The organism is Bacteroides sp. AF25-5LB (assembly GCF_003602965.1).
GTDB classification, from domain to species: domain Bacteria; phylum Bacteroidota; class Bacteroidia; order Bacteroidales; family Bacteroidaceae; genus Bacteroides; species Bacteroides uniformis.
Genome location: NZ_QTMC01000011.1, coordinates 1 through 57,671, shown reverse-complemented (window position 1 = coordinate 57,671; position 57,671 = coordinate 1). Strand labels below are relative to the sequence as shown.

General features: G+C 47.6%; 48 protein-coding genes, 7 tRNA genes and 1 pseudogene (1 of these 56 running past the window's edge). 17 read left to right on the top strand and 39 right to left on the bottom strand.

Annotated elements, in window-relative coordinates; all coding sequences use genetic code 11:
* The 4 genes in view from hydF to DWY57_RS12980 are tightly spaced (at most 52 nt apart) and all read right to left on the bottom strand, a layout consistent with a single transcriptional unit that may run on beyond the window.
* On the bottom strand, positions 1-139 hold the start of the coding sequence (gene hydF, locus DWY57_RS12995; protein WP_119961888.1) for a [FeFe] hydrogenase H-cluster maturation GTPase HydF. Its footprint begins 1,052 nt before the window's first position; the window shows 139 of its 1,191 coding nt (coding positions 1-139); its start codon is at positions 137-139; its stop codon lies beyond the left edge, outside the window.
* 11 nt (positions 140-150) lie between these two features.
* Positions 151-1,569, bottom strand: coding sequence for a [FeFe] hydrogenase H-cluster radical SAM maturase HydG (gene hydG / locus DWY57_RS12990; RefSeq protein WP_034525452.1), 1,419 nt, complete (start codon positions 1,567-1,569; stop codon positions 151-153).
* 52 nt (positions 1,570-1,621) lie between these two features.
* Positions 1,622-2,680, bottom strand: a complete 1,059-nt coding sequence (gene hydE, locus DWY57_RS12985) for a [FeFe] hydrogenase H-cluster radical SAM maturase HydE (protein ID WP_117964394.1) — start codon at positions 2,678-2,680, stop codon at positions 1,622-1,624.
* Positions 2,681-2,696: 16 nt separating this feature from the next.
* Positions 2,697-4,157, bottom strand: a complete 1,461-nt coding sequence (locus tag DWY57_RS12980; protein ID WP_005825346.1) for a monomeric [FeFe] hydrogenase — start codon at positions 4,155-4,157, stop codon at positions 2,697-2,699.
* A 107-nt stretch (positions 4,158-4,264) separates the two neighbouring features.
* Between DWY57_RS12980 and DWY57_RS12975 the strand changes: the two genes are divergently transcribed.
* Positions 4,265-4,762, top strand: coding sequence for a GNAT family N-acetyltransferase (locus DWY57_RS12975; RefSeq protein ID WP_057255989.1), 498 nt, complete (start codon positions 4,265-4,267; stop codon positions 4,760-4,762).
* Positions 4,763-4,851: 89 nt separating this feature from the next.
* Here DWY57_RS12975 and DWY57_RS12970 read toward each other — a convergent pair whose 3' ends face one another.
* The 3 genes from DWY57_RS12970 to uvrA form a co-directional block, all read right to left on the bottom strand.
* The gene (locus tag DWY57_RS12970; RefSeq protein ID WP_005825349.1) at positions 4,852-6,372 is read right to left on the bottom strand and encodes a peptide MFS transporter; all 1,521 of its coding nucleotides are present in this window, start codon (positions 6,370-6,372) and stop codon (positions 4,852-4,854) included.
* A 117-nt stretch (positions 6,373-6,489) separates the two neighbouring features.
* Positions 6,490-6,969: a Cys-tRNA(Pro) deacylase gene (gene ybaK / locus DWY57_RS12965; RefSeq protein ID WP_005825350.1), complete on the bottom strand. Its 480-nt coding sequence runs from the start codon at positions 6,967-6,969 to the stop codon at positions 6,490-6,492.
* A gap of 25 nt (positions 6,970-6,994) precedes the next feature.
* Positions 6,995-9,826, bottom strand: coding sequence for an excinuclease ABC subunit UvrA (gene uvrA, locus DWY57_RS12960; RefSeq protein ID WP_119961887.1), 2,832 nt, complete (start codon positions 9,824-9,826; stop codon positions 6,995-6,997).
* Between the two features lie 189 nt (positions 9,827-10,015).
* On the opposite strand from uvrA, the gene DWY57_RS12950 reads away from it, so the two are divergent.
* Together DWY57_RS12950 and DWY57_RS12945 are read left to right on the top strand one after the other, a co-directional pair.
* Positions 10,016-11,806, top strand: coding sequence for a LysM peptidoglycan-binding domain-containing protein (locus DWY57_RS12950; protein ID WP_117599497.1), 1,791 nt, complete (start codon positions 10,016-10,018; stop codon positions 11,804-11,806).
* A 73-nt stretch (positions 11,807-11,879) separates the two neighbouring features.
* Positions 11,880-12,581 carry a porin family protein gene (locus DWY57_RS12945; protein WP_008663316.1) on the top strand — a complete coding sequence of 234 codons (702 nt, stop codon included), beginning with the start codon at positions 11,880-11,882 and terminating at the stop codon, positions 12,579-12,581.
* 168 nt (positions 12,582-12,749) lie between these two features.
* Here the strand turns inward: DWY57_RS12945 and DWY57_RS12940 are convergent, their stop codons facing one another.
* The 5 genes from DWY57_RS12940 to DWY57_RS12920 all read right to left on the bottom strand — a co-directional run bounded on the left by DWY57_RS12940 (position 12,750) and on the right by DWY57_RS12920 (position 16,354).
* Positions 12,750-13,211: a DUF4293 domain-containing protein gene (locus tag DWY57_RS12940; RefSeq protein WP_005825355.1), complete on the bottom strand. Its 462-nt coding sequence runs from the start codon at positions 13,209-13,211 to the stop codon at positions 12,750-12,752.
* Complete coding sequence (locus DWY57_RS12935) at positions 13,211-13,546, bottom strand: DNA-directed RNA polymerase subunit omega (RefSeq protein WP_005825356.1); 336 nt, start codon at positions 13,544-13,546, stop codon at positions 13,211-13,213. Before DWY57_RS12935 ends, DWY57_RS12940 begins: the two co-directional genes overlap by 1 nt.
* Before the next feature lie 24 nt (positions 13,547-13,570).
* The gene (bamD, locus tag DWY57_RS12930) at positions 13,571-14,389 is read right to left on the bottom strand and encodes an outer membrane protein assembly factor BamD (RefSeq protein WP_009038614.1); all 819 of its coding nucleotides are present in this window, start codon (positions 14,387-14,389) and stop codon (positions 13,571-13,573) included.
* A 196-nt stretch (positions 14,390-14,585) separates the two neighbouring features.
* Positions 14,586-15,011 carry an amino acid-binding protein gene (locus DWY57_RS12925; RefSeq protein ID WP_057098070.1) on the bottom strand — a complete coding sequence of 142 codons (426 nt, stop codon included), beginning with the start codon at positions 15,009-15,011 and terminating at the stop codon, positions 14,586-14,588.
* 44 nt (positions 15,012-15,055) lie between these two features.
* Entirely contained in the window at positions 15,056-16,354 is a 1,299-nt protein-coding gene (locus DWY57_RS12920) for a phenylacetate--CoA ligase (RefSeq protein ID WP_117599496.1), read from the bottom strand.
* A 116-nt stretch (positions 16,355-16,470) separates the two neighbouring features.
* Here DWY57_RS12920 and uvrB point away from each other — a divergent pair, with 116 nt between their 5' ends.
* The 4 genes from uvrB to DWY57_RS12895 all read left to right on the top strand — a co-directional run bounded on the left by uvrB (position 16,471) and on the right by DWY57_RS12895 (position 26,087).
* Positions 16,471-18,531 carry an excinuclease ABC subunit UvrB gene (gene uvrB, locus DWY57_RS12910; protein WP_117964397.1) on the top strand — a complete coding sequence of 687 codons (2,061 nt, stop codon included), beginning with the start codon at positions 16,471-16,473 and terminating at the stop codon, positions 18,529-18,531.
* 86 nt (positions 18,532-18,617) lie between these two features.
* Positions 18,618-19,673 (top strand): linear amide C-N hydrolase, encoded by a 1,056-nt coding sequence (locus DWY57_RS12905; protein WP_117599726.1) that lies wholly within the window; start codon positions 18,618-18,620, stop codon positions 19,671-19,673.
* Positions 19,674-19,767: 94 nt separating this feature from the next.
* On the top strand, positions 19,768-23,148 hold the full coding sequence (locus DWY57_RS12900) for a UvrD-helicase domain-containing protein (protein WP_342993855.1): 3,381 nt from the start codon (positions 19,768-19,770) through the stop codon (positions 23,146-23,148).
* 44 nt (positions 23,149-23,192) lie between these two features.
* Positions 23,193-26,087 carry a PD-(D/E)XK nuclease family protein gene (locus tag DWY57_RS12895; RefSeq protein WP_119961886.1) on the top strand — a complete coding sequence of 965 codons (2,895 nt, stop codon included), beginning with the start codon at positions 23,193-23,195 and terminating at the stop codon, positions 26,085-26,087.
* A 102-nt stretch (positions 26,088-26,189) separates the two neighbouring features.
* On the opposite strand, the gene DWY57_RS12890 is transcribed toward DWY57_RS12895, so the two are convergent.
* The 5 genes from DWY57_RS12890 to DWY57_RS12870 all read right to left on the bottom strand — a co-directional run bounded on the left by DWY57_RS12890 (position 26,190) and on the right by DWY57_RS12870 (position 30,674).
* Positions 26,190-27,314 (bottom strand): response regulator, encoded by a 1,125-nt coding sequence (locus tag DWY57_RS12890; RefSeq protein WP_117599492.1) that lies wholly within the window; start codon positions 27,312-27,314, stop codon positions 26,190-26,192.
* Positions 27,315-27,355: 41 nt separating this feature from the next.
* The gene (locus DWY57_RS12885; RefSeq protein WP_117964401.1) at positions 27,356-28,291 is read right to left on the bottom strand and encodes a UDP-glucuronic acid decarboxylase family protein; all 936 of its coding nucleotides are present in this window, start codon (positions 28,289-28,291) and stop codon (positions 27,356-27,358) included.
* A gap of 165 nt (positions 28,292-28,456) precedes the next feature.
* A complete protein-coding gene (locus tag DWY57_RS12880; RefSeq protein WP_117599490.1) occupies positions 28,457-28,990 on the bottom strand; it encodes a ParB/RepB/Spo0J family partition protein in 534 nt (177 codons plus the stop codon).
* Complete coding sequence (locus tag DWY57_RS12875; RefSeq protein ID WP_087332529.1) at positions 28,987-30,276, bottom strand: DUF3440 domain-containing protein; 1,290 nt, start codon at positions 30,274-30,276, stop codon at positions 28,987-28,989. The genes DWY57_RS12880 and DWY57_RS12875 overlap by 4 nt, the downstream gene beginning before the upstream one ends.
* 2 nt (positions 30,277-30,278) lie before the next feature.
* Entirely contained in the window at positions 30,279-30,674 is a 396-nt protein-coding gene (locus tag DWY57_RS12870) for a hypothetical protein (RefSeq protein ID WP_117599489.1), read from the bottom strand.
* 193 nt (positions 30,675-30,867) lie between these two features.
* On the opposite strand from DWY57_RS12870, the gene DWY57_RS12865 reads away from it, so the two are divergent.
* Positions 30,868-31,419, top strand: coding sequence for a chromate transporter (locus DWY57_RS12865; protein ID WP_119961885.1), 552 nt, complete (start codon positions 30,868-30,870; stop codon positions 31,417-31,419).
* The gene (locus DWY57_RS12860; RefSeq protein WP_117599487.1) at positions 31,416-31,940 is read left to right on the top strand and encodes a chromate transporter; all 525 of its coding nucleotides are present in this window, start codon (positions 31,416-31,418) and stop codon (positions 31,938-31,940) included. The genes DWY57_RS12865 and DWY57_RS12860 overlap by 4 nt, the downstream gene beginning before the upstream one ends.
* Here DWY57_RS12860 and DWY57_RS12855 read toward each other — a convergent pair.
* Positions 31,932-33,149 carry a sugar MFS transporter gene (locus DWY57_RS12855; RefSeq protein WP_117599486.1) on the bottom strand — a complete coding sequence of 406 codons (1,218 nt, stop codon included), beginning with the start codon at positions 33,147-33,149 and terminating at the stop codon, positions 31,932-31,934. The two genes, DWY57_RS12860 and DWY57_RS12855, sit on opposite strands and share 9 nt — an antisense overlap.
* 153 nt (positions 33,150-33,302) lie before the next feature.
* On the opposite strand from DWY57_RS12855, the gene DWY57_RS12850 reads away from it, so the two are divergent.
* Together DWY57_RS12850 and DWY57_RS12845 are read left to right on the top strand one after the other, a co-directional pair.
* Entirely contained in the window at positions 33,303-34,187 is an 885-nt protein-coding gene (locus tag DWY57_RS12850; RefSeq protein WP_117599485.1) for an AraC family transcriptional regulator, read from the top strand.
* Positions 34,188-34,280: 93 nt separating this feature from the next.
* Positions 34,281-34,700 (top strand): pyridoxamine 5'-phosphate oxidase family protein, encoded by a 420-nt coding sequence (locus DWY57_RS12845; RefSeq protein WP_117599484.1) that lies wholly within the window; start codon positions 34,281-34,283, stop codon positions 34,698-34,700.
* Here the strand turns inward: DWY57_RS12845 and DWY57_RS12840 are convergent.
* The 6 genes from DWY57_RS12840 to DWY57_RS12815 all read right to left on the bottom strand — a co-directional run bounded on the left by DWY57_RS12840 (position 34,677) and on the right by DWY57_RS12815 (position 39,469).
* On the bottom strand, positions 34,677-35,846 hold the full coding sequence (locus tag DWY57_RS12840; protein WP_117599483.1) for a MalY/PatB family protein: 1,170 nt from the start codon (positions 35,844-35,846) through the stop codon (positions 34,677-34,679). The two genes, DWY57_RS12845 and DWY57_RS12840, sit on opposite strands and share 24 nt — an antisense overlap.
* Positions 35,843-36,709, bottom strand: coding sequence for a DUF3737 family protein (locus DWY57_RS12835; RefSeq protein ID WP_117964406.1), 867 nt, complete (start codon positions 36,707-36,709; stop codon positions 35,843-35,845). Before DWY57_RS12835 ends, DWY57_RS12840 begins: the two co-directional genes overlap by 4 nt.
* A 16-nt stretch (positions 36,710-36,725) precedes the next feature.
* Positions 36,726-37,289 carry a sugar O-acetyltransferase gene (locus DWY57_RS12830; RefSeq protein WP_117599481.1) on the bottom strand — a complete coding sequence of 188 codons (564 nt, stop codon included), beginning with the start codon at positions 37,287-37,289 and terminating at the stop codon, positions 36,726-36,728.
* 8 nt (positions 37,290-37,297) lie between these two features.
* Positions 37,298-38,113: a carboxymuconolactone decarboxylase family protein gene (locus DWY57_RS12825; RefSeq protein ID WP_117599480.1), complete on the bottom strand. Its 816-nt coding sequence runs from the start codon at positions 38,111-38,113 to the stop codon at positions 37,298-37,300.
* An 11-nt stretch (positions 38,114-38,124) separates the two neighbouring features.
* A complete protein-coding gene (locus tag DWY57_RS12820) occupies positions 38,125-39,120 on the bottom strand; it encodes a flavin reductase (protein WP_117599479.1) in 996 nt (331 codons plus the stop codon).
* A 275-nt stretch (positions 39,121-39,395) separates the two neighbouring features.
* A tRNA-Asp gene (locus DWY57_RS12815) sits at positions 39,396-39,469 on the bottom strand.
* A 165-nt stretch (positions 39,470-39,634) separates the two neighbouring features.
* Here DWY57_RS12815 and DWY57_RS12810 point away from each other — a divergent pair.
* A complete protein-coding gene (locus DWY57_RS12810) occupies positions 39,635-40,951 on the top strand; it encodes a pyridoxal phosphate-dependent aminotransferase (protein ID WP_117599478.1) in 1,317 nt (438 codons plus the stop codon).
* 28 nt (positions 40,952-40,979) lie between these two features.
* Here the strand turns inward: DWY57_RS12810 and DWY57_RS12805 are convergent, their stop codons facing one another.
* Positions 40,980-42,560: a SusD/RagB family nutrient-binding outer membrane lipoprotein gene (locus DWY57_RS12805; RefSeq protein ID WP_119961884.1), complete on the bottom strand. Its 1,581-nt coding sequence runs from the start codon at positions 42,558-42,560 to the stop codon at positions 40,980-40,982.
* A gap of 20 nt (positions 42,561-42,580) precedes the next feature.
* The gene (locus tag DWY57_RS12800; RefSeq protein WP_117599476.1) at positions 42,581-45,688 is read right to left on the bottom strand and encodes a SusC/RagA family TonB-linked outer membrane protein; all 3,108 of its coding nucleotides are present in this window, start codon (positions 45,686-45,688) and stop codon (positions 42,581-42,583) included.
* A gap of 139 nt (positions 45,689-45,827) precedes the next feature.
* Here DWY57_RS12800 and DWY57_RS12795 point away from each other — a divergent pair, with 139 nt between their 5' ends.
* On the top strand, positions 45,828-46,421 hold the full coding sequence (locus DWY57_RS12795; RefSeq protein WP_165491398.1) for a YqgE/AlgH family protein: 594 nt from the start codon (positions 45,828-45,830) through the stop codon (positions 46,419-46,421).
* Here the strand turns inward: DWY57_RS12795 and DWY57_RS12790 are convergent.
* The 3 genes from DWY57_RS12790 to recR are packed head-to-tail and all read right to left on the bottom strand — an operon-like array spanning position 46,414 to position 48,089.
* Complete coding sequence (locus DWY57_RS12790) at positions 46,414-46,950, bottom strand: GNAT family N-acetyltransferase (protein ID WP_117599474.1); 537 nt, start codon at positions 46,948-46,950, stop codon at positions 46,414-46,416. The two genes, DWY57_RS12795 and DWY57_RS12790, sit on opposite strands and share 8 nt — an antisense overlap.
* 13 nt (positions 46,951-46,963) lie before the next feature.
* Entirely contained in the window at positions 46,964-47,422 is a 459-nt protein-coding gene (locus DWY57_RS12785; protein ID WP_117599473.1) for a hypothetical protein, read from the bottom strand.
* Positions 47,423-47,471: 49 nt separating this feature from the next.
* Positions 47,472-48,089, bottom strand: a complete 618-nt coding sequence (gene recR / locus DWY57_RS12780; protein WP_035448317.1) for a recombination mediator RecR — start codon at positions 48,087-48,089, stop codon at positions 47,472-47,474.
* A gap of 175 nt (positions 48,090-48,264) precedes the next feature.
* Here recR and yihA point away from each other — a divergent pair, with 175 nt between their 5' ends.
* Together yihA and DWY57_RS12770 are read left to right on the top strand one after the other, a co-directional pair.
* Entirely contained in the window at positions 48,265-48,873 is a 609-nt protein-coding gene (gene yihA / locus DWY57_RS12775; protein WP_117599472.1) for a ribosome biogenesis GTP-binding protein YihA/YsxC, read from the top strand.
* A gap of 11 nt (positions 48,874-48,884) precedes the next feature.
* On the top strand, positions 48,885-49,481 hold the full coding sequence (locus DWY57_RS12770; RefSeq protein ID WP_044468698.1) for a DUF4923 family protein: 597 nt from the start codon (positions 48,885-48,887) through the stop codon (positions 49,479-49,481).
* A 72-nt stretch (positions 49,482-49,553) separates the two neighbouring features.
* Here the strand turns inward: DWY57_RS12770 and DWY57_RS12765 are convergent.
* The 8 genes from DWY57_RS12765 to DWY57_RS12725 form a co-directional block, all read right to left on the bottom strand.
* Positions 49,554-49,626 (bottom strand) — tRNA-Gly (locus tag DWY57_RS12765).
* Positions 49,627-49,658: 32 nt separating this feature from the next.
* Positions 49,659-49,740 (bottom strand) — tRNA-Leu (locus DWY57_RS12760).
* A gap of 27 nt (positions 49,741-49,767) precedes the next feature.
* Positions 49,768-49,840, bottom strand: a tRNA-Gly gene (locus tag DWY57_RS12755).
* 14 nt (positions 49,841-49,854) lie between these two features.
* Positions 49,855-49,938, bottom strand: a tRNA-Leu gene (locus DWY57_RS12750).
* Between the two features lie 40 nt (positions 49,939-49,978).
* Positions 49,979-50,063: transfer RNA gene (locus tag DWY57_RS12745), tRNA-Leu, on the bottom strand.
* A gap of 28 nt (positions 50,064-50,091) precedes the next feature.
* A tRNA-Gly gene (locus DWY57_RS12740) sits at positions 50,092-50,164 on the bottom strand.
* A gap of 111 nt (positions 50,165-50,275) precedes the next feature.
* On the bottom strand, positions 50,276-51,421 hold the full coding sequence (nspC, locus tag DWY57_RS12730) for a carboxynorspermidine decarboxylase (protein WP_117599471.1): 1,146 nt from the start codon (positions 51,419-51,421) through the stop codon (positions 50,276-50,278).
* Positions 51,422-51,562: 141 nt separating this feature from the next.
* On the bottom strand, positions 51,563-53,917 hold the full coding sequence (locus DWY57_RS12725) for a UvrD-helicase domain-containing protein (RefSeq protein ID WP_119961883.1): 2,355 nt from the start codon (positions 53,915-53,917) through the stop codon (positions 51,563-51,565).
* A 144-nt stretch (positions 53,918-54,061) separates the two neighbouring features.
* Between DWY57_RS12725 and DWY57_RS12720 the strand changes: the two genes are divergently transcribed.
* Positions 54,062-54,682: a superoxide dismutase gene (locus tag DWY57_RS12720; RefSeq protein ID WP_117599469.1), complete on the top strand. Its 621-nt coding sequence runs from the start codon at positions 54,062-54,064 to the stop codon at positions 54,680-54,682.
* 168 nt (positions 54,683-54,850) lie between these two features.
* Positions 54,851-55,459: a thiamine phosphate synthase gene (locus DWY57_RS12715; protein WP_117599468.1), complete on the top strand. Its 609-nt coding sequence runs from the start codon at positions 54,851-54,853 to the stop codon at positions 55,457-55,459.
* Positions 55,460-55,472: 13 nt separating this feature from the next.
* Here DWY57_RS12715 and DWY57_RS12710 read toward each other — a convergent pair whose 3' ends face one another.
* Both DWY57_RS12710 and DWY57_RS12705 read right to left on the bottom strand, forming a co-directional pair.
* Positions 55,473-56,357 (bottom strand): HAMP domain-containing sensor histidine kinase, encoded by an 885-nt coding sequence (locus DWY57_RS12710; RefSeq protein WP_117599467.1) that lies wholly within the window; start codon positions 56,355-56,357, stop codon positions 55,473-55,475.
* 486 nt (positions 56,358-56,843) lie between these two features.
* Positions 56,844-57,218 (bottom strand): annotated as a pseudogene (locus DWY57_RS12705) (IS1595 family transposase); the annotation flags it as partial.
* Between the last annotated feature and the right edge of the window lie 453 nt (positions 57,219-57,671).

The window sequence follows — 57,671 nt, the reverse complement described above, 5'->3', positions numbered from 1 at the left end:
GATCGGTAGTAGTGCCGGGCGTTGCGGATACCAATGCCGTGTCTTGCCCGGTCAAGGCATTGACAAGGCTGGACTTTCCGCTGTTCCGTCGTCCAAAGACGGCAATGTGCAGGCGGTTGGAACGAGGTGTATTATTCATAAATCCGAAATCTAAAATCTAAAGTCTCTTTTCCCCTCCCCTATCTCCTGAAGATTACGTTCGGCTATCGCCCGTATCTTGGGGTTCGGGATATGCTCCATCTCCTCACGAATCAGCTGTATGCCCTTCTCCTTGGTTTCGGAGGAGGCATAGTCCTCCAGATATTCTTTTAATGTCATCAGTGCATTGGGCTGGCAGCAGTTTGCTATCTGTCCGCGCTTGACGAGCGACATGAAGCGGTCTCCGGTACGTCCCTCGCGATAGCAGGCGGTGCAGAAGCTGGGGATATGCCCCAGGTCGAGCAGCCAACTCACCACTTCATCCAGCGTGCGCCGGTCGCTCACATCGAATTGGGAGGAATCTTCCTCTTTGGCTTCCGGCACGGCATAGCCTCCCACGCTGGTGCGCGAACCGCCGCTTATCTGCGAAACGCCCAGTTCGAGCACCCGACGGCGTACGGCTTCCGACTCACGGGTGGAAATAATCATTCCCGTATAAGGCACCGCAATGCGGGTAACCGCCACAATACGGCAGAACATCTCATCCGAGATGGCATCGGGAAAATCCTCGGTCGAAATATCATCTGCCGGACAGATACGCGGCACGCTGATGGTATGCGGACCCACGCCAAAGGTAGCTTCCAGATGTTCGGCATGCATCAGCAGTCCTACGAAGTCATAACGATAGGTGTTCAGACCGAACAATACGCCGATACCTACGTCGTCGATGCCACCCTCCATAGCACGGTCCATCGCTTCGGTGTGGTAGGCATAATTACTTTTCGGTCCCGTGGGATGCAAGGCTTCGTAATGCTCTTTGCTGTAAGTCTCCTGAAAAAGGATATAAGTGCCGATGCCAGCCTCCTTCAGCAGCCGGTAGTTCTCCACTGTAGTGGCGGCTATGTTGACATTCACCCGGCGGATGGCCCCATTCTTGTGATGAATGCTGTAGATGGTGCGGATAGACTCTAAGATATAGTCGATAGGGTTGTTTCGAGGGTCTTCTCCGGCTTCCAGCGCCAGGCGTTTATGCCCCATGTCCTGCAAGGCGATAACCTCGCGGCGTATCTCCTCTTGCGAGAGTTTCTTGCGGGGGATGGTACGGTTCTTGGCATGATACGGGCAATAGACGCAACCGTTCACGCAATAGTTGGAAAGGTAAAGCGGGGCAAACATCACAATGCGGTTGCCATAGAATTTCCGTTTGATTTCACGTGCCAGATGATAGATGCGCTGCACCAGTTCCGGCTCGTCACATTCCAGCAGCAGGGCCGCCTCCCGATGGGAAAGCCCCTGGCACAAAGCAGCCTTGTCAATCAAACTTTCGATGAGCGGACGGTTGTTGCGGTTTGCCTGCGCATACTCCAATGTATCCAATATCTCCTGGTGATTGATGAATTCTTCCGCTTGTCTTGACTTTATGTTATACACTTCGTAAATTGATAATTGGTAATTAAAATAAAGAATGAAGATTTGAAAATTATCAATTATCAACGGTCAATTCTCCATTCTCATAATCTCCTCTCTCTTTTGATACCTCGTAGCCTATCCCTTTCAGTTGTTCCTCCAATTTTAGCAAACCTTCTGCCGCTTCGGCACCCGCAGAAGCTTTGTTATCATAGAGGGAGTACTTCGCCCGCTGATGAGAAGGCGAAAGATTAGGCATCACGACATTGGCGCCAGCCAATATTCCCCGTTCCCGTCCGTCCGGAGCAAGTGTGGCCAGGGCAGTGGTAGCAGGTATCAGTGCCGCGGGATGCATCAACCGGAAGATAGAAAGCAACTTCAACGTCAACTCCATATCTCCCGGCGGAAAAGAGGAAAACGGAGTATCGTGATGCGGAAGAAAAGGTCCCATGCCTATCATCTCCGGCTGAAACCGTTCGATGAAGAGAATGTCTTCTACCAAATGGTCCACCGTCTGGTAAGGACTGCCCACCATGATTCCGGTTCCCACTTGATAGCCTATCTCTTTCAGCCAGTCCAAGCATTGCAACCGATGGGAAAGGGACATCTCCGCAGGATGAAGCCGGTGATAATGCCCTTCGTTGCAGGTTTCGTGCCGCAACAGATAGCGGTTGGCACCTGCCAGGAAGAAACGTTCGTAGGCTTCCCGCGATTTCTCGCCCAAGGATAAGGTAATGGCACAATCCGGGAAGGATTGCCGGATGGCGGCAACTGTCTCCACCATCCCCTCATCCTTCACCGCCGGCGCTTCGCCCCCTTGCAGCACAAAGGTACGGAAACCCAACCGATAGCCTTCATGGCAACACGAAAGAATCTCCTCCTGCGCCAGCTCATAACGGACTATGTTCCGGTTCTCCTTCCGTATGCCGCAATAGTAGCAGTTATTGCGGCAACGGTTGGTTATCTCAATCAGTCCGCGAATGAAGATTTTATTGCCAAAGCAGGCAAGCGCTTCTTCCCGGGCAAGCTCCTGCAGGTAGGCTGCAAGTTCTGTGTCCCGACAAAGAAGCAAGGCTTTATACTCTTCGGCATCCAGCCTGCGATTGCTCCGCAATTTGTCAATCAAATGCTTCATATAAACGGACAAAGGGCTAATACGTCTCTTTTCTCTTTGCCAACTCCTGCGTCAGCTGGCGCTTTCCGGCAGTTATTTCATTATGCGAACATGGCCCGGTAATACAACCACCCTCGCAAGCCATCACTTCAATAAATTGCCCCGGAGCCTTGCCCGACTTGGCGTAAGCACGCAACGCACCGATAGCCTTCTTATCCAGATTAGCCACTTGTACGGCATTGATTTTATCTGCCTCTTCCTTCAGATAGGCTTTCACGGCACCCATCACGCCTCCTGCCTGCGCAAAACCATGCGCCTCGCGCACGGAAGTGAAACTCATGGAATAGGGCTTTGCCTGCTCCATCTGAATATCCAGCCCGGCAAGCACGGAAGCCACCTCCTCGAAAGTCATGATAAAGTCCACCGCCTCGTCGCGCTGCGCCTCTTTGCGCTTGGCAACGCAAGGACCTATGAAGACCACCTTCGCATCCGGATACTTCTCTTTAGCAATGCGGGCAGCATAATACATTGGCGAACCGGTGCCCGACACGTAAGGCTTCATGGCAGGAATATGCTTGTTCACCAACTCTATATAAGACGGACAACAGGAAGTCGTCATAAACTTCTGACCCTCCTCCAGCTTCTCAATCAGCTCGTGCGCCTCGTTGCTGACGGTATCCATCGCACCCTGAGCCACCTCAATGACATCCGTAAAACCGACTTGTTTCAATGCGCCATATACTTGTTCAATAGTCGTCTTGAACTGCCCCAGGATGGACGGAGCCACGATAGCCACCACCTGCTCACCCTTGCGGATTCTGTGCAACACGTCGAACACCTGCGATATTTCGAAAATTGCTCCGAATGGACATGCATTGAGACACTTTCCGCAATAGATACATTTGCTTTCGTCAATATGCTCTATCCCCTTCTCATCCTTACTGATGGCTTTCACGGGACAAGCTTCCTCACAAGGTACGGGAATATAAACAATGGCATGGTAGGGACAACTCTTATGGCAGATGCCGCAACTGATACATGCATCATGGTCAATCCATGCCTGACCGCTCTCCTTGACATGCACTGCCTTCTTGGGACAATTCACCTGGCAACTGCGTGCCGTACATCCGCGGCAGAGATTCGTAATCTCGTAGTTAATCTGCACACATGCCGAACAAGCTTCGTCAATCACACACATGATATTGTCTTTCGGCCTGCCATTTTCCGCTCTGTCCAGTGCACGGGCAGCGTACTCCGACAAGGGGGTCAGCTCATCCGTCTCGTCCTCCATATCGAGTCCCAGAAGCGGCAATGACTTGTACTTCCACACCGCGCGCTCTTTGTGCACACAGCAGCGTCCCGCGTGCTTGGACCTCTTCGGACTCAGCTCGATGGGCAGCCGGTCTATTTTATCCACAAGTTCGTTGTTATTCCACAGCTTTACCAGTTCCTTCAGTAATCTGTGGCGGACAATCATAATGTTGCTCGTAAATGCCATAATTTTTAAAATCAAAATTAGTTAGTTCGGTAACGGTCTGCAAAGATAACGATTGTTTCACAAAAAAGGCTTAACTTTACACCCCAAACAGTATAAATACAACCGATATGTTTACCATAAGAAAAGCAACGACAGCAGACTGCGCACTGATTCAGAAACTTGCGCAGCAGATATTCCCTGTCACGTATAAGGATATCCTTACTCCCGAACAGACCGACTACATGATGGAATGGATGTATTCATTGGACAATATCCGCAAGCAAATGGAAGAGGAAGGTCACGTCTACTTCCTGGCCTACGAAGAATGTGAAGCGGCGGGCTATGTGTCCGTACAGCAGCAAGGAGAAAATTTATTCCACCTGCAAAAGATTTATGTGCTCCCCTATTACCAGGGTGCACATTGCGGCAGTTTCCTCTTTCGCGAAGCCATCAAGTACATCAAGGAAGTGCATCCCGGCCCTTGTCTGATGGAATTGAATGTGAACCGTAACAACAAGGCACTGCAGTTTTACGAACATATGGGAATGCGGAAACTCCGTGAAGGGGATTTCCCGATAGGAAACGGATATTACATGAATGACTACATCATGGGACTGGAAATCTGAGCCCCGGCATTAAAAGCCCTCCAAAAACTAAAGGCTGCGCAGTTCATTACGAACATTGCGCAGCCTTTAGTTTTATCTTTCGTTTCCGATTACTTCGCCACCTTTTCAAGCCATTTCAGCATGAACAGCATGGTGAACATCGAAATGCAGCACGCTACTACAAATACCGTCCACGTCATCCAGATAGGAATACTTTCGTAAAGGATAGCACCGATAACGAGCAACTGATTACCAATGGCAGTAGCACCGAGCCAACCGCCCTGCATGATACCCTGATATTTGGGAGGAGCCACCTTGGATACGAATGAAATGCCCAACGGAGAAATGTACAACTCGGCAACAGTCAATATCAGATAGGTAACCATCAGCAACAGCGGAGTCACCTTCACCGGAGAGGTACCCAAAGCGATAATATCCTTGTGCATCGGCAAGTTGCTTACATAAGAACCGATAGCCATTATAAGGAAGCCAGTGGCAGCAATACCCATACCGATGGCAATCTTCCGCGGAGTGGAAGGCTCTTTACCCTTGGCACGCTGTGCTGCAAAGACAGCCATGATGACCGGAGTGAGAGACACAACGAAAATCGGGTTCAAAGACTGGAACAGCTCAGCTGAAATAGCCATGCCGAACAAATTCAAATCTGTATATTCCTTGGCAAAATAAGTCAGTGTCAATCCATTCTGATGGAACGAGAACCAGAAGAAAATTACCACACCGAATACGGCAAACAATGCATACATGCGCTGTCTTACCTCTTGTGCATTCATCTCCACTGCAGTGGCATCGCCCGCTTTTGCAGCAACCTTCTTGCTGGGATCGGGGAATTTCTTTCTGTTGATGACGAAAATTACCAAAGAGAGAACCATAGCCAAGATAGCTACACCGAATGCATAATGGAAACCAGTGGTGAACACGTTCAGATATTCATTGGCAAATACCGTCATATCCGTTACGGGTGTTCCGGAAATAGTGGCTTTGGCTGCCAATGCGCTATAAGTGTCCACAGCCTCGGGAGTCAGCGTTCCTGCCAGATGTCCGTGGCAAAGGGCAGGCAGGTCGGCATCATAATTGTAGCCGAATGTGGACAACCACCAGTTACGCACGCCTACTGCGGCAAACGGGGCAAAGATGGCACCTACATTGATGAACATATAGAATAAGGAGAAACCGGAATCGCGCATGCTGGAGTACTGAGGATTGTCGTACATCTGCCCTACGAGCGCTTGAAGATTTCCCTTGAAAAGACCATTTCCGAAAGCAATGACAAACAAGGCTGCACAAGTAATCACCAGAAACAAGGTCTTATTGGCAACCGGTGTAGGAGACGGGATGGCCAGCATCAAGTAACCTACCGCCATCAAAACAATACCGGCAAAGATGGTACCTTTGTAATTACGGGTTCTGTCGGCAATAATACCACCTATCAATGCTAGAATGTAAATAGAAAAATAAAATGTTGAGTAGATCAAACCTGCCTCTTTTCCATCCAGTCCGAACTTGGCTTGCAGAAAAAGTACAAGAATGGCCATCATGGTATAAAAGCCGAAACGCTCGCCCAAATTAGCAAAAGATGCGGCAATCAGACCTTTAGGGTGTTTGTTGAACATAAAAATTAGTTTTTAGAATTAGTAATTGGATTGATTTCTTGAATAATTCCTGCAAATATATAAATTCTATTGAAGATTTCCTTATAAAATTAAAATATCTCGGCAGAAATAGAAGATTTATTCATTAAAAAGAATACAAACCTCTGCATGCACTTCCCTTACCAAATCCTTCGGATCCAACTTAAGCTGCAAACCGCGTTGTCCGGCACTGATATAGATATACGGAAACCGCAGGCACGTTTCATGGATATAGGTAGGGAAAGGTTTCTTCATGCCGATGGGTGAACACCCACCCCGGATATAGCCAGTCAGAGGTAAAAGTTCCTTAACCGGGATAAGGTCACATTTTTTGTTTCCTGACGCTTTTGCCGCCAGCTTCAAATCCACTTCGTGCTCACCCGGGATGACACAGACAAAATAACCGGATTTATCACCGTGAAGAATCAGCGTCTTGAACACGCAATTGATGTCCTCACCCAAACTGGCAGCTACATGCACTGCACTTAAGTCGTTCTCATCCACCTCGTAGGGAATGAGCTCATACGCAATCTTGGCCTTGTCGAGAAGCCTTGCTGCATTCGTCTTATTGATTTTCATAATATTCTCTATGATGAGATAATTATCACTTGATATTCAATTCTTCACGCAGGAACTTAGGCGTATAGCCTTTCTTGCTTTTAGCAACCTCTTCCGGGGTTCCGCAGGAAAGGAGTTCTCCCCCTCCCTTACCGCCTTCTGGCCCCATATCGATGATATAGTCCGCCATCTTGATGACATCGAGATTATGCTCTATGACGATGACGGTATTCCCTTTGTCTACAAGTTTGTTCAACACGTTCATCAAAACGCGGATATCTTCGAAATGAAGTCCGGTAGTAGGTTCGTCAAGGATATACAGAGTCTTGCCCGTATCACGTTTGGAAAGTTCCGTAGCCAACTTCACGCGCTGGCTCTCACCTCCGGAGAGCGTGGTGGAAGACTGGCCCAACTTGATATAACCCAATCCCACTTCCTGGATAACCTTAATTTTGTTCAATATCTGAGGCACATTCTCGAAAAACTCCACCGCACGGTTGATGGTCATATCCAGCACATCGGCAATGGATTTTCCCTTAAAACGCACTTCCAGCGTCTCTCGGTTGTAACGCTTGCCGTGACATACCTCGCAAGGCACATACACATCCGGCAGGAAATTCATCTCAATGCACTTGTACCCATTGCCTTGGCAAGCTTCGCAGCGTCCGCCACTGACGTTGAAGGAGAAGCGTCCCGCCTTATATCCACGTATCTTCGCTTCGGGCAAGCCGACAAACAGATTGCGGATATCGGAAAACACACCGGTATAAGTGGCAGGATTGGAACGCGGCGTTCGTCCCAAAGGAGACTGGTCCACATTCACCACCTTGTCTATATATTCCAGCCCTTCAATACTATCATAGTCCAAAGGATCCTGCAGTGAACGATAGAACTTCTGCGAAAGAATAGGCTGCAACGTCTCGTTGATAAGCGTGGACTTGCCACTGCCGGAAACACCGGTAACGCAAATCAGCTTGCCCAGCGGGAACTCCACATCCACATCCTTCAGATTATTACCCTTGGCGCCACGCAGCCACAGACTGTGTCCATTGCCCTCGCGACGCTTGGCAGGCACCTCAATGGCACGCTCACCATTCAAGTATTGGGAAGTCAGCGTATGCGTCCGTAGCATTTCACGGGGAGTACCGGCAAAGACAACATCCCCTCCCAGCCTACCGGCTTTCGGCCCCATATCAATGACATAATCGGCGGCGAGCATCATATCCTTGTCATGCTCCACCACAATGACGGAGTTGCCAATGTCACGCAGTTCCTTCAAAGAGTGTATCAAGCGCTGGTTGTCACGCTGGTGCAGGCCGATACTCGGCTCGTCCAATATATAGAGCACATTCACCAGCTGAGAGCCTATCTGCGTAGCCAGGCGGATACGCTGGCTCTCTCCACCGGAAAGGCTGACGGAACTGCGGTTCAGCGACAGATAATCCAGACCGACATCGAGCAGAAACTTGAGCCGCGTACGGATTTCCTTCAGGATTTCACCGGCAATCTGCTGCTGCTTGCTGCTGAGATGCGGGTCTACGGCAGATAGCCAGTCATACAGTTCATTGATGTCCATCGTAGACAATTCGTAGATGTTCTTGTCGTGAATGCGGAACGAAAGCGCTTCCTTATTCAACTTGGCGCCATGACACTCCGGACAAACGGCAGTCTTGGCAAACTGGTCCGCCCACTTCTGTGCCGTGGCAGAAGCATCCTTCTCCTGCAACATCTGGATATACTTTACAACCCCCTCAAACGTCACAAAATAATCGGAAGAGGTGCCTATCAGTGAACTCTTTATCTTGATACGCTCGTCCGAGCCGTAGAGAATCTCGTCGATGGCATCCTCCGGTAAGTCTTTGACCGGTGTTTTCAGCGTTGCTTCATATTTCTCCAGCAAGGCAGTAATCTGCCAGAAGATCATGCTGTTCTTGGCTTTCCCCAACGGTGTGATGGCACCTCCGGCAATGGAGAGCTCACGGTCGGGAATCACCTTGTCAATATCAATCTGGCTGACCACCCCCAATCCCTTACACTTAGGGCATGCACCTTGCGGCGAATTGAAGGAAAAGTTGTGCGGCGCCGGTTCCCGATAGGACAACCCCGTCACGGGACACATCAGCCGTTTGCTGTAATGACGCACGCTATCCGTCTGCGCATCGAGTATCATCAGCAATCCGTCACCTTGACGCATGGCAGTGGCCACGCTGTTCTTCAGGCGTGTGTCATCCTTGTCCGTCACCACCAGCTTGTCTATCACCACCTCCACATCATGGTTCTTATAGCGGTCCAGCTTCATGCCTGGCAAGGCTTCGCACACCTCACCATCCACACGTACGTAGAGATAGCCTTTCTTACGCACCTGCTCGAAGAGCTCCTTGTAATGCCCCTTACGGCTGCGCACCAGCGGAGCAAGGATATAAATGCGTTTTCCTTTGTAATCCTTCAGGATAAGATCAAGTATCTGTTCCTCGGTATACTTCACCATCTTCTCGCCGGAGAGATAAGAATAAGCCTCTCCCGCACGGGCATACAACAAACGAAGGTAATCATAAACCTCTGTCGTTGTACCCACCGTGGAACGTGGATTCTTATTCGTGGTTTTCTGCTCGATGGAGATAACCGGACTCAGTCCCGTTATCTTATCCACGTCCGGACGTTCCAAATTTCCCAGGAAGTTACGGGCATAGGCTGAAAAGGTCTCGATATAGCGGCGCTGCCCTTCGGCAAAAATAGTATCGAATGCCAAAGAGGACTTGCCGCTTCCGCTCAGGCCTGTAATCACAGTCAGGCTGTTACGGGGAATCTCGGCATCGATATTCTTGAGGTTGTGCACGCGCGCACCATATACATTGATATATTCTGTTTCTTCTTGCATGTTGATTTATCCTATCGTTTTAACTGCAAAAATAACTGTTTCCCCCCGAATATCAGCCGAAAAGCGCTATTTTTCAGTTTTGAAATGCACAATATTATTTCTTAACGCAATCCTTTGGTTTGAATGCCACAATATTCGTACCTTTGCAGCTACTTTGGGAAATTGTAAACATAAACCAACGATTACTGAATGAAAACGATTAACCGCATTATCTGCTCCCTGCTGCTTGCCAGTGCATGCAGTATCGGTGCAATAGCACAAGAGAATCAATCTTATTTTCTGCATACTATCGAAAAAGGACAAAGTCTCTACTCCATCGCCAGCATGTACGGCGTCAGCCAGTCGGACATCATCAAACTGAACCCCGGCAGTGACGAGAAAATATTCATCGGACGCACATTGCGTATTCCACGCAGCGCTGCCAACATACAAAAAGAAACATACCATACCATCGAAACCGGTGAGACCCTTTACCGACTGACCGTGAAATACAATGTATCTGCCAAAGCCATCTGTGACGCCAACCCGGGACTGAGCGCCGAGAATTTCCGTATCGGACAAGTAATCCGTATCCCTTCCACAACCGAGCCCCAAACCATGGTCCCGGTTGAGACACAAAGCAGCACTGTGGTTGCCAACAACAATATTCTCGGCCCCGTAGAGTCACGATGCCGTGACATGCATAAAGTGAAGCGGAAAGAAACCGTATTCAGCATCAGCCGTGAATACGGCATCAGCGAAGCCGAACTGATAGCCGCCAACCCGGAATTAAAAGGCGAAAACAAAATAAAGAAGGGAACCTTCCTCTGCATTCCCTATCCCAAAGCACAGACGGAGCAAAATATCCAGTCGCAGGCAATACCTACCGACAGCGAGCTGTTCCGTGAAAACCGGAAAAAGACAGAACGCTTCAGCACCATCAAGGCTGCCGTCATCCTTCCCTTCCTGGACGGGGTATCAAAGAGCGAGTCTTCCCGTATGGTGGAATACTACGAAGGCCTGCTGATGGCCGTAGACAGCTTGAAACGTACTGGCACTTCCATTGACTTGTACACTTACAATTCTGGTCCCGAAAGTGCCTCGCTGAACTCCATCCTGGGCAAAAGCGAGATGAAAGACATGGACATCATCTTCGGGCCTCTGTACCAACAGCACATCAAACCTCTGGCCGAGTTTGCCAAGAAACAAGACACACGCCTGGTGATACCATTCACATCGAAAGACAACACGGTATTCCAGAATCCGGCGGTCTATCAGATAAATACCCCCCAATCCTATCTGTACTCCGAGGTGTACGACCACTTTGTGCGCCAGTTCCCCAATGCCAACGTCATCTTCATTGAAGCCAGCCAGGGCACCAAGGACAAGGCAGAATTCATCAAGGGACTGAAAGATGAACTGCGCAACCGTTCCATCCCGATGAAGAGCTTGAAAGAGGATGTCACCGTAGAATCCCTGAAAACAGTATTACGCACGGACCGTGAGAATATCTTTATCCCCACATCCGGCAGTAACCTGACATTGATTAAGATACTTCCCCAATTGACCTTATTGGTGCGCGAACAACCCGAAAGCCGTATCCATCTGTTCGGCTATCCGGAATGGCAGACCTACACCAAAGACCACTTGGAAGCCTTCTTTGAACTGGACACCTATTTCTATTCCTCTTTCTATACCAACAACCTGCTGCCTGCCGCCATCAACTTTACCAAAAACTACCGCAGATGGTATGGCAAGGAGATGGACGAGCGCTATCCCAAATTCGGAATGCTGGGCTTCGATACCGGTTATTTCTTCCTGAAAGGACTTGCGCGCTATGGCTCTTCTTTCGAGAAGAACATGCAGGGACTGGATTTGATTCCCATCCAGACCGGCTTCAAGTTCCAACGGGTAAACAACTGGGGAGGCTTCATCAACAAGAAGGTGTTCTTCGTGCACTTCACCAAGAACTTTGAGCTGGTGAAGTTGGACTTTGATTAGGGATTAAGGATTAATAATCTGATAATCCACTATATAACTATTAACTTGTAGCTTGTAACTTATAACTTATAACATGAACCTGAGAACAATCATCATATTCGCCCTGCTGGTGTGTGCATGTATATTGCCCCTGCATGCGCAGGTGGGCGAGCAACGCCACAACTTCGCTGTGGGCGTCAATGGAGGCATCAATCTGAATAGCGTAAGCTTCTCTCCCTCTGTCAAGCAGAAGAATCTGATGGGTATCAACGGCGGTGTAACAGCCCGATACATTTCCGAAAAATACTTCAGTATGATTTGCGGTGCACAAATCGAGCTGAACTTCTCACAACACGGTTGGGACGAGTATTACGAGGACTATCCCACACTGAGCTACACCCGCACCATGAACTATGTGGAAATACCGTTCCTGGCACATCTGGCATTCGGCAAGGACCGCGGTTTGCAATTCTTCATCCATGCCGGTCCGCAGATAGGTTTCCTGCTTGGCGACAGCGAAAAAATAGACGGCGACTGGGACGGCACTGTAGCAGAATCCTACACCAACATCACCGTGGAACAGCACGGCAAGGCCATAGACAACAAATTCGACTACGGCATTGCAGGCGGAGCAGGCATAGAGCTGCGCACCAAGGCAGGCAATTTCATCGTAGAAGGAAGATACTACTATGCTTTATCCGATTTCTATGGCAGCACCAAGAAAGACTTTTTCTCACGCTCCGCACACGGAGTCATTACGGCCAAGATAACTTATCTCTTCGACTTGAAGAAGTAATGCTTATAGGAGACACCCGTTTCCACACGTAGGAACGACAATTTCCTCTAATGGGAACAGTATAATGGAACGGCTTAACCTCAAGCGGAAACGATAAAAAAGGCAGACCACGTATTCCGAATGAAATACGTGGTCTGCCTTTTGTTATTATCAAGTAGATAAACCTTCTTATCTTCTTAAACGGTCTGCCGCCTTCACCATCACCTCATCTTTGTAGATGGCACGGAAGGCCAGATAGTTAAGGATGATGGCTACCACCGGAAGGCAAAGCGCCCATCCTAACTGGAAAGTCATTGCATCCAAATCACCCTTCAAAATAAACATAAATACACAGAAGGCTATGTAGTAGCCTATCAGCAGAATGCTGCTGAAAATCGTCATGCGTATTTGCAACATACGGTTACGGAAAAGGAATATCGTACAGAAGGCAACAAGTGCACTGAGCAACAATATCCCGAACAAGCCCCAAGTAGACTGAAATCCTCCGTCGGCCAAAGCCACTCCCAGAGGTTTGAAAACATGCGCCGTCACTCCGTCCGCTCCGATGAACTGTCCTACAGGCATGCAAATTGCCACAACCAACAGGATAGTTACCAACAACAAATAAACAGATTGAATACGTTGTATCATTACTGTAATTTTTCTTTTTCCTTAGCCGGGTTACGATAGTAAATCTTACCCTCCACATACTCTTGTGTTGCAATCAATGTCGGCTTCGGCAGTTTTTCGTAATAGCGGGAAATCTCAATCTGTTCCCGGTTTTCGAACACTTCTTCCAAATTATCATTGTAAGAGGCAAACTCAGCAAGCTTTTTGGAAAGGTCATTCTTGATTTCCACACTAATCTGGTTGGCACGTTTTCCGATAATCGCTACGCTTTCGTATACATTACCGGTATCCTCACACAACTCCATCATATCACGGGTCACCGTAGTAGTAGGAGCATTTGTCTTTCTGTAATCCATAAATTTATCTATTGTATTATTATATTATTGCTCTTCACTTCCTTCTCCCAGCATTTTCTGTGCTTCCTTAAAGATTCGGTCGACTTCCTTCATATACTTACTTTCGGGGAACTCATTTTTAAAGGCATAACATTCATCCACAGCTTCGCGGTAACGTTCTGCCCTTTTGTCTTCCACACTGTATACAGCCAACTCATACTTGGCACGCAAGATAAGAATGGATAAATCTTCACGCAGGTTGGTATAGGGATAATCCTTCAAAGCATTCTGCGCAGTGATAACGCAAGCCTGATAGTTGTTACCCAGATAATTACCCATATTATAATAAAGTTTTGCAGACAGATACTCCTTCATCACCAGCTTGTCCTGCAAGGCAAATATCATGTTCTGCGCCTCCTCTTTCTTGGAACTTTGCGGGAAGTATTCCATAAACATCTGCAACTGCTGGATGGCGCTATACGTGCCGGATTGGTCCAAACGCGGCTCCGGAGTATCCAGATACAAAGCTTTACCGGCGTGGAAACGTGCCAGTTCTGTGAATGTACCACGGGGATAAACGTTGTAGTATTGAATGAAAGTCTGCGCAGCAGTCTGATAATCCTTCTGGTTATAGTAACTCATGCCCAGCATATAGAGGGATTCCTCTGCCTTATCAGTACCTTTGAGAATAGCAATCAATTCGTTGAGCAAAGTGGCAGCACGGTTATACTGACCTTTTGCGAAGTAATTTTTTGCCGCTTCGTACTTGTATTCGTAATCTGTGCTTTTCAGCAATTTGTTGTATTCTCCACACGAGGAGAGCAGCAATGCTGCAAGCAGAGTTATTAGGATATTCTTCTTCATTACTTTTGTTCAAATAATGCGCAAAGATAGGGGTTCGCATCGAATAAAGCAACGATACGAGCCTTAATTTTTCAAAAACCAGACGAACGGGCAGGAAATAAGGATTAATGGTTAGGAATTAGGGATTAGCGATTAGTGCCATGCGGAGTAATAGCGCAACCACCAACCACTAATCGCTAATCACTATTTTTACATTTTACAGCTTATACAAATCGCTTGCCGCCAGCAAATCAACCTTTTTTTCTGTCAATACACGGATGCAGTTATCCATGTCGTTAGGACGGATGATGACATTGGCCGTTTCACCGTTGGCAAAGGAATACATGTACTCGATGAAGACACCTTCATCGGAGAGGAAGCGGAGCACTTTCGCCAATGAGCCGGGAATATTGGGACAACTGATGCCTACCACATCCGTTACATTCACAGCGAAGTGATTATCTTTCAAAGCTTTATATGCTTTATCCGGTTCAGAAACAATACCACGAAGGATACCGAAATCGGCATTCTCTGCAATACATAGAGCAGAAAGGTTGACACCTTCTTTTGCAAGAACTTCAGTCACCTCTGTGAGGCGGCCGGACTTGTTCTCCAGAAAAATGGAAAGTTGTTTTGCTACCATAGGTTCATTTACTATTTGACAATTTACAATTTACAATTTGGCAATTACAATTTGCGGTTGTCGATGACGCGCTTGGCTTTGCCTACGCTGCGCTCAATACTGCGTGGTTCTACCAGACGGACATCTACACCGAGACCGAGTACGCTCTGCAGGCGGGCTACGAGCTTCTTCTTCAAAGCCAGCATCTTGTTGATTTCGTCGGAATAGTATTCGGGACGAACTTCAACCTGCAACTCCATGGTATCGGTATTGTTCTTGCGATCTACCAGTAAGAGGTAGTGAGGTTCGAACTCCGGCATTTCGAGAATGACAGACTCGATCTGGGTGGGGAATACATTGACACCACGGATAATCAGCATGTCATCGCTACGTCCCAAAATGCGGTCCATACGGACCAGTGTGCGTCCACAGGAGCACTTATCGTAGTGCAAGGCCGTGAGGTCCTTGGTACGATAGCGCAACAGCGGCATACCCTCTTTGGTAAGGTGAGTGAACACCAATTCGCCGGTCTGGCCAGGAGCAACCGGCTCGAGGGTCTTCGGATCTACAATCTCGGGGAAATAATGGTCTTCGTTGAGGTGAGTGCCGTGCTGGCACTCGCACTCGTAACCTACACCGGGACCGGCAATCTCGCTAAGTCCATAAATATCAAAAGCCTTGATTCCCAGCTTTATTTCAATATCCCGACGCATATTTTCGGTCCATGGCTCGGCGCCAAAGGCTCCTATTTTCAACTTGAAATCTTCTCGGGGAAGGCCGGAGTCCTTGATGGCATCTGCCAGATAGAGGGCGTATGAGGGTGTGCAGCAAAGCACGGTAGAACCGAAATCATGCATCAGTGTAATCTGCTTCTCTGTATTACCGCTGGACATCGGGATGACAGAAGCTCCGATATTCTCGGCACCGGCATGCGCACCCAGTCCGCCGGTGAAAAGTCCGTAACCGTAGGACACCTGGAAAATATCCGAACTACCGGCACCATAGGCGGTAAAGGCCCGTGAAAGGCATTCGGACCATACTGAAAGGTCTTTCCGGGTATAGCCTACTACAGTGGGCTTTCCAGTAGTGCCGGAAGAGGCATGAATACGCACAATCTGGCTCATAGGTACGGCACAGAGGCCAAAGGGATAATTGTCCCGCAAGTCATACTTGGTGGTAAAAGGCAGTTTTACAATATCATCTATACTGTTTATGTCATCGGGAGTAATTCCCAGTTCCTGCATTTTCTTACGGTAAAAAGGAGTGTCATGATACACACGTTCCACAGTCTTTTTGAGACGAATGCTCTGGATTTTACGAAGGCTTTCGCGGTCCATGCATTCGATGCTTTCATTCCAAATCATGTTTTTCGTTGTATTACAATTATTAATGGTTATTATCAATATAGCTGCAAAGTAAACAAAAAAATTTTGTTTATCTCAAAGATTTTACCGAATATTGCCGCTTCTAAGAAGAGAAAATGAACAAATTCGAACTGACATCCGCTTACCAGCCCACCGGTGACCAACCGGAGGCCATCGCACAGCTGACCGAAGGCGTGCGCGAGGGGCTTCCCGCACAGACATTACTTGGTGTCACCGGGTCCGGAAAGACATTCACCATAGCCAACGTCATTGCCAACATCAACAAACCAACGCTGATATTGAGCCACAACAAGACGCTGGCCGCCCAGTTGTACAGCGAGTTCAAAGGATTCTTCCCGAACAATGCTGTGGAATACTATGTGTCCTACTACGACTATTACCAGCCCGAAGCCTATCTGCCCTCTTCGGACACTTATATAGAAAAAGACCTTGCCATCAACGACGAGATAGACAAGTTGCGCCTTGCCGCCACCTCGGCCCTGCTTTCGGGCAGAAAAGACGTAGTGGTGGTATCCTCCGTTTCGTGCATCTACGGCATGGGGAACCCGGCAGACTTCTATAACAACGTCATCGAAGTGCAGCAAGGCAAGAATTTCAGTCGCAATGTCTTCCTGCGACGCTTGGTGGACAGTCTTTATGTACGCAACGACATTGACCTGAACCGTGGCAACTTCCGCGTGAAAGGCGATACGGTGGACATTTATCTGGCTTACGCCGACAACCTGCTGCGCGTCACCTTTTGGGGAGACGAGGTGGATAGCATTGAAGAGGTAGACCCTCTGAGCGGCGTAACTGTTGCCAAGTTCGACGCTTATAAGATTTATCCCGCCAACCTCTTCATGACCACCAAAGAAGCCACATTACGTGCCATCCACGAAATAGAGGACGACCTTCACAAGCAGGTACAATGGTTTGAAAACGAAGGCCGCCCATTCGAAGCCAAACGCTTGCAGGAACGGGTGACCTACGATATGGAAATGATACGCGAATTGGGGCATTGCTCCGGCATTGAGAATTATTCGCGCTACTTTGACGGACGTGCTGCCGGTACCCGCCCCTACTGCCTGCTGGACTTCTTCCCCGAAGATTTCCTGATAGTCATTGACGAAAGCCATGTCAGCGTTCCGCAGATACGTGCCATGTATGGAGGTGACCGTGCCCGCAAGATAAACCTGGTGGAGTACGGGTTCCGCTTGCCGGCTGCCATGGATAACCGCCCGCTGAAGTTCGATGAATTCGAGGAGATGGCCAAGCAAGTGATTTATGTCAGCGCCACACCGGCAGATTACGAGCTGATGAAATCCGAAGGCATCGTAGTAGAGCAGGTCATCCGCCCGACCGGACTCTTGGACCCTATCATCCAGGTACGTCCCAGCCACAACCAGATAGATGACCTAATGGAAGAGATACAGCTGCGCATCGAGAAGAACGAGCGTACCCTCGTCACCACCCTCACCAAACGAATGGCGGAAGAACTGACGGAATATCTGCTGAACAACAACGTGAAGTGTAATTACATCCACAGCGACGTAGATACTTTGGAGCGTGTAAAGATTATGGGTGACTTGCGCGAAGGCGTTTACGATGTACTTGTCGGCGTCAATCTGCTGCGTGAAGGCCTCGACCTGCCCGAAGTCTCTCTCGTTGCCATCCTCGATGCAGACAAGGAAGGTTTCCTCCGTTCCCATCGCTCACTGACACAGACTGCCGGGCGTGCCGCCCGTAACGTGAACGGCATGGTCATCATGTATGCCGACAAGATAACGGACAGCATGCAACTGACCATCGACGAAACCAACCGCCGTCGCGAGAAACAGTTGAAGTACAACGAAGAGCACGGCATCACGCCCCAGCAAATCAAGAAAGCGAAGAACCTCAATGTGTTTGCCACCAACGAGGCTGCCGGCGAAGCCGTCCTCAGCGGCGAGAAGTTCACTTCCAGTGCCCCCCGTCCCTATGTGGAACAAGAAAGTACATCTACGCTGGCTGCCGACCCGATAGTGCAGTACATGAGCCGCAAGCAACTGGAAAAGAGTATCGAACGTACCAAGAAGCTTATGCAGGAAGCCGCCAAGAAGCTCGACTTTATCGAAGCCGCCCAGTACCGTGACGAAGTACTGAAAATGGAAGAATTGCTGAAAGAAAAAGACGAGTAAGGAATTTCACCTCTTTTCCTCAAACTATACTCCTCTCCTTTTGTTACTCTATGAAACAGAGTATTAATCATAAAAACAAAAGCGAGATGAATAAACCAATAAAGACAATAGCTGTTGCACTGGCTGCCATAGCCGCCATGAGTGTACAACAAACAGAAGCGTGTACCCGCGCCACCTACATCGGTCCTGACAATACAGTCATTACGGGACGTACGATGGACTGGAAAGAAGACCTTATGAGTAACATCTATGTATTCCCACGAGGCATGCAGAGGGCAGGTTACAACAAAGGAAATACGGTGAACTGGACTTCCAGGTACGGCAGTGTCATTGCCACCGGTTATGACATAGGAACCTGCGACGGTATGAACGAGAAAGGTCTGGTTGCCAGCCTGCTCTTCCTTCCAGAGTCCGTTTACCATCGACCGGGAGACAACCGCCCGATTATGGGCATCAGTATCTGGACGCAATACGTACTCGACAATTTTGCAACCGTACGCGAAGCTGTAGATGAACTGAAAAAAGAATCCTTCCGCATTGATGCACCGGACCTGCCCAACGGTGCCGCTTCCACCCTGCATCTGGCCATCACTGATGAAACCGGAAACACGGCTGTCTTGGAATACATAGACGGAAACCTTGAGATACATGAAGGAAAGCAATATCAAGTAATGACCAACTCTCCCAAATATGAACTCCAGCTGGGTATCAACGACTATTGGAAAGAGGTAGGCGGACTGAATATGTTACCGGGAACCAACCGCTCCAGCGACCGCTTTGTACGCGCATCATTCTACATCAATGCCATTCCGCAAACAGCAGATGCAAAGATTGCCGTACCCAGTGTATTGAGCGTAATGCGCAATGTTTCTGTACCGTTCGGTATCACCACACCGGACAAGCCTCATATCTCCTCCACCCGTTGGCGTTCTGTATCCGACCAGAAAAACAAAGTATATTATTTTGAATCTACCATGACTCCCAACTTGTTCTGGCTCGACCTGAATAAAATTGATTTCAGTCCGAATGCAAGCATCAAGAAGCTTTCGCTGACGAACGGAGAAATCTATGCAGGAGATGCCGTAAAAGATTTGAAAGACAGCAAGGGATTTGTATTCCTATTCCAGACACCGGTAATGTAGTATAGACCATACGTATAGCCTCTTGATAACGGATGCTTCCCCACTTATTTCTATTAAGAGAAAGCAGGGAAGCATTCATTTTTTCATTATTTTTATGTACGTTTGCAGATATATACTCAATGCAGCAACTTACATGGAATTATTAGTATACAAAGCCTCCGCCGGCTCCGGCAAGACCTTTACGCTGGCTGTGGAATACATCAAGCATTTGATAATCAATCCACGCGCCTACCGGCAGATACTTGCCGTAACCTTCACTAACAAGGCCACGGCAGAGATGAAGGAGCGCATACTGACACAGCTTTACGGCATCTGGAAGGGAGAACCCGCATCGAAAGCGTATTTGGAAAGGATTAAGGATGAAGGGTTAAGGATAAAAGATGAAAAGGCGGGAAACGGAAACAATCGGCTGTTGACGGACGAAGACATCCGCCAACGGGCCGGCATGGCACTGCAATACATGCTGCACGACTACAGCCGTTTCCGAGTGGAAACCATCGACTCCTTCTTCCAATCCGTGATGCGCAACCTTGCCCGCGAACTGGAACTGAGTCCTAACCTAAGCATAGAGCTGAACAACAGTGAAGTGCTGAGTGATGCCGTAGACAGCCTCATCGAAAAACTTACCCCCACTTCTCCCGTGCTGGCGTGGCTACTGGACTACATCGACGAGCGTATCCGCGACGACAAACGCTGGAACGTATCGAACGAGGTGAAAAGTTTCGGACGAAATATCTTCGATGAAAGCTACATAGAACGCGGTGAAAAACTACGGCAATGCCTGCGTACTCCGAATACGCTGAAACTCTACCGGGATGTGCTGCGCGATATGGAAACCGAGGCTCTGGAACAGATGAAAAGCTTCTACGACCAGTTTGAGGGCGAACTGGAAGGGCATGCCCTTACTCCCGAAGACTTGAAAGGAGGTGCCCGAGGTATCGGCAGTTACTTCCGCAAGCTGCGCGATGGCAGACTTTCTGACAAGGATGTGCTGAACGCCACCCTGCAAAACAGCCTGACAGATGCAAAAAACTGGGCAACGAAAACATCCTCACGAAAGGACGACATCATCCGTCTGGCAGAAACCAGTCTGATGCCTCTACTGCAGGAAGCCGAAAGAATGCGTCCGCAACGCAACCGTACCCTAAACAGTTGCCGCCTCTCGCTCCAGCACCTCAACAAACTGCAACTTCTCAATCATATCGACGAAGAGGTACGCACGCTAAACCGGGAGCACAACCGCTTTCTGCTCTCGGATACCAACGCCCTACTGCACAAACTGGTGCGCGAGGGTGACTCTTCGTTCGTCTTCGAGAAAATCGGCGCCAACATACGCAACGTCATGATTGACGAGTTCCAGGACACCAGCCGCATGCAATGGGACAACTTCCGCCTGCTGCTGCTCGAAGGACTTTCGCAAGGAGCCGACAGTCTGATTGTGGGAGATGTGAAGCAGTCCATCTACCGCTGGCGGAACGGGGACTGGGGAATACTGAATAGTTTAGGCAATGAAGAATTGAAAATGGAGAATAGAGAATCAAGTTCTCCATTAAACAACTTCCCCGTCCGTGTGGAAACCCTAAAAACAAACCGACGTAGCGAAACCAACATTATCCGTTTCAACAACCAAGTATTTACCGCTGCCATAGACTACCTCAATGCGCTACACCTGAACGAACTGAAAGAGGATTGCCTACCCCTGAAACGCGCTTATGCCGACGTAGTGCAGGAATCGCCCAAGAACACGGAGTACGGCTACGTAAAAGCTGCCTTCCTTGAACCGGACGATGAACACAACTATACAGAGCAGACCCTTCTCGCCTTAGGAGAAGAAGTACAGCGGCTGCTGGAAGAGGGCGTAACACTGAATGACATCACTATCCTTGTCCGCAAGAACAAGAATATCCCACCGATAGCCGACTATTTCGACAAAGAGCTGCATCTCTCTGTCGTGTCCGACGAAGCTTTCCGTCTGGATGCCTCCCTTGCCATCTGCATGCTGATGGATGCCCTGCGCTGCCTGTCGAATCCGGAGAACAAGATTGCGGAGGCTGCACTGATGGAGAATTACAAATTACAAATGACAAATGACGAGCAACCGGAATTCACAACAGCCACTCCCCTTCCCGAAGCCTTTACCTCCCGACGGGAAACGCTGCGCCTGATGCCTTTGTATGAGTTACTGGAAGAACTGTTCAGCATCTTCACCATGAGCTGCATTGAAAAGCAGGATGCCTACCTCTTCTCCTTTTTCGATGCTGTGACGGAGTATCTGCAAAGCAATTCTTCCGAGCTGGACAGCTTCATCCGCTACTGGGACGAAACCCTTTGCAGCAAGACCATCCCCAGCGGTGAGATGGACGGTATACGTATCCTCTCCATCCACAAGTCCAAAGGACTGGAATTCCATACCGTACTGATTCCCTTCTGCGACTGGAAGCTGGAGAACGAAACCAACAACCAGCTGGTGTGGTGCATCCCACCGGAAGAGCCCTATAATGCCATCAGCTTAGTGCCGGTGAACTATTCCACCACCATGGCGGAATCCATATACCGGCAGGACTATCTGCACGAACGGCTTCAGCTATGGGTGGACAATCTGAATCTGCTGTACGTAGCCTTTACCCGTGCCGGCAAGAACCTCATCCTCTGGAGCCGGAAGGAACAGAAGGGAACCATGTCCGAACTCCTTGCCAACACCTTGCCCCGCATAGCCAAAGACGGAGCAGGCAGTTGGGACGAAGAAGCTGCCATATACGAGAACGGCAAGATTTGTCTCTCCTCCATCCTCGTCTCACAGCATGACGCAGACAACCCTACTGATGACGAAGCCAAACCTCTATGCTACGAACAGAAACCTCTATACTGCGAACGTAAACCTGAGGTTTATGAACAGCAACCGGTCAACAGACTTTCGCAAAAGCCGGTCAAACTGCCCGTCCACATGGAGAGTATGCTCCACGACATCGAGTTCCGGCAATCCAACCGTTCGGCAGACTTCATAGCAGGAGTGGACGAAGCAGAATCCAGCCAGCGTTTCATCAACCGGGGACGTTTGCTGCATACCTTATTCTCTGCTATCGAAACCGAAGAAGATATTGACAATGCCATCAGCCAGCTCGTCTTTGAAGGAATAATTGGACGAAGTGAGACGGAAGAAGAAATACGCGACCTCACCGAACGCGCCTTCTCCCTGCCCCAAGTCAAGGACTGGTATTCGGGGACGTGGCGGCTGTTCAATGAATGCGACATCATCTGGCAGGAAAACGGCGAACTGCGGACACGCCGCCCGGACCGTGTGATGATGCGTGGTGAAGAAATCGTAGTGGTAGACTTCAAGTTCGGAAAGCCGAATAAGAAGTACAACAAGCAAGTACAGAGATACATGCAACTGCTGGTCCGCATGGGGTATGCCGCAGAAAATATACGGGGCTACTTGTGGTATGTAGAGGAGAACAACATAGAACCGGTATAAACTCACTCTCCATCCACTATCAACTATCAATTATCAACTGAATTATGAAAACATTTCTCCAACTGGTCGCCCACGACCTTTACGCCAAAATAGGAAACGACCTCTCGCGCACCGCCATCGTTTTCCCCAACAAACGTGCCAGTCTGTTCTTCAACGAATACCTGGCAGCCGAAACGGACCGCCCCTTGTGGTCGCCCGCCTACGTCAGCATCAGCGAACTATTCCGGCAACTCTCGCCACTAAAGTCCGGTGACCCCATCCGCCTGGTATGCGAACTGTATAAGGTGTTCCGCGAAGAGACCCACAGTGAAGAGACTCTGGATGACTTCTACTTCTGGGGAGAACTGCTCATCAGCGACTTCGACGACGTGGACAAAAACCTCGTAGATGCCGACAAGCTCTTCAGCAATCTGCAGGAACTGAAGAACATCATGGACGGCTACGACTTCCTTGACCAAGAGCAGGAAGAAGCCATCCGCCAATTCTTCCAAAATTTCTCCATAGAAAAGCGCACGGAGCTGAAAGCAAAATTCATCTCCCTCTGGGATAAGTTGGGCGACATCTACCGCCACTACCGCCGAAACCTCACGGAACTTGGCATCGCCTACGAAGGCATGATGTACCGCAATGTCATGGAGCAACTCAACACCGACCGACTACGCTACGACCGCTATGTATTTGTCGGCTTCAACGTGCTGAATAGAGTAGAAACCCGTTTCTTTCAGCTCTTGCAGAATGCCGGAAAAGCGATGTTCTATTGGGACTATGACGTATTCTACACCCGCCTCCCACGCGAACAAAAACCACCCTATACCCACGAAGCAGGCGAATTCATCCTCCGCAACCTAAAGCTGTTCCCCAACCAGCTCCCCGAAAAATCCTTTGATGTACTGCGGAAACCCAAGAATGTACGTTTTATCTCCGCTTCTACGGAAAATGCACAAGCCCGTTACTTGCCTCAATGGATTAGGGAGAACGAAAAACAGAGAAATGAAGAATCTTCATTAAAGGATACTGCCGTCGTCCTCTGCAACGAATCCCTACTGCTTCCCGTCCTCCACTCCATTCCGGCAGAGGTAAAGAACGTCAACATCACAATGGGATTCCCCCTTGCCCAAACTCCGGTATACAGCTTCATCAACGCCCTTGTAGAACTACAGACTACCGGCTACCACACAGGTACCGGACGATATACTTACGAGACCGTACTCACCCTGCTGAAACATCCTTATACCCGGCAGCTTTCCTCCCATGCCGAAGTACTGGAAAGACGGCTTACGCAGGACAATCGCTTCTATCCTCTTCCCTCGGAGCTGAAGCAGGACGCATTCCTTGAACAAGTCTTTACACCACAGAACGGCATCGCCGCCCTATGCAGCTACCTCACCGAACTGCTTCGCGAAGTAGCCGTCCTCTACCGCCAGGAAAAAGACGTGGAAGACATCTTCAACCAGCTGTACCGTGAGTCTCTGTTCAAAAGTTACACTCTCGTCAATCGCCTGCTCAATCTGATAGAGACCGGGGAACTGAGTAGCCTGCACACAGACACGCTGAAGCGACTGCTGAACCGGCTGCTTACCTCTGCCAACATCCCCTTCCACGGAGAGCCCGCCATCGGCATGCAAGTAATGGGTGTGCTGGAAACGCGTAACCTCGACTTCCGCAATCTCATCATGCTCTCCCTCAACGAAGGGCAATTGCCCAAAGCCGGAGGCGAGTCCTCCTTCATCCCCTACAACCTAAGGAAAGCCTTCGGCATGACCACCATAGAGCACAAAAATGCCGTCTATGCCTACTACTTCTACCGCCTCATCCAGCGGGCAGAAAACGTCACCTTATTATATAACACCTCTTCGGACGGACTGAACCGCGGGGAAATGTCCCGCTTCATGCTGCAATTCCTGGTAGAATCGCCACACAACATCTCCCTTGAGTACCTTGAAGCCGGACAATCCCCCCAGCAAGCCCGGGAAATTGAGATTCACAAGACACCGGAGATGTTGCAACAGATGTTCGATGCCTACGACATCCACCGACGTCCCCAAGCGTTCTTCTCCCCCTCTGCCCTCAATGCCTATCTGGACTGCCGGCTGAAATTCTACTACCGATACGTAGCTGGCCTGAAAGCTCCCGATGAAGTAAGCGCCGAGATAGACTCCGCCCTCTTCGGCACCATCTTCCACCGTTCTGCCGAACTGGTGTACAACGAACTGATAGCCAACAGACGGGAGATACGTAAAGATGACCTGGAACAATTACTGAAAGACGATGTTCGCCTGCAAGCCTATGTGGACAATGCTTTCAAAGAAAAGTTCTTCCATGTGCCCCTTACGGAGCAACCGGAGTATAACGGTACGCAGCTCATCCATTCCAAAGTCATCGCCTCTTACCTGCGCCAGCTCCTGCGCAATGACCTGCAATATGCCCCGTTCCGTATGGAGGGCATGGAACAGGACGTCAGAGAAACGATGGAAATAGATACTCCGCAAGGAAAGCTTGCCTTACAGATAGGCGGTACCATCGACCGCCTGGACAGCAAAGGAGACACGCTACGTATTGTGGACTACAAGACAGGCGGTACTCCCAAGACTCCAGAAAATATAGAACAACTGTTTACTCCCGCCGACAACCGTCCCAACTATATTTTCCAGACGTTTTTGTACGCCGCCATCCTCTGCCGCAAGCAATCGCTGAAGGTAGCCCCTTCCCTGCTCTACATCCACCGGGCAGCTTCCGAAAGCTACTCCCCGATCATCGAAATGGGAGCGCCACGACAACCCAAGGTACCGGTCAACAACTTCGCTTTCTTCGAAGACGAGTTCCGCAAACGGCTGCACGGACTCCTGCAGGAGATATTCAGCCAAGAAGAAACATTCAGCCAAACAGAGGATACCCGGAAATGTGAATATTGCGATTTCCGCAGTCTGTGTAAGAGATAAAAAAACAGACCATCCGTTCATAAGAAACAGACGGTCTATTTGAGTCTGACGGATGGTCTGTTTTACTTCAACGGACCATCCGTTCTATTTTCTTCGTTATCATTACTTCACCGGAATAGAGAAGCTGAATATGGAGCCTTCGCCCTCCTTGGAAGTAAACCACAGTTTACCGCCATTCTTCACGACAAAATCCTTGCACAGCAACAAGCCCAGTCCCGAGCCTTCTTCGTTGTTCGTACCGAACGTGCTGAAATGCGTATCAGCATGCAACAATTTCTTCTGCCCTTCCTCGCTGATGCCACAGCCATGATCTTGAACACTAACAACTGCCATACCATTCACTTCCTCCATCTTCACCAATATTTCGGAATTCTCCTTGCTGAACTTGATGGCATTGCTCAACAAGTTGCGGACTACCGTCTTCAGCATGTCAATATCAGCGTTAACCATCATTCTCTCCGGTTTCATCTCGCGGATTCTTATCTTTTTCAGACTTGCCACCATACTAAAAATCTCAATGACACCGTCTGTCACTTCGACGAGATCCACATCCTGATAAACCACATTCAACTTACCGATTTGACTCTTTGTCCATTTCAGCAAGTTATCCAGCAATGAGAACACATCCTCCGTTGTCTGATTAGCCATCGTCAGAAGCTCGTACATTTCAGCACCTATTTTCTCAAATGGCAAGTTCAATATCAGCATATTCAGCACCATCTTGATGGATCCCATCGGAGAACGCAGGTCATGGGCAATCACCGAATAGAGCTTGTCACGCCCGGCAATGGTACGTTGCAGTTCTTCCGTCTTACTCAAAATCAGCCGCTTGGCAGCTACCAAAGATATTTGGTGGGTAACACGGATAATCAGTTCCTCCTTATTGAAAGGTTTAGAGATGAAGTCATTCGCTCCTACCTGAAAGCCTTTCACAATATCTGCCGTACTATTCAGTGCGGTCAGAAAGATGATCGGAATTTCAGCAGTCTGCGGATTTGACTTTAAATGTTGGGCTACTTCAAAACCACTCATGTCCGGCATCATTACATCAAGCAAAACCAAGTCAGGATTTTCCTTTTCCACCTGCTCCAATGCCTGCCGCCCGTTACTCGCAGTAGCAATTGCGAATTTCTCGTTTGTCAAAAGCACTTTCAACAATAAAACATTTGACATCACATCGTCAACGATGAGGATCTTGTATTCGGAAGGATTTATTTCCATGTTCATCTTTCTATATTGTTTTTCCCGTTATCAAAATCACTATTTAGTTAGGAACGATATTCCTTAAAATACTCTATTATATACTGTAAACCCTCTTCCAACTCTATAGTCGGTTCCCAGCCCAACTTTTCCTTTGCCAGAGTGATGTCCGGCTGACGCTGTTTGGGATCATCATGAGGCAATGGTTTGAAAATCAGTTTCGATTTGGAATTCGTCAACCTGATGACCTTTTCCGCCAGTTCCAATATGGAGAATTCATTCGGATTTCCCAAGTTTACCGGACCGATAAAATCGTCCTCCGTATTCATCATCCGTACCATACCTTCTATACAGTCATCTACATACTGGAAACTCCGTGTCTGATTGCCCGAACCGTATATCGTAATATCCTGGTTCTGCAATGCCTGAACCACGAAATTGGAAACCACCCGTCCGTCATTCGGCAGCATCCGAGGACCGTACGTATTGAATATACGGATAATCTTGATCCGCACTCCATTCTGGCGGTGATAGTCCATAAACAATGTCTCGGCACAACGCTTCCCTTCATCATAACAAGAACGGAGGCCGATTGGATTTACATTTCCCCAATAACTTTCCACTTGGGGATGAATAACGGGGTCACCGTACACTTCGCTGGTAGAGGCCTGCAATATCTTGGCATTCGTCTTTTTGGCCAGTTCCAGCATATTGATGGCGCCCAATACAGAAGTCTTGATAGTTTTAATGGCGTCATATTGGTAGTGGATGGGAGAAGCGGGACAAGCAAGATTATAGATTTCGTCCACATCTGCATCATAAGGGGTTTCCACATCATGCAGTACAAACTCAAAGCGGGGATTGCTCTTCAGATGAGTGATATTTCCTTCCGAACCGGTGAAAAGATTATCCAGACAAATCACCTGATGCCCATCGTTTATCAATCGGGTACAAAGGTGAGAACCTATAAAACCAGCACCACCACTAACCAAAATTTTCTTCATGTAATGTTTTTTATAGTGCCTTAAAGCACATAAGACCTATTCTGTTTGTTTTGATGCTGACAAATGTAGGCGATTTGACTAAATTATGCAAGTTTGCAACGAAATATTTCACTTATTAATGAATATAAAGAGGCAGATTAAAAAATCCACCCCTGAAACATTCATTTATTTATCCAACATATACTCTTCTTTCTTATCCGGAATGCTGAAGTCCTTGTTCGCAAATAAGTCTGCCAAACCCGAAATTTGCTTTAAACGCAATACTTCGTCGCGATCCATTCCGATATTCTTCATTATCCATTCATCCGACATGCCGGCTCTGTCCAATTCCGCAACAATATGGCACATCAACTCGATGTTGTGCGTGCCACGGGCACGATTGTGACGGATAGTGGATGCCATACGGTTGGAAAGTTCCTTGTCAATCACTACCACGGGAAGCAACCCGTTTTCGCGCTGATAAATCCTCTTGGATGTCTTCAACACCTGATAACGGTGGTAGCCGTCCACCAGGATGTAATTATCCGCTTCCTCATCATAGTAACAGACACAAGGCATGGTGAAACCATCTTCCCAAATGGAAAGCTCCAAAAGCTTCATTTCGGGCGGTGCCACTACATTCGGATTGTAATCGTTTGCTTGTATCTTCTCTATTGGAATTGCCTTTACATTATATACCGGACTTTTATCTACGCTCATAACATCATATTTTTGAATTGTTCCATTATCTTGTCTCTTTTGTATGCCTCTTCCTTGTTCAAGGCAAACCCCATGTACTTGCAGGCATGGTCGTTCTTCAGGATGCATATGCACATCCGCTTATAAGTGGGGATTTCCCGGAATTCCGCGATGTCAATATCATCCAGATAGTCCATGCGCACCGGTTTCTTGTTCGTCTTGTAATTCGTGGTATTTATCACTTCGATGGACACTCCTGCATCCCTCAGCTTCTGGATGGTCTCGTCAGCCAGACACCCCCCCTTTGTACGCCAAAATTCAATGCTAACGGTAAGCTTTTTCAAGTAGTTCCTCCGGGTCTCTTCCGGCAAGGTGGAAAGCAGGAACTGCATAAAGCCCTTCCACGTATACCCTTCGGGCAGTCGGACCGTTTGCCACCCCATAGCACGCGTCCCTCCATAAATACCGGTAAAGTTCACCCCGTTGACCCGCCCTATCATTCTTCCCCAAGTATTCGGGTCGATGACGCGATACAGCTTCAAGCTCTCTTGTGCCTCACAGAGAAAAGGGCTTGCCACACGCTGGCGTTCGATATTGACCCCGGCTTTATAATATAGGTCATACAAATGGTTATAGTCAAAGCCGAATTTACCATTGGCTGTCCAGATATCCGTCGTCTTCCAATCATAAATGGGATAAGCATTGAAAATGTCATTGCCTATCTTCGAGGTCCAGCGGTAATTGTGGTACATCTGATACTTCCGGTTCAGATGAATGCTGCGCCAGCGGTTAAAACTCTCTTGCGTACGGATGCCTATGAGAAAGCAGGCACGCACTCCGTCCTTCTTCTCATGCAGCCATTTGGCAAAGTGCATCTGGAACTCATAATCCCACATTTCGGGAGTGTAGAAAGGAAACGTCTCTTTAGTGAGGCAGCCTTTCGGCATTTTCCTCACCCAAATGTCCTCCAAATCCTCCTGCCACGGACGCCAGTAGCTCTGGTACATCGACGTACAAGTCGTTACACGGAAAGGAACGCAAACACGGTACACCTCCAATATATCCTTATTCGCCTCCAATACCCGGTCCACATAATCAATGGTCATGCTGTACTGTATTTCATAGTCCATATGGAATACACACAGTTTACGGTTCAACCGGTTCCGGCGGATATAGTCTATGCATAAATTCAGCAACACTCCACTATCTTTCCCTCCCGAAAAAGAGACGCATATCGTGTCAAACTCCCTAAAAATCACATCAAGACGTTCTTGCGCCAGTTCATACACATTTTTGGGTGCAGCCATAATTATTTGTTTTTCTTCATTTTCACATAACGGGTCCATACCTTGTCTTCCAAAAAGCCCAGCTCGCTGAAGACATCCCTATCTTCGACAAAGCTAACAGCCGTCAGGCTACTCTCCTTGCCCTGCTTCTCAAGTACCTTTTCCAGAAGCAATTTCAGAGTGTCAACATTCCTTTCCTTAATATAATAGTTGTTGATGACACATTCATACTTCTTGTGCTCCACTGGCACAAAACCTACAACATGTTTATTATCCAAAGCAACAAACCACTCGTACTCTTCCGCTGTCCTGAAAGGATAATTGTAGTTCTGTTTCAGTACTTCCGGACTCATAACCAAAGGGGCTACAAGCTCATACAGCTTCTTATCCGTACCATGTAATTGCACTATCTGTATCATACCTACATTTTATATTATTTGTAATTACGTGTTAAAGATAAAGCTTATTTACGACGGAATATCCTCCTTTTAAATAGATTTAAGAATATAGCCCTACAATATAAAATATCAATAAATAAATATTATACCCCTAATTTGTATATGTTGATTAATTTGGGTTTCTTTGCAAAAGAACGTCACCCGAAGAGAAATAATGAAATATTTACTGCTTTTTATGACCTTTGCCAAGATAGGAATGTTCACTATCGGTGGTGGATACGCTATGATACCTCTCATTGAACGGGAAATCGTAAAAAAGAGATGGATGAGTAAAGAAGATTTCATGGAAATATTTGCACTGACCCAGTCACTTCCCGGTGTTTTTGCTGTCAATATATCCATATTCGTCGGCTACAAGCTGCATAAAGTAAAAGGCAGCCTGGTGTGTGCACTTGCCACAATCCTCCCCTCTTTTGTCATCATGATGCTGATAGCCATGTCCTTCGCTCATTTTCAGGACAACCAGGTAATGATACGCATCTTTAATGGCATCCGTCCGGCAGTAGTCGCATTGATTGTGATACCCTGCATTTCGGCTGCACGGGCGCTGAAGCTGAAGTATTGGCAACTGGTGCTTCCAGCCATCGCCACCATACTCATCTGGCAATTCGGGCTATCCCCCGTATACATTGTCCTTGCAGGAATTGCAGGAGGAATGCTCTATACATTATGGTTAAAAGATAAACTGAGAAAAATACAGATATGATTTATTGGCAGCTGATATTGGTATATCTGAAAATCGGAATGTTCGGTTTTGGAGGCGGTTACGCCATGTTGTCCCTCATCCAATACGAGGTGGTGGACCACCATCACTGGCTCACCCTGCAACAATTCACGGACGTGGTGGCCATCTCGCAGATGACGCCCGGTCCGATAGGCATCAACAGTGCCACCTATGTGGGCTATGCAGTTACTCAAAGCGTGTGGGGAGCTGTCGTGGCCACCGTTGCAGTATGCCTTCCCTCGTTCATCCTGGTATTGCTCATCTCTTACTTCTTCGTGAAATGCAAAGACAACAAATACATCAAGGCGGCAATGTCTGGACTACTGCCCATGTCCGTATCATTGATAGCTGCTGCTGCCCTATTGCTGATGAACAAGGAAAATTTCATAGATTACAAAAGCATACTTATCTTTGCAGCCGCTTTCGGCGTGACGTGGAAGTGGCACCTCCACCCTATCTTACTGATAATCCTTGCCGGAATCGCAGGATTCCTTCTATATTGAGGAAGCGGTAGAGACGGACACCATCTTGCGAGCATATGCCCATACCACGCAATAGGCAACCAGCGGTACAATGAACGCCCACACCATCGTCGTATGGTCTGCCACCAGTCCCATCAACAGCGGACCTACCACGCCTCCCACGGGAGACATCATCAGGAAAGAGGAAGCCCTCTTGGTATGGTTGCCCAGCCCGCGCAAGGAAAGGGCAAAAATCGTGGGAAACATAATAGCCTCAAACGCATATCCGCACAACAGAGCTGCAAGCGATATCATCCCTACATCCAGCAGTACCAACGAAGTAGTCACTACTGTCCCCGTAGCACACACCAGCAACATTTTCTCGGCACGCACACGTCCCATAATCCAGCTACCGGCAAAACGTCCCAACATAAATAATCCCAGTCCACCGAAAGAAAGCACTACGGAAGCTTCGCGGGCATTCATCCAATTCTGCTCCACCACGTAATTGATGAAGAAGCTGTTGATGGAAATCTCGCCGACCTCATAGGCAAACAAGGCTATCAGCCCGAAAATGAAAAGCCGGTGTGACCACAATCCGACCTTATTACCAGCTTCGTCCACCTCCACACTATGTTCAATCTCGGGCAACTTGATTCTTGAAAAGACCAGCGCTACCAGCAACACAATTACCCCCATGCAGATATAGGGCAATGCGACATTACCCGAGCCCGTCTGCCCATCCTTCGAGAAGAGTAGCAGTCCAGCCAGTACCGGCGCACAGATACATCCCAGACCATTGAAGGATTGTGCGAAATTCAGTCGGCTGGCAGCAGTTTCCTTTGCGCCCAATTCTGTGGCATAAGGATTGGCGGCAGTTTCAAGAAATGTCAGTCCGCAGCCTATCACGAACAATGCAAACAAGAAAAGATTAAAAGACAGATAATGCTGCCCGGGGATAAAGAGCAGCGAACCGATGCCGTAGAGCAACAGACCGAATACCACACCCCGGCGGTATCCGAAGCGACTGATGAAAAGTCCTGCAGGAATGGCCATAATGAAGTATCCCATATACATCGTCATCTGTATAAAGGCCGAATGTGTCTTCGTGATATCCAGTATCTCTTGAAAGTGCTTGTTCAGTACATTCAGAATGGCATGGGCAAATCCCCACAAAAAGAAAAGAGAGGTAATCAAAATGAAGGGCACAAGGTATTGTCTGCCCACCAATGGTATTCGTTTCTGTTTCATAATATGATAATTCCAGACAATCGTTGCAAGGCGATTGATAATTGCGGGTGCAAAGATAAACAAAACTCCCGGTCTTTACCCAACATTTTCCTATTCGCTATTGTACGGAGCAGCTTTTTCTCTAACTTTACTGCCATCATACAATGTTAAGCCATGAAAAATGCCATCCCACGATACAATTTCTACAAAACTAAGTACGGAAGCGAACTTCTGATAGATGTCGTTGATTTGCAGTATACCCGGAAATTCTTGACCCAGGGAAAAGTACATATTCTGACCTACTATGACATCACCTTCATCACAGAAGGAGAAGGAGAATTCACTATCGGTAACCGGACACACTTGGCAGCTCCCGGTGATGTATTCTTCTCCAAACCAGGTGAGGTGCGCAGTTGGGACACAGACCGTATCGGCAACGGTCATGCTCTAATTTTTGAGGATACCTTTTTGACCTCTTTCTTCAAAGACCCACTATTCGTGCAGCACCTCCCGTTCTTCCGAATGGGAAAAACGGCAGACAAACTCCAACTGCCGAACGGGCTCTATGCACGGATACTCCAACTTCTGCACGACATAAAGGTCGAAATCGACTCTTTCCACCCACACGATACGGGCATATTACGCGCCTTACTTTACGAAGTCCTCATGCTACTCAACCGTGCCTACCGCACCTCTATCCCTCCGGAGACGGGTAAGGAGCCACATAAAGATATCAGCAGCTTCCACCTCAGCCGATTCTTCGAATTGGTTGGGGAGCACTTCCGGGAGCAGCATTCTGTACAATTCTATGCCGATAAACTATGCATCACTCCCAACTATCTGAACGAAATCCTCTCTTCGGCCATAAACATCAATGCCAAGCAGTACATACTCAACAAGATTACAGACGAAGCCCAGCGTCTGCTCACCTACACCGACCTCCCCATTTCAGAAATAGCCTCTGAACTTCATTTCTCAACCGTCTCCTACTTTGTACGTAGTTTCCGACAATGTATAGGGTATACTCCCCTCGCCTACCGGAAAATGGAGAAACCGTGAAAAGTGACATATCCTCCTTCTTTTTTATTGTACAAAAGTTCCACTTACCGGCTATCTTTGCCCTTGAAACAATAACCCATAAAAAAACAAACAATGAGAAATGCAGAAAAAACAGTAGGAAACATGATTGACAAGGAAAAAACCATCTTTGTCGGTTCGATGGATGCCGAAGGCTTTCCCAACATCAAGGCCATGTTGCAAACCCGCAAAAGGGAAGGGATCAAACACATTTACCTATCAACGAACACCTCGTCGATGCGCGTTTCGCAATTTCTCAAAAATAACCGGGCATGCCTTTACGTCTGCAACACACGCTTCTTCAAGGGCGTAATGCTGCGCGGCACGATGGAGATACTGACGGACAGCACCAGTAAGGAAATGATATGGCAGGAAGGCGACACTATGTACTACCCCGAAGGAGTGACTGATCCCGATTATTGTGTCCTGAAGTTCACCGCCTTCGCCGGTAGGTATTACAGCGGATTTAAATCAGAAGACTTCACGATAGAATAAACGGGCCATCCGTTCCAGTCCATCAGCAAGCAGAGCCCGGGGGCAAGCGATATTCAGCCGGATAAAGCCCTCTCCACCGGGACCGTACATCGTACCGGAATTGACCATCAAGTGCTGTTGTTCTTGCAAACGCAAGGCGACAGCATCTGAGTTGATACCAGAGGCACTGCAGTCTATCCAAACCAAATAAGTTCCTTCGAGTGGCAACACGGGATATTGTGGTAACCGTTCCTTGAAAAAGCGGCAGAGGTATTCGTAATTCCCCCGCAGATATTTCCGCAAGGCATCGAGCCATTCCCCACCTTCGTTATAAGCTGCCATTGTGGCGATTACGCCGAACGGATTGACGTCGCATACCTCGTTGATATTGATGGCTCTGTCAATACGGCGGCGCACCTCTTCATCGGCTGCGATGATATTGGCGATTTGCAACCCGGCAAGGTTGAACGCCTTGCTCGGCGAAACGCAAGTAACGGAATTTTGCAAAAAGCGTTCAGACAAGGAGGCAAAGGGTGTGTAGTCATATCCTTCGTAAGTCAGTTCACAATGAATCTCATCCGCCACGACAAACACCTCATTCCGTAAACAAATATCACCTATATGCTGCAGTTCTTCCGGAGTCCAGACCCGTCCGACCGGATTGTGAGGATTGCACAGCAGCAGGATTTTTGCTTTCGGATCGGAAGCTTTCCTTTCAAGATCGGCAAAGTCGATTACGTAGCGGCCATCCTGATAAATGAGATTATTGGCAAACAACTCGCATCCGTCATTACGGATAGATGAATAGAAACAATTATAGGCAGGAGTCTGAACGATGACTTTATCACCCGGCATGGCCAAGGCTTTGATAATGGCTGACAGAGCCGGCACGAGACCACTCGTATAGATAATCCACCGGGAATCAACCTGCCAGCGATGCCGGTCATCGAACCACCGGACAACCGCATCATAATAGGCTTCGGGTACTTTTGTATAACCGAAAATACCGTGCGCCACCCGCTTTTGTAAGGCATCGATAATAGCGGGTGCTGTACGAAAATCCATATCCGCCACCCACATGGGCAGTACATTCTCCTCTTCGGGAATATCCCATTTATAAGAATTCGTCCCGCGACGCGAGATGATTGTATCGAAATCGTATTTCATAATTTATAAATCCAGTTACCATCCCAAAGCCTCAACTCACAATCGGCAGGCGCCTTTATATTTTCGTCGAGAATGATTTCCCCATAGCTTTCGGCAGTGATACAGCCTGTCCGTGGATTCTTCACCCCGCCTATTGTTCCTTTGATGGTTGCCTGCACCGAACTATATTCAAAAGCCCGGTCGCAGTCGGGACCAAAGGTGCAATTCTCCAGTACGAGGTCGTGGGCATAGCAGAGCGGTTGCTCACCGGTTATATGGCAATTCACCAACCGGAGATTGTGCGAATGCCAGCCGAGATATTCGCCGCTGAGTTCAGAATCGTAGATTGTCACATTCTCCACCTCCCAGAAGGCATCCTTCGTAGTGATTTTGGCATTGCGCAACTCCACATTCTTCACATACTGGAAAACGTACTTGCTGTCGCTTTCCAATCCGTCTATGCGGATGTCGCTGCTGAACATGAACGGATAAGTTCCTCCATGCAGTTTCAGATTTTTGATATTCAGTTTTTTACAACGCCAGAACACCTCATCGGCATCGTTTATCTCTACATTCTCTATTTCGATGTCGTGCATCTCGCGAAACATTTTGGGTGCATCGATACGCGTATCAGTCATTTTCAGATGGTCGGAATACCACAGTGCCGAACGCCCGCCGACATCGAAAAAACAACGGTCGATAACAAATCCGTGAACATGCCAGAAGGGATAATTTCCTTCGAACCGACAATCAACAGCTTCGATGTTGCTGCATTCCTTGATGGCTGATTCTCCAGCACGGATAACTACATTCTCCAAACGTAAGTCATGCGATTCGAACAAAGGTCTTTCTCCGCCAAATGCTGTATTTGATATTATTTTCACCTTGTTTTCAATTTTATTATTCTATTCTCTTTATCAATTTTGCGGGGACACCACCTACTATTGTATTTGCTTCCACATCTTTCGTCACGACCGCTCCAGCTCCCACCACAGCATTGTCACCAATTGTCACTCCTTGAAGAATTGTTGCATTAGAACCTACCCAGACATTCTTGCCCAGTACAATTGGTGCCGGATAGGTAGTTTGGCGTTCAGCCGGAGGCAAACCATGATTGAGCGTTGCAAAGACTACATTATGCCCAATTTGGCATCCGTCGCCGATTATCACACCACCATGGTCTTGAAAATGACAGCAGGCATTAATAAATACGCCTTCGCCCACTGTTATATTCTTCCCGAAATCGGCATAAAACGGCGGAAATACTCGGAACGATGACGGAACTTCATAACCGAACAATTCGGATAGCAACTCACGTACTTCGTCCGGCGTATAGTATGCGGTGTTCAGCCGGAAAGTGATACGCCTGGCTTCACTGCTCATTTCGTCCATAAAACGGTGTATCTCCTCCGTATTAAGCGCTTGACGCGTCTTTACATATTCTTTGAATTCGTTCGTAGTCATAGTTTCTCCTATTTAAGTTTATCGTATTCTTCATCCGTCACCGGTTCTAGCCATTCATTAGAAGTATCCTCACCGGGAACTTCGAAAGCAAGATGGGCAAACCAACCATCAGAAGCAGCACCGTGCCAATGCTTCACATTTGCAGGGATATGGATAACCGTACCGGGTAGAATCTCTACTGCCGGCTTGCCCTCTTCTTGATACCACCCACGACCGGCAACACCGATAAGCATCTGTCCACCGCCTTTAGTAGCACGGTGTATGTGCCAGTTATTGCGGCAACGAGGCTCGAAAGTGACGTTAGAGACGGAAACCTGCTCACGTGAAACGGGAGCAAGATAGCTGTTACCTATGAAGTACTGTGCGTATGCTGTGTTCGGTTCTCCAATGGGGAAAATCATTTCACGCTGGAACGCGGCTTTGGTATCTTCACCGGCAGTGTCCTCTGCCCATACGCCTTTGGCCAGATTAAACGCTGCCCACGCTTTGGGCCAACCGGCATAGAAACCGATATGGGTGATGATTTCAGCAATCTCCGTACGGGTGATGCCGTTCTTTTTTGCCGACTGAAGGTGGAACACGAGCGAATTATCCGTGATTCCTTGACTGATAAGAGAAGTTATAGTTACCAAACTACGGTCACGCAGACCGAGTTTGTCGGTGCGGCTCCAGACCTCGCCAAAGAGGACATCGTCGTTTAGTTCCGCAAATTTAGGAGCAAACTCACCCAACTGGGTACGTCCTGCTGTCTGTACTATCTTTTCTTGTGCCATAATATTGAGTGTTAAAATGCTGAATACTGAAATTAAAAAAATCTTGTTCATAGTCGTTCTATTTATTGCATGAAGTTATTGAGCTTGTTAGCCGGATTAAGTGGCGTCTGGTCAGACAAGACCAATGATTTGACCATGTGCAACGTTCCTTGCTTGTATTTCTGAAAGTGTTCTGATGCAATATGTTTTTCATAAGCCGCACGGCTCGCATAGGTTTCGAGAATAGTCACCTTGCAGGGATTCTCCTTCTCGCCGACCGCATACATAGTCAGCACGCCCGATTCGATGCGCAGAGAGATTTCGCCTACTTCGGTTGCGTATTTCATATATTCGTCGAGATACTGCGGATAAACTTCGATTTTCGACAACCGCACGATACCGTCAGCACTCATCGGCTCTTTAGCGCACATACCCGGCTGCTTATCCAGATTCAGGCATTTGCCGATAATCTCTCCCGTGGCAAGGTAGGAATAGGTCGGAAATTCAAACAATACGGGTTTCAGCTTCGTATAGTCAAGTTTCCCGTTATTATCAAGCACTTCAGGAGCAGCGTATGTATTGACTATCGCACAAATGAAATTGTCGAAACCTTCAGTTTCATAGATGTCTACCACCTCACACTCCATGGTGAGGGGTGATGCGTCTATAACAGGGGTACCGTTTTCGCCAATATGGTAGGCAAACACCTCCGACTTATCGACCGTCGCACCGCTTACACTTCCCACATAGTCAGCTTTCGGCAATATTTCACGACTCACTAGATTGACGGAAAGTTGTTTTGAGGCCTTTATCCCTTGATTAGTGTAATGGCTTTTACTCATGCTGATGAGTATCCGGTCATGTCCAATAACACCCGTATGGCCTACCACTAGCCAGTTTACTTTCCCTTCAACCTCCGCCCCGACAACCGTCATCGGCTTGGGATAGAGAGCCAACAGATTTCCGAGATTTTTCTTGTTCGTTTCCATTATATTGGGTTGAACGGTGTTCTCCTTCACTGGGATACTGCACGACATTATGACAAGCAGTGACAGAACTCCTAAAATTATTTTTGCCATACGCTATATTACTCTATTTTTCTTGTTAAACTTCTGATGACAAAGGTACCGCGATAGCACAAGCGAAGGTGTATATGATTTACGGATATTTGTACCCGAATTCCCGATTATACCGCAAGAAAGTTCAAGTTCATCAGATGAGTATAGTAAGACTAGCAGAAATCCCACGAATAATCCCATGCATGATTTTTTAATCGTTATTCTTGCCGATACAGAAAAAAAGCTCTGAAATCCTTGAATTTCAGAGCTTTGCTTTAATTTGATATTTGCTTTCGCGGTGCGTACGGGACTCGAACCCGTGACCCCATGCGTGACAGGCATGTATTCTAACCAACTGAACTAACGCACCATTATTTCATTCTTTCGTTGCTATCTCTCTCGATTGCGGTTGCAAAGGTAGACAAAATTCTTATATCTGCAATAGCTTGAAAGAAAAAAAATCATCTTTTTTTTAACATAGCTTGATTATAAGAGATTTATGTTACCTTTGCAAAACTAAATTAATATTGAAATCATGAGAAATACTCCTATTGAACGTAAGTTGATAGATGAAACTATCGCAGATTTTCATATCACAGACTTTGCCAAAGCAACTATCCGTGAAGTCAAAGCCATTGCAGCCAATGCCGAAGCGGCATCGGGTGTGGAATTCATAAAAATGGAAATGGGTGTACCCGGACTCCCCCCCTCAGCCGTCGGCGTAAAGGCAGAGGTGGAGGCATTGCAGAATGGTATTGCCAGCCTCTACCCGGACATCAACGGACTCCCCGCCTTGAAGCAGGAAGCATCCCGTTTCATCAAAGCCTTTATCAATGTAGATGTAGCCCCCGAAGGTTGCGTACCAGTTACCGGTTCCATGCAAGGAACTTTTGCTTCATTCCTCACATGCAGCCAGTGCGATGAGAAAAAGGATACCATTCTCTTCATCGATCCCGGTTTCCCGGTACAGAAGCAGCAGTTGGTCGTGATGGGACAGAAATATGAAACCTTTGACGTATATGACTACCGTGGCAACAAGTTGAAAGCGAAGTTGGAAAGTTACCTCAGCAAAGGAAATATCTCTGCCATCGTCTATTCCAATCCCAACAATCCCAGCTGGATTTGCCTAAAAGAAGAAGAATTGCGCATCATCGGCGAACTGGCAACCAAATATGACGTCATTGTGCTGGAAGACCTCGCCTACTTTGCCATGGACTTCCGCCAAGACTTGAGCAAACCGTTCCAAGCGCCTTACCAACCTTCTGTGGCACACTATACGGACCTTTACGTGCTGCTCATTTCCGGTTCCAAAGCTTTCAGCTATGCCGGTCAACGTATCGGTGTCAGCTGCATTTCGGACAAACTGTATCATCGGGCCTATCCCGGGTTGACACAACGCTACGGCGGCGGCACCTTCGGCACAGTATTCATCCACCGCGTACTCTATGCGCTCTCTTCCGGCACCAGCCACTCTGCGCAGTATGCTCTTGCCGCCATGCTTAAAGCAGCCAATGAAGGTCAATACAACTTCCTTGATGAAGTGAAAGTATACGGTGAACGTGCCCGCCGCCTGAAAGAAATCTTCTTGCGCCACGGTTTCCACTTGGTATACGACAATGATTTGGGTGATCCCGTTGCCGACGGTTTCTACTTCACCATCGGTTACCCGGGCATGAGTAGCGGAGAACTTGCGCGGGAACTAATGTACTACGGTGTAAGCGCCATTTCGCTGGTGACCACCGGAAGCCATCAGGAAGGATTACGTGCCTGCACTTCCTTTATCCAAGACCATCAGTACGACCAGTTGGACGAACGTATGGCAATTTTTGCCGAGAATCACCCCATCCAATAAAAAATATCCCTATATAAATAAGGTGTTTCTACCAGTTGATGCCGGTATCCCACCACAATCGGGTACCGGCATTGTCATCTCCACCCAGTACCTCTACCAAAGCGGCATACTGCTCGGCATTCTCCGTCTTCAGTCCGCCGGGAAAGTTCAGACGGCGAATCATTGTCTCAGTATCTATGCACCCGTCTTTACTGTGATTAAAGCGTACGGGGAATAGCCGGGGATACCCCGTCCGGCGCTGTTCAGCCCAAGCTTCACACCCTTCGGGAAACATGGCAATCCATTTTTGGGTAATAATCTTCTCCAGTTTCGTATCCCTATCCGCTGACTCCAGCCAGCGTGGCGAAACCTGACAACGGGCGGTAATATCATTCTCCATATCGTAGGTATCCACAAAATCGGCAGGCAACAAGTTGCTCTCCAGATAAGCGTCGGACTGCAAGATGCCATACTGACGGAAAGAAGCCATTACCCCTTCTTCATAGCAGATTTTCGCCGACTCATCAGTCCATCCCCGTAGGGCAGCCTCGGCACGCAGGAACCAGACTTCTGCTGCCGGCATCAACACTGCATCAGTCTGCTGGGTAACTTTCAATTTTGAGAGTGTATTATAATAGTTATGTGCAAAGCATGTACCCTGACGAATGCCGCGATACTCGCCTGCAAATTGTTCATTCTGGCAAGTGGCAAAATAGATTTCACGACGGGGATCTTCATATCCGTTCAGTATGGACTCCATCGGCGCTCCCATATAAGCTTCATTCCAAACAAGGTTTATCTCGCCCAACGGATTGGTATATCCACTCGCTGTGGAAACCGCCACCGACTCGTCCGCCTCCCGAATGACTCCGTATTCATTATCCATCGCCTTACGGAATTCCGTTTTTGCCTTCTCCGGACTGGCTACCGCGATGCGCATGGCAAGCCGCATCCTCAACGAGTTGGCAAACTTTATCCAAGAGTCATAATCACCGTCCAACAACATATCGAAACGCGCAAACTCCGAAGCTCTCGGATGCTCGACAATATAATCGGAAAGTACAGCAACAGCCGTATCGAGTTCACAGAAAAAGGCATTATAGACCTCTTTCTGCGTGTCAGGCATATAACGGGCTTCGGGATCGGCAAAATGACTATACACAATAGGGCCGTAATAGTCCGTGACACGGTGCATCACTTCCACCTTCAGTATCTTGGTAATGCCGAAAAAGGCAGGCATACGGTCACGTGTGGCATTCTCCGACTGATATATCTGCGGGAAAACATACTCATAGGTATGTCCCCACATGGCGCTGTTCCATCCATCCTGCAAGTTGTAGTCCGAATTGTGCGAACCTCCATTCAGAGGCTTGGCATCGTGCATGTAACCGCTGAACATGTCGGCATTCAAATTCTGGGTCAATTGAAAAGGCCAGTTCTTCCCCTTTCCGTAGTCGTAATTGAAATAGATGCCTTGCTGGATGATTCCAAGACGGATGCCATGTTCGTTATAGTCGGCCTGCAAGTCCTCGTCCGTCACGCCGGACTTGTCCGTATTGATTTCCTTAAAGTCCCGCGTACAAGCCAGAAACACGAAAACCATGCCAATCAGTACTATAATCCTCTTCATATCAAGTCTCCCTCCCCCTCTTAAAATTCACACTTCAAAGAAAATCCCCAACTACGCGTGGTAGGCATACCGTAGACTTCAATTCCCTGGTTATCGTTGCCCGTAGAGAGTACCAGGTCAGGGTCGAAAGGCGCCTTTTTGTAGAAGAAGAACAAGTTGCGTCCCGAAAAGGACAGTTGTGCCCGCTTGAGGACTTTGGTCTTTTCCATCCAGGCAGCAGGCAGTTGGTAGCCCACGGACAGCTCACGCAGCCTGATGTTCGTGGCATCATACATATAATATTCCGTCACCCCGGCCCGTCCGCCTACAACATTCTTATAAAATCCTTTCACATTATCTATCCGGTTACCTTCAAGCATTACATAACCTTTGTCCCTGGCCCGGGCCGTGACTTCAGAAACGCCATACATATCCATATCCGCCTGCGTCTGAGACAAAATATCGCCTCCAAAGCGACAATCCACCAGAAAATAGAAAGAAAAATTCTTGTAAGACAGCATATGATTCCAGCCAAGCATCAGTTTTGGATTGGCATTGCCCACTTTCACCGTATTGCCATCACCTTCCACCAAAGGCATCCCGGTATTGTCTCCTTCCGTGCCGTAAACGATATCGCCCGCATCGTCACGTACAAAAGCTTTTCCGTAGATGTCACCGATAGAGCCCCCTTTCACCAATTTCATGGCATAACTGGACGAGAAGCTGGTAGGACCGTAAAGAAACTCCTTCAGCGCTTCGTGCAGTGAAATTATCTTGTTGCGGTTGGTGGAAAAGTTCACCTCTGTTTTCCACTTGAAATGGTTCGTCAGCAAAGGAACGGCATCCAGTGAAACCTCCCACCCCACATTCTGTATATTACCCGCATTGACATAACGGTAGGCATATTTATCGCCCGACAGAGTAGGAAGCTTGAAGAACTGGTTCCGGGTATTCGTCTTATAGAAAGTGGCATTCAAGCCAATGCGATTCTTCAAAAAACGCGCTTCTATACCCGCCTCAAAGGAGTGCGTCATCTCCGGTTCCATATCCTTGAACGGCGCGGCATCACTTGCCAAGAACTCTCCGCCTGCCGTGATATGCGAGGAAGGATTTGTGATGAACATGGGAATATCATTGCCCACCATGCTGTATGCCCCCCTTATCTTTGCCAGTGACACCCATCGGGGTAAAGTCATCAGCTTATTGAATATCAGCGAAAATCCCACGGAGGGATAGAAGAACCCGCTTTTCTCATGAGATGTATAAGCCAGCGTGGAGGACCAGTCATTACGGGCCGACAAATCAAGATAGACAAACTCGTTGTAGCCCAGTTGTGCCGTCGCAAACAAGGACTGCAATTGGCGCCGCGCATCAATCTTCTGGTCCAGCCCGGCAGAACCATTCATGATGATATTGGCCAGATTGAACACATTGGCATATTTCAGCGAAGCTGTTTTAGAGTCATAGCGGGTGGAGTTCACTGTCTTATCATTGATACTGGCACCGAGCACCGCGTTGAGAGAGAATGCATCCCACTGCTTTTTCATCATCAGTATGGCGTCTCCGTAATATTGGGTTTCCTGATAGTCCATCTCAATATAACGCCCATTGGCTCCCGCTAACGCCGGAGCGGTAGAGGCATAGAACTGCTGGCGCACCTTGTCGTTAATATAGTCTACATTGCCACGGGTCTGCAGGCTTAACCAATCGTTTATCTTCAGATTGGCGGATAAGGAGACTATGACATGCATGCGGTTCTCCTTGCTCAATATGCGATTGGTAATCCAGTAGGGATTCTGCTCAAAATCCTCGTAGGAGGTATGCCAATTCTGTATGTTCAAGTTTCTACCCTCATCATAAACCTCGAAGTTCTCCTTATAATAAGCAATATCCTCACCCCGTGGAAAACGGTAGAGCCCCACCAAAGGATTCATGTAGAAACCACCCACGGTAGGCTTGTTCTTCACCACCTGGCGCATCAGGTTCATACTGCCATCTAACTTCAGACGGGAATTCAATAGAACGGAAGTCTCTCTGAAAGTGAGGTTGTGCTTCGAAAGGTTATGTTTCCCAATGATGCCATGCCCCGTAGTATTGGCATAGGAGAAATAGTTCTGCAACTTCTCATTGCCGTGACTCAAGGAGATGGAAGTTATGGAGGTGACACCAGTAGAGAAGAAGTCTCTCAGATTATCGTATTCGGGAAGGTTTGCCCGTTCTCCCCAACTGTCTACACCGTCACTTACTCCATAGCGGTTCTGCATCTTGGGTAGCGCAAAAGCATTGTCGAACATCAGGCTCGTCGAGAAAGAAACACCGCGCTGCCCGTACGACTGCCCCTTCTTTGTAGTAATCAGTATCACCCCATTGGCAGCCTGGCTACCATACAAAGCTGCCGCGGGAGCTCCTTTCAGGATACTGATGCTCTCTATATCTTCAGGATTCAGATTGGAAATGCCGTCCCCTCCGTCACGGTTGCCAGCATTGGCCGTCCCGCCTATGGCAGAGTATGCTTGCTCGGAGGTGGAGTTCAGAATGGGAACACCGTCTATCACGTACAGAGGTTGGTTGTCACTCGCCACCGAACGGACTCCACGGATACTGACTTTGGCTGAAGCTCCCAGACCGGAAGAAACCTGGTTAACACGCACACCAGCTGACTTGCCGGTCAACGAAGTGATTAAGTTGGGCATTTTTACTCGAGTCAATTCCTCGTTTTTTATTAAATCTGTGGCATAAGAAAGAGAATTTTCTTTCTTTTCGATACCCAAAGCGGTAACAATGACATTATCCAGCTCTATCATATTTTCTCTTAGTGTGATATGAAAGGTCGAACGTCCTTCCACCTCAATATCCTGGGAAATGTAGCCGATAAATGAAACACGGAGCACTGCATTATCGGCAACCACCAGCGTGAATTTTCCTTCCGAATCCGCTATCGCACCATTGGCCGTTTCTTTCTCCTGAATAGTGGCACCGGCCAGCGGAAACCCACCTTCATCCAGCACACAGCCACTTACCGTCACTTTGGAAAGCTGTATTTCGGAATGCCCCGGACGTTGCATACGCTCCCAAAATCCCTCCGGGCAATCCGTCCATCCTATAGAAAACAGCCCTAAAATTAACATATATAGTGTAGTATACTTCATTGTATTAAATTGCCAATTACTTGCAAATTTAAGCATTTTCTTCGAATAAAAAAACCATAAAATCTGAGAAAAGAAACTTTTAAAATGAAAAACAGCGAAGAACTTTTGTTTATTGTGGAATATTATGTATATTAGGGGCATGTATAGCAATATAGATCTATTCAAGATAGAAACAAACCATGTGGTTCCTGCCCGGGGAAAGGTCTTGATTTCCGAACCCTTTTTGTGTGACCACATGTTTGGGCGATCCGTCATTCTACTGGTGGACCATACACATGACGGCACAATGGGACTGGTTATGAACAAACCTCTCCCCCTATTCTTGAATGATGTGCTGAAAGACTTCAACTGCCCGGAAAACATACCTATCTATAAAGGAGGACCGCTCAGTACAGATACGTTGTTCTATTTGCACACGCTCAAGGGCATTACCGGAGCATTGCCCATCGGCAAAGGCTTCTACCTGAACGGTGACTTTGAAGCCATTAAAAACTACATCATGCAGGGAAATTCCGTTAAAGGCAGAATCAGATTTTTTTTGGGATACTCCGGCTGGGAGTACGAACAGCTGGACCGGGAAATTGAAGAAAACACTTGGCTGGTAGGCAAAGAAAACATCAGCTCGCTAATGGACGAGGCAGCCAGCGGCACACTCTGGAAGAAGGCATTGTGCAAGCTGGGAGCAAAATATGAAATATGGTCGCGTTTCCCCCAGATTCCAACGTTCAATTAGTGTTGCGGAGAAGTTGCAACAATACGACATCCTTATAGCACCCTCCTACGCGCCACCACTCCCTCAAAAGCCCGCAACGCACAAAACCGCAGGATTCAAAAAGGCGGATACTTGCCTCATTATCCACCGAAATATGGACTATCAACTGCTTCAGATATAGGAAACTGAAAACATAGTCGCACAGCAAACGCAACGCTTCCTTGGCATAACCATTGCCCTGATACTCCTTCCGTATAGCAATGCCCACCTCTCCCCGGGCATGCATGGGAGAAAACTCTGTAATATCAATGGTGCCTATCACCGCATCATCCTCTACACGTACAATCATCATACGCAGCTGGCGGTCGGCAAACATATCGCATTCGGAATTCTCAATATATTGTTTCAAGACAAATCTGGAATAGGGCACGGTGAAGTTCGTCACATCCCAAGTCCGGGAATCATTCTCCATAGCATACATCACTTCCAAGTCTTCCGGCTCCATAGCACGTAGACGCACCCTTTCACTACAGAAATAAGATTTATTCATATCTTCCAGTCGGTTACATTTCTTCTTCTTTATTGATATGCAGTTCTTTACGCAGGCGTCCATCACCCGGCAGGCAGAACAGAGAAGCCGTCAGTCCTATCAGTGCACACAGTACACCCGTACTGCTCAACATTATATAATAGGTGAAAAAACCTGCAAGCACTGGTATGGCAAGCAATGCCAGCCGCACGCCACTCCACAACGCATAAAGGCGGAGGGCTTCGGGAAGCGTCACTACATCTATTTTCCGGATTAATACCCATGAAAAGAGTTTCAGGGATACGGGCACGCAAGAGGCAGCCAGCAGAATGGTTATCGTCTCAGCCATATAGATAGCACGTACATCTCCGGCATACATACCTACCCATTCGCCTCCGGTTTCTCCAAGCAGGACGAGTAGGATGGGGAGCATCCAGAAATAAGCAAAAGTTGTTCGGACACGCAATGCAGTCTTCTTTATTTGTTCTTCCATTTAGTGAATTGATAGTGGATAATGAATAATTGATAGAAGCCCAACACGATCAGGCAGTTCCGGAAAATGGAGTGCGGTTCACGATACTGCGTCCCAGAGTCACTTCATCCGTATACTCCAATTCGTCGCCGATGGAAATGCCACGGGCTATGACGGAGAGCTTCACACCCAGTTTTTCCAGCTTGCGGTAGATATAAAAGTTTGTCGTATCTCCCTCCATCGTCGTACTCAGGGCAAGAATCACTTCATTGATGCCACCGGCGGCTACCCGCTGCACAAGGCTTTCTATCTGCAAGTCTCCGGGACCAATGCCATCCATCGGCGAGATAACGCCTCCCAACACGTGATACAAACCACGGAACTGTTGTGTGGCTTCCACAGCCATCACATCACGGATATTCTCTACCACACAGACCACGGAAGCGTCCCGTTGCGGACTGGAACAGATGCGGCACGTCTCCGTATCTGATATATTATGGCATACCTTGCAATATTTCACTTCATGCTTCAGCGTCACAATGGCATTGCCGAACGCTTCCACCACTGCCGTATCCTGGCGGAGCAGGTGAAGAACCAGCCTCATAGCCGTCTTACGTCCCACTCCGGGCAACTTGGCAAACTCATTTACCGCCTTCTCCAATAATGTCGAGGGAAACTGTCCATTCATACTTAAAATTTTCCTATTGGCCACAAAGATAGTGCAAACCGAATGCAGAATAAAATGAACTCGTTCATTTTTTATGCTGAGGTGCAGCCTATCTTCGCTTTCTGGGCAAAGATAGTGCAAACTTATGAAATTAGTGCTACCTTTGCCACACGTAAAACCCCAAAAAGGCAACAAAATGGATATTACAAACGCCGAATTCGTCATCAGTAACACAGACGTGCGGAAATGCCCCGCCGGTACATTTCCCGAATATGCTTTCATCGGACGCTCCAACGTAGGAAAATCCAGTCTTATCAATATGCTGACCGGAAGGAAAGGACTCGCCATGACCTCTGCCACACCGGGAAAGACCATGCTTATCAACCATTTCCTAATCAACAAGAGCTGGTACATTGTAGACCTTCCGGGATATGGCTACGCCAAACGGGGACAGAAAGGTCAGGAACAAATCAAACGTATTATAGAAAGTTATATACTGCAACGCGAACAGATGACTTGTCTGTTTGTTCTTATAGATAGCCGGCTGGCTCCCCAAGCCATCGACCTCAAGTTTACGGAATGGCTGGGCGAGAACGGCGTACCCTTTGCCATCGTCTTCACAAAGGCCGACAAACTGAAAGGCGGCAGACTGAACACCCACATCAACGAATACCTGGAACAGTTGAAGGAACAGTGGGAAGAGCTGCCTCCCTACTTCATCACCTCTTCTGAAAACCGCATGGGACGGAAAGAGCTGCTGGACTATATCGAAAGTATCAACAAAAGCCTGAATAGCAAACAATAGACATAAGTAAAATGAAAAGATTAGTTTTTTGGCAACTGTTTGTTGCCGCACTACTGCTGACCGGCAATAGTCACGCACAATCCATCAAGGATTTGTTCAACAAAGAAAATATAGAGAAGGCGGTAAATGCCGTGACCGGCAAGTCAACAGCGGATATGACCGGCACTTGGTCGTATACCGGCTCCGCCATTGAATTCGAATCGGACAACCTGCTGCAGAAAGCCGGCGGTGCCGTTGCCGCCACAGCCGCAGAAAAGAAACTGGACGAACAGCTTGCCAAAGTAGGCATCAAAGCCGGGCAAATGTCATTCACATTCAACGCCGACAGCACATTCAGCGCCAAAGTAGGGCAAAAGAGCATGAAGGGAAGCTACTCCTACAATGCATCCACCCAAAAGGTCAACTTGAAATTCGCCAAGCTGATAGGTATGAATGCCAAGGTCAACGCTACCTCCACAACTATGGACCTGCTGTTCGAATCGGACAAGCTACTGAAACTGATAACCTTCCTCTCCAGCAAAAGCAGCAACTCCACTCTGAAGAGTATCGGCTCGCTGGCCAACAGCTACGACGGAATGATGCTCGGATTCTCATTACAGAAACTGTAACAACAACTTCCATACAACAAAAAAATCCCGCAAGCACCGAACAATGCTTGCGGGATTTTTTTATCTGAAAAGAGCGGAAAACGAGACTCGAACTCGCGACCCTAACCTTGGCAAGGTTATGCTCTACCAACTGAGCTATTTCCGCATTGGATGACTCTCCTTTTTTGAGGAGTAAAGTGCCCAGAACAGGACTCGAACCTGCATGCCTCTCGACACACGCACCTGAAACGTGCGCGTCTACCAATTCCGCCACCTGGGCATAAGTCATCTTCAATACATCTGAAAGAGCGGAAAACGAGACTCGAACTCGCGACCCTAACCTTGGCAAGGTTATGCTCTACCAACTGAGCTATTTCCGCAATGTATAAAAGCGTGAAGAGAAGGAGACTCGAACTCCCACGACATAATTGTCACTACCCCCTCAAAGTAGCGCGTCTACCAATTCCGCCACCTCTCCAACTTACTTTCAACAATTCAAAGAACCGACTGCTTTACCTTGGTGCCCAGAACAGGACTCGAACCTGCATGCCTCTCAACACACGCACCTGAAACGTGCGCGTCTACCAATTCCGCCACCTGGGCATAGGTAATTGCAATCTAAACTGCGTTGAGCGGAAAACGAGACTCGAACTCGCGACCCTAACCTTGGCAAGGTTATGCTCTACCAACTGAGCTATTTCCGCGATTGCGGATGCAAAGGTAGATATTTTCCTTAAACCTGCAAACATTCTGCAGACTTTTTTCACACAGAAAAGTGTACATTTTCGCCAGGCATACAAGCAGACTTTTGATTATCAACTCATTCGCCCACGATAATCTTCATAAGAAAATTGCTTGAAAACTTCAGCTTTTCCTTCTTTTGTCCACATTGCAATGGCCGGATGGTGAATTCCATTGAACATATTCGTCTTTACAGTGGTGTAATGTATCATGTCCTCAAAGACGATTCTCTCCCCTATCTGCAGCTCATGGTCGAAACTCCACAGTCCCATATAGTCGCCGCTCAAGCAGGAGTTTCCTCCAAGGCGATAGACGTAAGGGCCCGCATCGCCCATCTCCGCTCCACGCACTGCAGGCTGATAGGGCATCTCCAGACAATCCGGCATGTGGCACGTAAAGCTAACGTTGAGAATGGCGGTACGAATGCCGCGGTTTTCCACAATGTCCACTATCTCCGAGCTCAGCACACCGGTCTGCCAAGTAAAAGCGGAACCGGGCTCAAGAATGATTTGAAGATGTGGATAGCACCCCTTCAAGCCCTGCAACAGACGGACAAGATGCTCTACATCATAATCCTTACGCGTCATCAGATGCCCGCCTCCTAAATTCAACCACTTAATCTGTGAGAACCAGCGGGAGAATTTTCCTTCCAAGTGCTCCAATGTGTGTTCCAGCTCGTAGGAAGAAGACTCGCAGTGACAATGACAGTGAAAACCTTCAATACCCGCCGGAAGTTCTTCGGGAAGCTGGTCGGCCATTACACCGAAGCGGGTACCGGGTGCGCAGGGATTATAAAGCTCCGTTTCCACCTCAGAGTATTCAGGATTGATACGGATACCGCAGGAAATGCCGCTTCCCTCCGCCACCACTACCGGATAAAAGCGGTGGAACTGCGAAAGCGAATTGAAAGTAATATGGCTGCTGCACCGCATTATCTCCGGAAAATCGGCCTCGGTATAGGCAGGCGAGTACGTATGTGCCTTACTTCCGAACTCCTCCAATGCCAGACGGGCTTCGTAGACAGAACTTGCCGTAGAGTGGTCTATATACTCCCTGAAAATGGGAAAGGAACGCCACATGGCAAATGATTTGAAAGCGAGGATTATCTCCACACCTGCGCGGTCGGCCACACTTTTTATCAGTGCGAGGTTCTTTCTCAGCAATCCTTCTTCCATAATATAGCAGGGAGAAGGGAAAAGGGAAAAGTCTTTATTTGTCATTCTTCTATCTATATTTACTATTCTAAATTGTCCGTATGTATCGTTCTAACTGTCTTTTTTAAGATACCACAGTCCTACACTCATGCCATCATCCTCTTACAAGTATCCCGCCTCTGTGTGAGACAAAAGATGCGTACTATCCTATGACAGCACTTTGAAACGCGCGAAGCGCAGCAAAAGTTGTTTGTCTCCCGCATTCTTGAAGCGGATGGTGGCTTTCGCATTGTCTCCTTCGCCCTCCACTTTCAAAACTTCACCCAGGCCGAAACGTTCGTGCTCTATCAGTTGTCCCTGCTGTACACGGTTGGCAGACGCGCCGGCAGAAGGCGATGTACTTGCCGTATTTGCAGAAGGCGCCACCCGTTTCAGGTTACGTGGAACGGTCGGCGCAATAATCTGCTGCTTCGGCCGTACAGACACACGCTCTTTTCCTCCATACGGAGCATCTTCCCTATCAGGCGCAAAGCCTCTGGCGTTCTCCCTGCGGAAAACGGCAGCTTCCTCCTCTACCCTGCGGAACATTCCCGCATCCTGAGGCAGGCGCAGGAACCGTACGTCTATATCCTTCAGAAAACGGCTGGGACTGCCAAACTCCATCTTGCCGTACCGGAAACGCGTCTTTGCATACGATAGGAAACAGTGTTCTTCGGCACGTGTGATGGCTACATAGAACAGCCGCCGTTCTTCCTCCAATGCCCGGGGAGAGTCACCCACCATGCTGCTGGGAAAAAGATTCTCCTCCATCCCCACTACAAACACATTCTTGAACTCCAATCCCTTGGCCGAATGTACAGTCATCAGGGTTATCTTCTCATCGTCCCCATCCTTATCCGAATCCTGGTCGGTAAGAAGGGAAACTTCCGAAAGGAAGTCACCCAACAACACGTTAGAGTTTCCTTCCTCCTGCCGTTGGGCGCAAAAATCACTCATACCGTTCACCAGCTCCTCTATATTCTCCTTACGGCTCAGATTCTCGGGAGAGTTGTCTTGACACACATCATTGATGATGCCCGATTGGCGAATAATGTCAGCACCAATCTCGTAGGCATTCTTCTCCGCAGCATCTGTGATAAAGGCAGATATAAGTTCGCGGAATGCCTGCAACTTTCCCACCGTACCTTTATTGAAGTTCAAGCCATACGCCAACGGCTCACAAAGCACGGTCCACAAACTGACATTGTGCCCGGTGGCGGCAGCAATGATTTTTCCCACTGTCGTATCTCCGATACCCCGTGCAGGATAATTGATAATACGTTTGAAAGCCTCTTCATCATTGGGATTCACTATCAGACGGAAGTAAGCGATAACATCTTTGATTTCCTTGCGTTGATAGAACGACAAACCTCCGTAAATACGGTAAGGCATACTGCGTTTGCGCATGGCTTCCTCAAAAATACGGCTCTGCGCATTGGTACGGTAGAGTATCGCAAAATCAGAGTAGGCATAGCGCTTTTCACGCCGCAGTTCAGCTATCTTATTCACCACAATATCCCCTTCTTCCACGTCACTGTATGCCTGGTACACACCGATGGCCTCTCCCTTCTCCTTTTCCGAGAACACTTCCTTGCGTATCTGCCACTGGTTCTTTTCTATCAGGCTGTTGGCCGCGCGGACAATGGTCTGGGTGGAACGGTAATTCTGCTCCAGCTTGAAGACCTTCGTATCGGGATATACTTTCGTAAAATAGAGAATATTGTCAATATCGGCACCACGGAAGGAGTAGATACTCTGTGCATCATCCCCCACCACACAGACATGCTGATGGTTCTTGGCAAGTTGCAGCACGATGCTGTGCTGTGCAAAATTGGTATCCTGATACTCATCCACCAGAATGTAACGGAACTGGTCTTGATAACGCGCCAACACCTCGGGGTGGTCCCGGAACAGCAGGAATGTGTAGAACAGCAAATCGTCGAAGTCCATCGCATCCGCCTGCCGGCAACGCTCCCAATATCTCTGGTAGATGTCGCGAAGCGCCGGAACCTTGGCAGCACGGTCTCCTTCGTAAGCCTCCTTGTTGTTGGCATAGCCTGCCGGAGAAACCAGATGATTCTTGGCATTCGAGATACGCGCCTGCACCATCCCCGGCTTGTACACTTTCTCATCCAGCCCCATTTCCTTGATAATGGAACGTATCAGGCTTTTACTGTCCGCCGTATCGTAAATGGTAAACTGCGAAGTGAAGCCGATATGCCCGGCCTCGACATGCAGAATGCGCAGGAATATGGAGTGAAAGGTTCCCATCCACAGATGGCGCGCCCTCTCCGGCCCCATCTGACGGGCTATACGCTCCTTCATTTCGCGCGCCGCCTTGTTGGTAAAGGTCAATGCCAGAATGTTCCAAGGCTGGTAGCCATTCTCCAGCAGATAAGCAATCTTGTAGGTCAGCACGCGCGTCTTTCCCGAACCGGCACCGGCTATCACCAGTGACGGACCGTCATTGTATAACACCGCGTTCCGTTGTCCTTCGTTCAGTTCCTCTATATAATCGGGCATATCCGTATAATCTTAAAATGATGATATTTTTCCTTCCTTTGTTTTTACGGAGGCAAAGATAAAAAAAGCTTCGGAGACGTACGAACATTTCTATAGGTTATAGTGTTTATATAGTAAAGTTCCAAAATTAAATAATTGAAACTTATGAATACAATATTAACGATTTTAATGATAACAGTTATGACTTACGAAATGCCAAAACTTCCCTACACTAACAATGCACTGGAACCTGTAATCAGTCAGCAAACCATAGATTACCACTACGGTAAACATCTGCAAACCTACGTGAACAACCTCAACAACCTCGTTCCGGGAACGGAATTTGAAGGCAAAGACCTGGTAACCATTGTTGCCACAGCACCGGACGGTGCCATCTTCAACAATGCAGGACAAGTGTTGAACCACACATTATACTTCTTACAGCTTGCCCCGAAGCCTGCCCACAGCGAGCCTACCGGCAAGCTGGCAGAAGCCATCAAACGCGACTTCGGCAGCTTTGAGAATTTTAAGAAGGAATTCAACGCGGCAGCTGTCGGCTTGTTCGGCTCCGGATGGGCTTGGTTGTCTGCCGACAAGAACGGCAAACTCCACATCACCAAAGAAGCCAACGGTAGCAATCCGGTACGCGCCGGTCTTGTTCCGCTACTCGGATTCGACGTGTGGGAACATGCCTACTATCTTGATTACCAGAACCGCCGTGCCGATCACGTAAACGAATTGTGGAGCATCGTTGATTGGGATGCGGTAAGTAAAAGATTCAAATAGACCAACGAGGTCCCACAAAGCCATGTGAAGGACGCCTTCTTGAGTTATAAAGACGCAAGAAGGCGTTTTCTTGTTTAAAGCAGCCATCTAACATATTTTAAAGAAATTCCTTGGCTTCTACCATAAGTATTCATTAACTTTGCTAAACTTAAAAGTTAAACGAAAGAAATGAAACTCATCGTAGTAACAGCACCCACATTTTTTGTGGAAGAAGACAAGATTATCACGGCACTATTCGAAGAGGGGCTGGATATTCTACATCTGAGGAAGCCGGAAACTCCCGCCATGTATTCAGAACGACTTTTAACGCTGATACCCCAAAAATACCATAAGCGCATCATTACTCATGAACACTTCTACCTACAGGAAGAATTCAGCCTGATGGGGATTCATCTAAACACCCGCAACCCCAAAGAACCGCACGATTATTCAGGACACATCAGCTGTACCTGCCACTCGCTGGACGAAGTGCGGAACAAGAAACATTTTTATGACTATCTATTCTTGAGTCCGATATATAATTGCATCACAAAGACCGGAGTTACATCAGGCTTTACAGCCGAAGAACTACGACAAGCAGAAAAAAGTAAAATTATAGACAGCAAAGTCATGGCTTTGGGAGGCATTACCTCCGATAACATCCTGGAGATAAAGGATTACGGATTCGGTGGTGCCGTTATAATGGGTGACTTATGGAATAAATTCAACGCCTGCACCGACCGCGATTATCTGGAAGTAATCCGCCACTTCAAGAAGCTGAAGGAAATGGCTGATTGAGAGCGCAGGTAAATCAAAATTTACCGTACTCTTTGTATTCAATACCGGCAGGCAACGTAAAATAGAAAGTGGAGCCTTCCCCTTTCTTGGACTCCACACCTATACCTCCCCCATAGTGTTCCACAATGGATTTAGTGATGGAAAGCCCCAACCCCGTACCTTTAATATTGTAGTTCATCTTCACAAACCGTTCAAAGATGGCATGTCTTCCCACTTCATCAATGCCACAGCCTGTATCTGCCACATAAAAATAGAAGTTATGATTACTCAATCTCCTACAACCGATTTTCACACTGCCCATCTCCGTAAACTTCAAGGCGTTCCTCACCAAGTTACCTATAACTTGGGCAAAGCGCACGCGATCTACCACCAAACGGCATTGAGGCAGCCGTTCTACAAACTCCACCTGAATACCTGTGGGATGCGAGCGCATATTCTCTGTCGTGCAGACTTCATCAATCAGCGCGTTCACATCCGCTTCTCCATCATTATATTCCAGGGTCTTTGCCTCAATCTTTGAATAGTCCAGCAAGTCATTGACCAGTTGCAGCAGCGAGTCCTTGTTATCATTAATCTCTTTCAGGAAAGCCATACGGGTTTCTCTGTCCAGATCATCCATTTCGGCAAGCATAGTTGTAAAGCCTACAATAGCATTCAAAGGAGTACGAATTTCGTGAGTCATATTAGCTATGAAAGCATCCTTCAGCTGGTTGGATTCTTCGGCAACCTCATTAATGCGCTGCAACGTCTTCAACCTTTTGCTTTTACTGATGGAAATGATTATCATGATGACCAAAAGCAGAATGACAATCATGCCAAAACTGTATATCAATGCTTCATCCTTCTGATAGAGGCCGCTGGTCCAGACATCATATGCTGCCGTAATTGTTAGCATCATCGTTTATTGCTTGCTTATTGGAAAACTATAAAATTATAGGAAGCAAATATACTAAAGAAAATACAAATAAATTAATAGAAACTACAGTTTTTTTCCAACAAAATGGGCCGCATGCCATTACCAAGTAAAGCATGCAGTCCATAAATTCATTATTCAGTATTATTGGTATCAGCCTTCAATGGCAGCCTGTGCCACTCTAATATAGCTATGAAAATCAATTGCAAACACTTCCTGTGTAAGCGAATGTTTATTTAAAGTTTAAAGTTTGATGGATTTTCCATCATGACTTAAAGGCATCGTTGAAAAGCTGGCTTAACTATCAGATGCTTACACTATGCTGGTAAGCTCTGAGCCTGCAACTCATATCTATTACTTCACTAAAATCTTGTACTCACCACAACCTCTACCAATCTCTCCAGACTAGGCAACTATGGTTAATACTATGGTTATTTCTTTATTGGTTCACCCACCTTCTCCTTATAGAAGGATATCTTTAGATAATTGTATGCTACTTATTCCTTTCTTATGGGTTAAGAATATATACAATGCATAGAACCATTTCTTTAATGATACATGACTACCTTCAAACATTGTACCAAGAGTAACCGTAAATCTTTTCTTACATTGTTTACATTTATATAGTCCTTTAAATTCTCCATTAGACTTTAACTTATAATGCTCTTTCGTTTGACAATTACAGTGTGGGCAAATTGGTTCTCCATGCCATTTAATATCTTCAAGAAATTCTCTGCATAATTTTTCATCATAAAAGGATTTCATCAAATCAATAAATGACTTTACTCCTCGCATTTGTTTATTCTTCTTTATTATTTCTACAATATTGATTATTTCTGTTTCCAATTGACATGTTATTTTTATTATATAAACATAATAAAAAAAACCTAACACACAGAACATAAGTTATTAAAAAATAGATACTTAAATAAAACAATTGGGTATAATTATCATATACATATATCCTGTAATTATTGCTCATTTAAACATTAACCAAGTGCTTCCAATACGATACTTGGAACACTTGGCTTTTATCTGAGTATAATTATCATATCTATATAAAAAATAGAACCCGACTGCCGGAAACAATCAAGTTCTTAATGCAAATTTACCAGTCTCCCATAATCAATTCGATTAAGGGGTTAATCAGCCAAATGCGCTATAATATTTGGCAGATTTTTACTGTAAAACATAAAACGCTGTGAAGCGTTCTAATCAGTTTTTTTAATTTGGTCATAATGAGGTTGTGTCAAAATGCTGACACAGCCTTTTTTTATGCGCAAAGCCCAGACTTTCTCA

What these genes read in the sequence shown, in the direction of transcription:
- yihA (WP_117599472.1), top strand. Translation starts at nt 48,265, where the DNA reads ATGGATATTACAAACGCCGAATTCGTCATCAGTAACACAGACGTGCGG.
- uvrA (WP_119961887.1), bottom strand. Translation starts at nt 9,826, where the DNA reads ATGCAAGAAGAAACAGAATATATCAATGTATATGGTGCGCGCGTGCAC.
- DWY57_RS12715 (WP_117599468.1), top strand. Translation starts at nt 54,851, where the DNA reads ATGAAACTCATCGTAGTAACAGCACCCACATTTTTTGTGGAAGAAGAC.
- DWY57_RS12905 (WP_117599726.1), top strand. Translation starts at nt 18,618, where the DNA reads ATGAATAAACCAATAAAGACAATAGCTGTTGCACTGGCTGCCATAGCC.
- DWY57_RS12870 (WP_117599489.1), bottom strand. Translation starts at nt 30,674, where the DNA reads ATGATACAGATAGTGCAATTACATGGTACGGATAAGAAGCTGTATGAG.
- uvrB (WP_117964397.1), top strand. Translation starts at nt 16,471, where the DNA reads ATGAACAAATTCGAACTGACATCCGCTTACCAGCCCACCGGTGACCAA.
- DWY57_RS12860 (WP_117599487.1), top strand. Translation starts at nt 31,416, where the DNA reads ATGATTTATTGGCAGCTGATATTGGTATATCTGAAAATCGGAATGTTC.
- DWY57_RS12725 (WP_119961883.1), bottom strand. Translation starts at nt 53,917, where the DNA reads ATGCCCGATTATATAGAGGAACTGAACGAAGGACAACGGAACGCGGTG.
- DWY57_RS12975 (WP_057255989.1), top strand. Translation starts at nt 4,265, where the DNA reads ATGTTTACCATAAGAAAAGCAACGACAGCAGACTGCGCACTGATTCAG.
- DWY57_RS12940 (WP_005825355.1), bottom strand. Translation starts at nt 13,211, where the DNA reads ATGATACAACGTATTCAATCTGTTTATTTGTTGTTGGTAACTATCCTG.
- DWY57_RS12980 (WP_005825346.1), bottom strand. Translation starts at nt 4,157, where the DNA reads ATGGCATTTACGAGCAACATTATGATTGTCCGCCACAGATTACTGAAG.
- DWY57_RS12845 (WP_117599484.1), top strand. Translation starts at nt 34,281, where the DNA reads ATGAGAAATGCAGAAAAAACAGTAGGAAACATGATTGACAAGGAAAAA.
- DWY57_RS12840 (WP_117599483.1), bottom strand. Translation starts at nt 35,846, where the DNA reads ATGAAATACGATTTCGATACAATCATCTCGCGTCGCGGGACGAATTCT.
- hydE (WP_117964394.1), bottom strand. Translation starts at nt 2,680, where the DNA reads ATGAAGCATTTGATTGACAAATTGCGGAGCAATCGCAGGCTGGATGCC.
- DWY57_RS12950 (WP_117599497.1), top strand. Translation starts at nt 10,016, where the DNA reads ATGAAAACGATTAACCGCATTATCTGCTCCCTGCTGCTTGCCAGTGCA.
- DWY57_RS12925 (WP_057098070.1), bottom strand. Translation starts at nt 15,011, where the DNA reads ATGGTAGCAAAACAACTTTCCATTTTTCTGGAGAACAAGTCCGGCCGC.
- DWY57_RS12820 (WP_117599479.1), bottom strand. Translation starts at nt 39,120, where the DNA reads ATGGCAAAAATAATTTTAGGAGTTCTGTCACTGCTTGTCATAATGTCG.
- DWY57_RS12895 (WP_119961886.1), top strand. Translation starts at nt 23,193, where the DNA reads ATGAAAACATTTCTCCAACTGGTCGCCCACGACCTTTACGCCAAAATA.
- DWY57_RS12790 (WP_117599474.1), bottom strand. Translation starts at nt 46,950, where the DNA reads ATGAATAAATCTTATTTCTGTAGTGAAAGGGTGCGTCTACGTGCTATG.
- DWY57_RS12880 (WP_117599490.1), bottom strand. Translation starts at nt 28,990, where the DNA reads ATGAGCGTAGATAAAAGTCCGGTATATAATGTAAAGGCAATTCCAATA.
- DWY57_RS12770 (WP_044468698.1), top strand. Translation starts at nt 48,885, where the DNA reads ATGAAAAGATTAGTTTTTTGGCAACTGTTTGTTGCCGCACTACTGCTG.
- recR (WP_035448317.1), bottom strand. Translation starts at nt 48,089, where the DNA reads ATGAATGGACAGTTTCCCTCGACATTATTGGAGAAGGCGGTAAATGAG.
- DWY57_RS12710 (WP_117599467.1), bottom strand. Translation starts at nt 56,357, where the DNA reads ATGATGCTAACAATTACGGCAGCATATGATGTCTGGACCAGCGGCCTC.
- DWY57_RS12935 (WP_005825356.1), bottom strand. Translation starts at nt 13,546, where the DNA reads ATGGATTACAGAAAGACAAATGCTCCTACTACTACGGTGACCCGTGAT.
- DWY57_RS12825 (WP_117599480.1), bottom strand. Translation starts at nt 38,113, where the DNA reads ATGAACAAGATTTTTTTAATTTCAGTATTCAGCATTTTAACACTCAAT.
- bamD (WP_009038614.1), bottom strand. Translation starts at nt 14,389, where the DNA reads ATGAAGAAGAATATCCTAATAACTCTGCTTGCAGCATTGCTGCTCTCC.
- DWY57_RS12855 (WP_117599486.1), bottom strand. Translation starts at nt 33,149, where the DNA reads ATGAAACAGAAACGAATACCATTGGTGGGCAGACAATACCTTGTGCCC.
- DWY57_RS12850 (WP_117599485.1), top strand. Translation starts at nt 33,303, where the DNA reads ATGAAAAATGCCATCCCACGATACAATTTCTACAAAACTAAGTACGGA.
- DWY57_RS12970 (WP_005825349.1), bottom strand. Translation starts at nt 6,372, where the DNA reads ATGTTCAACAAACACCCTAAAGGTCTGATTGCCGCATCTTTTGCTAAT.
- DWY57_RS12830 (WP_117599481.1), bottom strand. Translation starts at nt 37,289, where the DNA reads ATGACTACGAACGAATTCAAAGAATATGTAAAGACGCGTCAAGCGCTT.
- DWY57_RS12920 (WP_117599496.1), bottom strand. Translation starts at nt 16,354, where the DNA reads ATGATTTGGAATGAAAGCATCGAATGCATGGACCGCGAAAGCCTTCGT.
- DWY57_RS12885 (WP_117964401.1), bottom strand. Translation starts at nt 28,291, where the DNA reads ATGAAGAAAATTTTGGTTAGTGGTGGTGCTGGTTTTATAGGTTCTCAC.
- DWY57_RS12900 (WP_342993855.1), top strand. Translation starts at nt 19,768, where the DNA reads ATGTACGTTTGCAGATATATACTCAATGCAGCAACTTACATGGAATTA.
- DWY57_RS12865 (WP_119961885.1), top strand. Translation starts at nt 30,868, where the DNA reads ATGAAATATTTACTGCTTTTTATGACCTTTGCCAAGATAGGAATGTTC.
- DWY57_RS12795 (WP_165491398.1), top strand. Translation starts at nt 45,828, where the DNA reads ATGTATAGCAATATAGATCTATTCAAGATAGAAACAAACCATGTGGTT.
- DWY57_RS12785 (WP_117599473.1), bottom strand. Translation starts at nt 47,422, where the DNA reads ATGGAAGAACAAATAAAGAAGACTGCATTGCGTGTCCGAACAACTTTT.
- DWY57_RS12875 (WP_087332529.1), bottom strand. Translation starts at nt 30,276, where the DNA reads ATGGCTGCACCCAAAAATGTGTATGAACTGGCGCAAGAACGTCTTGAT.
- ybaK (WP_005825350.1), bottom strand. Translation starts at nt 6,969, where the DNA reads ATGAAAATCAATAAGACGAATGCAGCAAGGCTTCTCGACAAGGCCAAG.
- DWY57_RS12890 (WP_117599492.1), bottom strand. Translation starts at nt 27,314, where the DNA reads ATGAACATGGAAATAAATCCTTCCGAATACAAGATCCTCATCGTTGAC.
- DWY57_RS12945 (WP_008663316.1), top strand. Translation starts at nt 11,880, where the DNA reads ATGAACCTGAGAACAATCATCATATTCGCCCTGCTGGTGTGTGCATGT.
- DWY57_RS12720 (WP_117599469.1), top strand. Translation starts at nt 54,062, where the DNA reads ATGAATACAATATTAACGATTTTAATGATAACAGTTATGACTTACGAA.
- nspC (WP_117599471.1), bottom strand. Translation starts at nt 51,421, where the DNA reads ATGACAAATAAAGACTTTTCCCTTTTCCCTTCTCCCTGCTATATTATG.
- DWY57_RS12800 (WP_117599476.1), bottom strand. Translation starts at nt 45,688, where the DNA reads ATGAAGTATACTACACTATATATGTTAATTTTAGGGCTGTTTTCTATA.
- DWY57_RS12805 (WP_119961884.1), bottom strand. Translation starts at nt 42,560, where the DNA reads ATGAAGAGGATTATAGTACTGATTGGCATGGTTTTCGTGTTTCTGGCT.
- DWY57_RS12810 (WP_117599478.1), top strand. Translation starts at nt 39,635, where the DNA reads ATGAGAAATACTCCTATTGAACGTAAGTTGATAGATGAAACTATCGCA.